Source organism: Streptomyces sp. NPDC000348 (genome assembly GCF_042898795.1).
Taxonomy (GTDB): domain Bacteria; phylum Actinomycetota; class Actinomycetes; order Streptomycetales; family Streptomycetaceae; genus Streptomyces.
The window spans coordinates 344,311-401,834 of sequence record NZ_JBIAZD010000006.1; the positions used below are offsets into that span (position 1 = coordinate 344,311).

Here is a 57,524-nt window from a genome sequence, read left to right on the forward strand (position 1 = left end):
TGGCCACCGATGTCGACGAGGCCGTGGCGTGCGCGGCGAGGTTCGGCGGGCCGGTGGTGATGAAGATCGTGTCGCCGGACATCCTGCACAAGACCGACGCCGGCGGTGTGGTCGTCGGGGTGGAGGGGGCGGCGGACGTACGGGCGGCGTTCCGCCGGATCGTCCAGAACGCGCGGGCGTACGCCCCCGGTGCGCGGATCGACGGCGTGCAGGTGCAGGAGCTGCTGCCGAAGGGGCAGGAGGTCATCGTCGGCGCGGTCACCGACCCGGCGTTCGGGAAGGTCGTGGCGTTCGGGCTCGGCGGGGTGCTCGTCGAGGTGCTGAAGGACGTCACGTTCCGGCTGGCGCCCGTGGAGGCCGACGAGGCGCTGTCGATGCTGGACTCCATCCGGGCGGCGGAGGTCCTGCGCGGGGTGCGGGGCCGGGAGGGCGTGGACCGGTGGGCGCTCGCCGAGCAGATCCGCCGGGTGTCGCAGCTGGCCGCGGACTTCCCGGAGATCGCCGAGGTGGACCTCAACCCGGTGATCGCCACGGCGGACGGGGCGGTCGCCGCCGACATCCGCGTGATCCTCTCCACCGGGGCGCCGAAGGAGCGGCGCCGCTACTCACGCGAGGAGATCCTCGCCTCCACGCGGCGGCTGATGCAGCCGCGTTCGGTGGCGGTGATCGGCGCGTCGAACGAGTCCGGCAAGATCGGCAACTCGGTGATGCGCAACCTCGTCGACGGCGGTTTCGCCGGGGAGATCCATCCGGTGAACCCCCGGGCCGATGACATCCTGGGCCGCAAGGCGTACAAGAGTGTCACCGACGTTCCCGGTGAGGTGGACGTGGCGGTCTTCACGATCCCCGCCCGGTTCGTGGCCCCGGCGCTGGAGGAGGTGGGGCGCAAGCGGATCCCGAACGCCGTGCTGATCCCGTCCGGGTTCGCGGAGACCGGTGAGCACGGGCTCCAGGAGGAGATCGTGGCGATCGCCGAGCGGCACGGCGTCCGGCTGCTCGGGCCCAACATCTACGGCTACTACTCGACCTGGCAGGACCTGTGCGCCACGTTCTGCACGCCGTACGACGTGAAGGGCGGGGTGGCGCTGACCAGTCAGTCGGGTGGCATCGGGATGGCGATCCTGGGTTTCGCGCGGACCACGAGGACGGGCGTGTCGGCGATCGTCGGGCTGGGCAACAAGTCGGACCTGGACGAGGACGACCTGCTGACCTGGTTCGGTGAGGACCCGCACACCGAGTGCATCGCGATGCACCTGGAGGACCTCAAGGACGGGCGCGCGTTCGTCGAGGCCGCGCGAGCGACCGTGCCGAAGAAGCCGGTCGTGGTGCTGAAGGCGGGGCGTACGGCGGCGGGCGCGAAGGCCGCGGGCTCGCACACCGGCGCGCTGGCGGGCGACGACGCGGTGTACGACGACATCCTGCGGCAGGCGGGCGTCATCCGGGCGCCGGGGCTGAACGACATGCTGGAGTACGCGCGCGCGTTGCCGGTGCTGCCCACTCCGCAGGGCGACAATGTGGTGATCGTCACCGGGGCCGGCGGCAGCGGGGTGCTGCTGTCGGACGCGGTGACGGACAACGGGCTGTCGCTGATGGAGATCCCGCCCGACCTGGACGCGGCGTTCCGGGAGTTCATCCCGCCGTTCGGGGCCGCGGGCAACCCCGTGGACATCACCGGCGGGGAGCCTCCGTCGACGTACGAGGCCACGATCCGGCTGGGTCTCGAGGACCCGCGCATCCACGCGCTGGTGCTCGGTTACTGGCACACGATCGTCACTCCCCCCATGGTGTTCGCCGAACTCACCGCGCGTGTGGTGGCCGAGTTCCGGGAGCGCGGGATCGCCAAGCCCGTGGTGGCCTCGCTCGCGGGGGACGTGGAGGTCGAGGAGGCGTGCCGGTACCTCTTCGAGCGCGGTGTCGTGGCGTACCCGTACACCACCGAGAAGCCGGTGGCCGTGCTGGGCGCCAAGTACCGGTGGGCGCGGGCCGCGGGGCTCCTGGGGGGCGGCTCATGAGGTGAGGCGGCAGGGGCCGGCCGACGGGTGCGCGTCGGCCGGCCCCGGGACCCGCGCGCGCACGAAAGGCATTGGACAGGGGGCGCTGGCCAGAACTTTCGACGCAAAGGGGGCACACAACATGACAACCACCGATGTCACACGGGTCGCCGTCCACCGGGAGGTGACCGACAGGAACGGACGCGTCTACCGCGTGGGCGAGTCCGACATCGACATCATGGGGCGCAAGCGCAAGTGGATGGTGATCCTGCCCTGGATCGGCATGATGGGCATCTCCTCCGCCGAGTACGCGTTCGCGTCCGCCGAGGACACGCTCCACGAGGTCCACCACTGGTCCAGCGGCAGCGTCTACTGGATGATGACCGCCTGGATCTTCTGCCAGGCCGCGGTCGCCTTCCCGGCGGGGCGGCTGCGGGAGAACGGCAGACTGCCCGCGCGCTGGGCGATGATGCTGGGCTCGGCCGGCACGCTGCTCGGCTATCTGTCGCTGGCGTTCGCGCCGCACGTCGCGTTCGCCTTCATCGGGTTCGGCGTGTTCAGCGGCATGGGCGCGGGCATGGTGTACGCGACCTGCGTCAACATGGTCGGCAAGTGGTACCCGGAGCGCAGGGGCGGCAAGACCGGCTTCGTCAACGGCGGTTTCGCCTACGGCTCGGTGCCGTTCGTCTTCATCTTCCACGGCTACATGGACGGCTCCAACTTCCGCTGGGTGCTGGTCTCGGCGGGTGTCTTCCTCGCCGCGACGGTGGCTGTCGCCGGCTCCTGCTTCCGGGACCCGCCGAAGAACTGGTGGCCGGCCTCCGTCGACCCGCTGAACCCGCCGGACGACCCGCGGGCCCGGCGTTCGCTGGAGAAGAACCCCCCGGCCGTCAAGCAGTACTCGCCGCTGGAGGCCTGGAGGACCGGCCGGGTGGCGCTGATGTGGTTCTGCCTCGCCTGTACCTCCGGCGTGAACATCTTCGGCATCGCCTTCCAGGTCGACATCGGTGAGGAGGCGGGCTTCGCGGCCGGCGTCGTGGCCACCGCGATGTCGCTGAAGGCGATCGTCAACGGCACCGGGCGCGGCGTCATCGGCTGGCTCTCCGACCTCTACGGCCGCAAGCAGTGCCTGCTCTGCGTGTGCGCGATCCTGGGCCTCGCCCAGTTCGGCATCATCTGGTCGGCCGAGATCAAGAACCTGCCGCTGTTCCTGTTCTTCTCCGCCGTCTCCGGCTTCGGCGGCGGAGCCATCTTCCCGATGTTCGCGGCGCTGACGGCGGACTACTTCGGCGAGAACAACAACGCCACCAACTACGGGATGGTCTACAGCTCCAAGCTCGTCTCCGGACTGGGCGCGGGCATGGGGGCCGTGGTCGTCGGCGCCTGGGGCTACGACGGCGCCTTCACCCTGGCGGGCTGCATCTCGATCTTCGCCGGGTTCGTGGCGCTGTTCCTGCACCCGCCGGGACGCCGGAAGCGCGGGCGCGTCACGCCCAACCCCCGGCCGCTCGGTGAGGGATGACCTGACGAGGTTCCCCTCGCACGGACCGGGCGGCCCCTCCCCCGGCACGTGGGAGGGGCCGCCCGGTCCGTGTCACGGGTCAGCGGCGCCGCTTGCGCAGGGCCGCCATGTTGTCGTAGCTGATCTTGGCCTCCCGCAGCGACTGCGCCGGGTCGGTGGCGCTCGGGGAGTTGTCGTCCTCGACCATCGGGTTGTGGTAGTTCCGCCGGCCGACCCGCGAGAAGAACGTCGTGTAGTCGATGACGCCGGTCCCGAAGGGCACCATGTCGTACCCCATGCCGTTGGTCGTGCTGACGACGCCGTCCTTGGCGTGGAACAGCGGGTAGCGCCTGTTGTTGCGGGCGACCAGGCCGGCCGGGTCGAAGACGTTCCTCCGGGTGGAGCCGTCGTGGGCGGTGTACGTGTGGAACTTGTACTGGGCGACGTGCGCCCAGAAGATGTCCATCTCCAGCCAGACGAGCCGGGGGTCGGTGACCTTCAGGAAGTACTCCAGCTTCCGGATGCCGGAGCTGCGGGTCGGCCGGCCCTGGTCGTCCAGCGGGCCGCCGTCGAGCAGGAAGCCGTAGGCGCTGTCGTGGTTGTGGGTGTAGAGCTTGATGCCCTCGCGCCGGGCGATCTCCCCGAGGGCGTTCCACTTGTCGGCGGCGACGTCCCAGTCGGCGCGGTGGGAGCTGCCGGTGGGGTCGCCGCCGGTGCCCATGTGGTCCATGCCGAGGATGTTGGCGATCTCGAGGTGCTTCTTGAAGGTGTCCAGGTCGGTCGTGGTGAGCGGCCAGGAGGGCGGGATGAAGCCGTGGTTGCCCTGGGCGCGCAGACCGTAGTCGTCGAGCCAGCCGCGCAGCAGCCTGGCGCCCTGGACGGATTCCAGGTTGTCGCCGCCGGGGGCGTTCGCGTGCTGGCGGTAGCCGGCGAACTCCACCTGGCGGTAGCCGTGGCGGGCCAGTTGCTCGAACACCTCGCGGAAGCCGGAGGGCAGGTCGCTCGCGAGGGGGTCGCGGGCGGTGGCGTCACGGACGGTGTAGAGGATGATGCCGCGCTTGTGCGGAGGCACGAGCACCTGTCCGCCGCGGTCGTGTCCGTGGTCTCCGTCCCGGTCGTGGGCCAGGGCCGGGGCGGCGCCGAAGACGGGGGCCGCGACGGCTCCGGCGGCCACGGCGGTGCAGGTGCTGAGGAAGCGGCGCCGGTCCACACCGAGGGTGCGGCGCAGTCCCTCGTCGGGGGCGGCGGTGGCGGCCTCGGTGCGGGAGGGGTCGGAGTACAGGGTCACGAGTGGCCTGCCTTCTCGGTCGTGGCCGGTTCCGGTCCCGCCGGGACCGGCCGTTGTCAGTGCCGTGTGTTTCACTCCCAGTAGTCGGATCTCGGGTGTCGTACCTGCTGGTGCGTCAGCCGAGTCCGGCGAGCCGGAGCAGGAGTTGCTTGACGTCGGTGGCCGCGACGCGGTCTCCGACGGCGCGGGGGGTGGAGCAGATGAGGAGCGGACCGTCGTCGTCGCTCGCGGGGAGGCGGCCGTGGCTGCCGCGAATAGGTGAGGGGTCCAGGGGCACGACCGCCATGCGGTAGCGCATGCCGAGTTTCTTGCGCGCCAGTGCGGTGGCCGCCTTGACCTTGACGTAGGGGTCGAGGGGATCCATGAAGAGTTCGACCGGGTCGTAGCCGGGTTTGCGGTGGATCTCGACGAGCTGCGCGAAGTCGGGCGCGCGGGCGTCGTCGAGCCAGTAGTAGTACGTGAACCAGGCGTCGGGTTCGGCGACGGCGACCAGTTCGCCGGCGCGCGGATGGTCGAGGTGGTGGGCCTTCTTGCCCTCGTCGTCGAGGAGCCGCTCGATGCCGGGCAGTCCCTCGAGGGCGGCACGGGTGGCGTCGAGGTCCTCGGGGCGGCGCACGTAGACGTGGGCGAGCTGGTGGTCGGCGACCGCGAAGGCGCGCGAGGCCATCGGGTCGAGGTACTCCATGCCGTCCTGGGTGTGCACCTCGAGGAGACCCGCGCGGCGCAGGGCGCGGTTGATGTCCACGGGCCGGTTCACCCGGGTGATGCCGTACTCGGACAGGGCGACGACGGTGCGGCCCTCGGCGCGGGCGTCGTCGAGGAGCGGGGCCAGGGCGGCGTCGAGGTCGGCGGCCGCTTTCAGGGAGCGCGGGTCGTCGGGGCCGAAGCGCTGCAGGTCGTAGTCGAGGTGAGGGAGGTAGCACAGGGTCAGGTCGGGGTGGCGGGTGCGCATGATGTGGCGGGTGGCGTCGATGATCCACCGGCTGGAGACCAGGTCGGCGCCGGGGCCCCAGAAGTGGAACAGGGGGAAGGTGCCGAACTTCTCGGTGAGTTCGTCGTGCAGGTCGGGCGGCCGGGTGTAGCAGTCGGGTTCCTTGCGGCCGTCGGCGTAGTAGACCGGGCGGGGGGTGACGGTGATGTCGGTGTCGGCACCCATGGCGTACCACCAGCAGATGTTGGCGACGGTGTAGCCGGGGTGGGCGCGGCGGGCGGCGTCCCAGAGCTTGTCGCCGGCGACGAGGCCGTTGTGCTGCCGCCACAGCAGGACGTCGCCGAGTTCGCGGAAGTACCAGCCGTTGCCGACGATGCCGTGCTCCGAGGGCATGGTGCCGGTGAGGAAGGTGGACTGGGCGGCGCAGGTGACGGCGGGCAGGACGGTGCCGAGCGGGGCTCGGGATCCGGACCGGCCGAGCGTCTTGAGGTGGGGCATGTGGTCGAGGAGACGGGGGGTGAGGCCCACGACGTCGAGGACGAGGAGGGGGGTGGGGTCGCTCATGGGAGTTCCTTCAGGCCGAGGTCCGTCAGGAGGTCGCGGGCCAGGGTGAGTTCGGCGGCGATGCCGTCGGCGAGCCGGCCGCGGCCGCGGGGGCGCAGCTCGGGCGGGAGGGCCTGCCAGGTGTAGGTCTCGACCTCGAGGTGGCGGGTGAGCGGGTGCGGACCGCCGACGAGCCGGGTCAGGACGGACTTCAGGACGGGCAGCGTGGAGGTGAGGGGTGCGCTGGGGGCCGCGTGCAGCGGGACGTGGAAGTGGGAGCGCCAGGGGGCCGCGTCGGGCAGGGCGTGGCCGGCCAGGGCCTCGTCGAGGTCGTCGGTGCCGCGCAGGCCGGCGGGGGTGGAGGTGCGGGTCTGGTGCAGGAAGCGGGGTTCGGCGAAGGCGGCCAGGGCCTCGCGGACCTCGGGGAGGTGGGGCTGTTCGGCGTGCAGGGCGGCGGAGAGCTGGGACTTGACCACCGTCACGCCGGCCCGGGCGAGGTCGTCCAGGGCGGTGTGCGGGTCTTCGAAGGAGGTGGCGAGGTGGCAGGTGTCGACACAGATGCCGACGCGGTCGTGGGCGATCGCGGTGAGCGGGGCGATGGCGTCACGGGTGGTCTCGACGACGCAGCCGGGTTCCGGTTCCAGGGCGACGCGGACGGAGCGTCCGGTCAGTTCCTCGAGGGCGTCGAGGCGTTCGGCGAGGGTGCGCAGGGCGGTGCGGGCCGTCTCCGCCCGCTGCTCGTCGTGGGCGGTGCGCCAGGCGAGGGGCAGGGTGGAGATGCTGCCGTCGGTGACGTCGTCGGGGAGGAGTCCGGCGAGGACGCGGGCCAGGGAGGTGGTGTGTTCCAGGCGCTCGGGGTCGGCCCAGTCCGGTGTGTAGACGCGGTACTTGACCTCTTCGGAGCCGAAGCCCTCGTAGGGGAAGCCGTTGAGGGTGACGACTTCCAGGCCGCGCCGTTCGAGCTCGCAGCGCAGTCCGCGCAGGGCGGCGGGATCGGTGACGAGGGCGTGCGCGGCATCCTTGGCGAGCCACAGGCCGATGCCGAGCCTGTCCCGGCCGAGGCGGCGGCGGACCGGCTCGCAGTGGTCGCGGAGCTGGGCGAGGACGCCGTCCAGGGTTTCGGCGGGGTGCACGTTGGTGCAGTAGGCGAGGTGGACGGTGGAGCCGTCGGGGTGGCGGAAGCGCATGGCTCACGCCTCCGTGGCGGGGGCGCCGGCCGGCCGGGGCTCGTCCCGCGGCGCGCCGCGCAGGACGGAGTTGCCCTCGTGGGTGGCGCCGGTGACGCCGACGTCGAGGTTCAGGCGGCCGCTGAGTCCGTAGAAGGCGACGGGGTTGCGCCACAGCACCCGGTCGACGTCGTCCTCGGTGAAGCCCTCGGCGAGCATCAGGTCGGCGACCCTGCGGGTCTTGAGGGGGTCGCTCCTGCCCCAGTCGGCGGCGGAGTTGACCAGGACCTGTTCGGGGCCGTAGGCGCGCAGGATCCCGACCATCCGCTCCTCGTCCATCTTGGTGTCCGGGTAGACGGAGAAGCCGAGCCAGGCGCCGCTGTCCTTGGCCTCCTTGACGGTGGTCTCGTTGAGGTGGTCGACCAGGACGCGGTCGGCGGGCAGCGCGGACTCGCGGACCACGTCGAGGGTGCGGCGCAGTCCTGCGAGCTTGTCGCGGTGCGGGGTGTGCACCAGGGCGGGCAGGCCGTGGTCCGCGGCGAGCTGGAGCTGGGCGGCGAGGGCGGTGTCCTCGGCGGGGGTCATGGAGTCGTAGCCGATCTCGCCGACGGCCACCACGTTGTCCTTGACGAGATACCGGGGCAGCGCGTCGAGGACGGGCGTGCAGCGCGGGTCGTTGGCCTCCTTGGGGTTGAGGGCGAGCGTGCAGTGGTGGGCGATGCCGTACTGGGCGGCGCGGAAGGGTTCCCAGCCGAGGAGGGCGTCGAAGTAGTCGAGGAAGGAGGCCGGGGAGGTGCGGGGCTGGCCGAGCCAGAAGGAGGGCTCGACGACGGCGCGGACGCCCGCGGCGTACATGGCCTCGTAGTCGTCGGTGGTGCGCGACGTCATGTGGATGTGGGGGTCGAAGATGCGCATCAGGACTCCTTGCCGTGGGGGTCGTCCGTGCCGTGCGGCGGGGTGGCGGGGGCGGACCCGGTCAGGGCCAGGACGCGGTGCAGGTCCTCGGGGACGGGGCGGCCGGCGGCGGTGCGTTCCGCGGCGTAGTCGCCGAGCATGCGGGCGAGTTCGCCGTCGCCCCGGGCGCGCCGGTCCAGGTCCGCCACGTGGTCGAGGCCGACGCCGGTGAACAGGCACTTCAGGACCGCGTGCCGCCAGGCGTGGGCGTCCAGGTGCCGGGCGGCGTAGGGGCCGAGGGCGGCGGCGACGAGCCGGGTGTCGTTGGTGCGCAGGGCGTCCTCGACGAGCGGGAGGGCGTCGGGGCCGTCGGGCACGAGGTGCGGCAGGGCGTGCAGGACGGCGCGGCGTTCGTCGGCGGTGCCCTGGAAGTAGACCCGGGTCAGGGCGTCGGCGTCGGCGTGGGCCGCGTGCAGGATGAGAACGCGGGCGGCGTCGGCGTGGGCGGGGCCGCAGCGGCGGCCGGCCTCGGCCAGGCGCAGCTCCCACACGGAGATGGGCCCGTGGGTCCCGGGATGGGCGGCGGCCTCGTCCAGGGCCTGGTCGAGCCAGGCTCGGGCGGCTCCGCCCAGCCGGCCGGCGAGGCGGCGGCGCAGTTCGGCGGGCGGGGTGAGGGCGGGGGTGGCGCCGTCGCCGGGGGTCGCCGGTGCGCCTGTGGTGTCTGCCTCCGGGGTGGCCGGGTCGGCGTGGGGGCGGGTCATGGGGTCCTGCTCCCTTCGGGGGTGGCGGAGGGATCGCCGTGCGGTGGGACGGGGACGGGAGGGGCGGCGTGGCGGAGGAACGGAAGGGAGCGGGCGGCGAAGTGGGGGCCCGCGTGGGAGTGGCGGGGCAGTTCGACGACCGTCAGGCCCTGGTAGCCGGTGGCGGCGAGGGCCGCGAGGACGGGCGGGAAGTCGATCTCGCCGTCGCCGAAGGGGAGGTGCTCGTGGACGCCGCGGCGCATGTCCTCGATCTGGACGTGGCGCAGCCAGGGGGCGGCGTCGCGTACGCAGTCGGCGGGCGGGAGGGGTTCGAGGCACTGGCAGTGGCCGAGGTCCAGGGTGAGGCCGAGGGGCTCGGGATCGCCGAGCGTGCGGCGCAGGTGGTGGAAGCCGGCGAGGGTGGCGAGGAGGTGGCCGGGTTCGGGTTCGACGGCGAGGGGGACGCCGGCGGTGGCGGCGGCGTCCAGGACGGGGGTGAGGCTCTCGGCGAGGCGTTTCCAGGCGGTGTCCTCGTCGGTGCCGTCGGGGACGGTGCCGCTGAAGCAGTGCACGGCGTGCGCGCCGAGGTCGGCGGCGACGCGGACCGCCCGCAGGAGCAGGTCGACGCGGCGGGCGCGGTCGTCCGGGTCGGGGTCCAGCAGCGAGGGGCCGTGCTTGCGGCGGGGGTCGAGCACATAGCGGGCGCCGGTTTCCACGGTCACGCCGAGCCCGAGCCCGTCCAGCCGGTGCGCGAGCCGGCGGGTGCGGGTGGCGAGGTCCGGGGCGAGCGGGTCGAGGTGCATGTGGTCGAGGGTCAGGCCCACGCCGTCGTAGCCGAGGTCGGCGAGGAGGGCGAGGGCGTCGTCGAGGCGGAGGTCGGTGAGGCCGTTGGTGCCGTAGCCGAAGCGGAGGGGGGTGGGGGCGCGCCCGCTCGTGCCCCGGCCCGCGTCCCGGTCCGGAGCCGCGCCCGCGTCCCGGTCCGTGCCCCGGCCGTCCCCGCTCGTCCCCCGGCTCACGGGGCGGGCCGGGCGGCCGCCCGCGTCCCGGCTCGCCTCCGGGGCCGGGGCACGACCGTCCCGAGTCATGTCCCGGCTCGCCTCCGGGGCCGCGGCACGGCCGTCCCGAGTCATGTCCCGGCTCGCCTCCGGGGCCGCGGCACGACCGTCCCCGGTCGCGTCCTGGCTCACGCCCTGGTTCGGGTTCCGGCTCATGTGATGCTCACCTTCCTCATACCGGCTCGCCTCGCGAACATCCGGCCGGCCGGGGCCAGGGCCGCGATCAGGAGGGACGTGGCGGCCGCGCCGGAGCGGGCGGCGAGGGCGGCCTGGAGGGGGATCGTGGCGCGGATGCCGCCGCCGACGGCGCGTTGGGTGAGCGGGGGCGAGGGGTTGAGCGCGGCGTGGACGTAGGGGCGGGCCGCCGTGGCGGCGTAGGCCGCGCCCAGGGCGGTGGCGAGTGCGTCCGCGGCCCGGGGAGGGCCCTCGGCCGGGTGGGGGCCCGGCAGGCCGGGGGCGGCTGCTGCCCGCCGGCCTGCCGGGAGTCGGGTGCGGCGGTGGGCGACCAGCCGGGTCAACGCCCCCGTCGTCGCGAGGGCCGCCAGCGGGGCCAGGGCCGAGCCGCCGGTGGTCTCCCGGCGGGACACGGCCGTGACCGCGAGGGTGTGGCCGCCGAGCAGCGCGGCGGAGGGCAGTGCGGCACGGGTGCCGCCGCCGGTGGCCGCGGCGCCCAGGAGCAGGTCCAGTCCGCGGGCGGCGGCCATGGCCGCGGGACCGGCGGGCGTGTGCTTCAGGGCGAGGTCGTAGGCCCAGACGGTGGCCGCCAGGGGCGCGGCCACCGCGACGGCGGGCCGTCCCGCGACGGCGGCGAGCGCCAGGCCGGCGCCGGTGAGGGCACCGGCGGCGGTGAGGGCGGCGGCCGGGCGGACGCGGCCGGACGGCAACGGGCGGTGCGGGCGTTCCACGGCGTCCTCGGCGCGGTCCGCCCAGTCGTTCAGGGCCATGCCGGCCTCGTACAGGCACAGGGAGGAGCCGATGGCGAGCAGGGTGCGGGGGCCGGGGCGCACGCCGGCCGCCGCCGCACCGGCCAGGGCGTCACCCGGGACGGTGAACAGCGCGGGCAGCCGCAGCAGTTCGGCCCAGGCGCCCGCACGGCCGGGGCGGGGACGGGGAGGGGTGCGGGGCGCGGCGGCGTCCTCGGGGACCCGGCCTCCCGCTGCCGCACCGCCCCCGGAGGCCCGGTTCCTCGGCGCCGTACCGGCCATCGCGCCGAAGACCGTGACCAGCGCGGGCAGCCGCAGCAGGCCGGCCCGGGCGCCCGCACGGCCCGGACGGGGGCGAAGGGGGCGGGGCGCGGCGGTGTCCTCGGGGGACGGGCCGTTCGCCGATGTCGTCCCGGGCCGCGCGGGCGTCTTCCGCGGCGTGGCGCGGGTACGGCTCATCGCCGCGTCCCGCGGTCCTCGGCGCCGTCCCGCAGCCGCTCGGCGAAGCGTCTCAGCTCCGCGTACTGCTCGGCCAGCGCCGACGGGCCGTTCCCGACCGGGTCCTTGAAGTAGAAGCCCAGCTCGCTCAGCGGGCCGGTCAGGCCCTTCTCCCGGGCGCGGGCGGTCAGCCGGGCCAGGTCGAGGACGAGGGGGGCGGCGAGGGCCGAGTCGCAGCCCTGCCAGGTGGTCTGCAGGACCATGCGGGCGCCGAGGAAGCCGTCGAAGGCGATGTGGTCCCAGGCCGTCTTCCAGTCGCCGAGGACCGGTACGTCGTCGATGTGGACCTCGCCCTCGGGGGTGGTGCCGAGGGTGTCGGCGAGGACGCGTTCCTTGCCCGCGTTCTTGGCGGCGGCGGCAGCGGGATCGGCGAGGGCGGCGCCGTCGCCGCCGCCCAGGAGGTTCGTACCGGACCAGGCGCGCACGGCGAGGGCGCGCTGCAGGAACATCGGGCCGAGCACGGAGCGCAGCAGGGTCTGCCCGGTCTTGCCGTCGCGGCCCGCGTACGGCAGGCCCGAGGAGGCGGCGAGCGGGGCCAGCGCCGGGTGGTGCAGGCCCGTGGAGGGGGTGAAGTTGACGTAGGGGCAGCCGGCGCGCAGGGCGGCCGCCGCGTAGAGGGAACTGGGCGGCAGGGTGCCGTCGGTGGGAGCCGGCTCGGTGGAGGCGACGTTGATCACGACGGCGCCCGTGAGGTCCTGGCGTCGCACGAAGTCGCGGATGTCGGCCGCGAACACGTCGATCCACTGGTCCTGGGTGCGGCCGGTGTCACCGGGCGGCGGGCCACCGGGCCTGATCTCCCGGTCCGCGGCGACGAGTTCGGCGTGCACGGCGGACGGCAGGCCGTGCGGCAGGACGCCGCCGTCGGCGAGGTGCTCGGCACGCTTGGGCAGCGGGCAGTCGACGGTGTCGTGCCCGCCGAAGACGAGGGACGACAGCGGGGGCAGACCGCAGGAGGTGAAGCCGGGGGTCTCGGTGACCATGCCGGTGGGCGGGTGGAGCCCGGCGGCGACGGCGGCGCAGCCCGCGATCGCGGTCGTGGCGACGGATCCGCGCGCCCCGATGAGCCAGACGCCGAGGCGGGGGGCCGGGGAGGGGGTGCGGAGGGACGGTTCGGCGGACATGGGCAGCCTCCTTGTCGTACGCGAACCCGGTGCGAGTGCCGGAGGGGGACGAGCGGGGTGCCGGGCGCGGAGCCCGGCGGGACGGCGGGCGGAGGTCCGGCGTCCTCCGCCCGCCGCCGTTCCGGTCGCCCTAGGAGGGCAGTTCCTTCAGCCGGATGTCGCGGAAGGAGACCTGGTCGTCGGCGCCGTGGTTCTGCAGGCCGATGTAGCCGTCGGCCAGGCTCCGCCCGGGGTCCTCGTTGGTGAAGTCGTTGATCCTGACTCCGTTGAGGAACACCTGGAGGCGTTCGCCCTGGACCTTGATCTCGTAGGAGTTCCACTGGCCGGGCGGACGCAGGACCTGGTCACGGGCCTTGATGTTCGCCGACTTGAACGAGTAGACGGAGCCCGTGGTGCGGTCGGGCGCGTCCGTGGCGTCGATCTGGATCTCGTAGCCCTTGTTCACCGCGGACCAGGGGTCGTCGGAGGCCGGGAAGCCCACGAAGACGCCGGAGTTGTCGTCGCCCCGCATCTTCCAGTCGAGCTTGAGCGAGTACGACTTCAGCTCCTTGGCCTGGTACCAGAGCAGGCCCATGCCGCCCTCGGACTCCAGGGTGCCGTCCTTGACGACGAACTTCCCGGGGCCGGCCTGCTTCCAGCCGTCCAGGGTCTCGCCGTTGAAGATCTCCCGGTGGCCCTTGTCCGGCTTGCAGTCCGCCTTCACCTGGCCGGTGGCGTACCGCAGACCGCCGAGCAGGTGGTTGCGGAAGGCCTCGTCGGCGTACGACTCCTTGGTGTGGCCGCCGCCGGTGTAGAAGGACCGGCCGCCGCCGTAGCTCTGGCACCAGGCGATCGGGTGGTCGCCCTTCATGGTGCCGCCCTCGTAGGTCGTCTCGTCGAGGGTGGCGAGGATCTTGGCCTGCTCGCGCGGGTTGGTGCGGTAGTTGTACCACTCGTCGGTGCGCTCCCACGCGTCGTCCAGGTGCGCGGTGGCCGGGTGGTCGTGGTCGTGGACGCGCACGGTGGCCTTCTGGATGGCCGGGTGCGAGTCGAAGTGTGCGCCGACCAGACCGCCGTAGAACTCCCAGTCGTACTCGGTGTCGGCGGCGGCGTGGATGCCCAGGTAGCCGCCGCCGTTCCCGACGTAGTCCTCGAACGCCTTCTGCTGCTCGGCGTTCAGGACGTCACCGGTGGTGGACAGGAAGGCCACCGCGTCGTACTTGGCGAGGTTGGCGGTGGTGAACTGCCGGGCCTCCTCGGTCGCCGTGACCGAGATGCCGGCCGGGGCGCCCAGCTCCTTCAGCGCGGCGACGCCCTCCGGGATGGAGTCGTGCCGGAAGCCCGCCGTCTTGGAGAAGACCAGGACCTTCTTGCCCTTCTTGAACGGCTCGGTGGAGAACTCGAAGTCGTCCACGTCGTACAGCGCGCCCTCGCCGCCCCGGAAGACCAGGTAGATCTCCGTGGTCCTCTTCGGCAGCGACCGCAGCGGCACGTCGACGTCCTGGAACGTCTCCCAGCCTCCGGTCGGCGGGATGTACGCCGAGCCGTGCAGCGTGCCGGTGGGCGAGCCGGTGCGCAGTTCGACGAAGCCTCCGGCGCCGCCGGAGGAGGCCCGTACGGTCATCTTCTTCTGGCCCTTGAACAGGTAGGGGCTGAAGGAGATCCAGTCGCCGTCGTGGATGTCGCCGACGGTCCTGCCGCCGTTGGCGCCGGTCTTGTCGATCACCGACACGCCCTGCTGGGCGCCGAAGTGCTCGGCCTGCCGGTGCAGCGGCTGGAGCACGGTGCGGGCGGTGCCGGTCAGCGCCTCCTGGCCGTTCGCCCCGCCGTCGGTGTAACTGGCTCCGACGACACCGTAGATGTTGGCGTTGGGGTCGTGACCGCCGTCCCCGGCGGGCGGCTCGAGGGTGCCCTCGCAGCCCGTCTCGCTGGTCAGTTCGTGGGCGTGGGAGTCGTGGCCGAGGCTGTAGACGACCTTGACCTTGGAGCAGTCGATCCGCTCCTCGGGGTCGGTGACGGTCACCTTGAACGGGACGGGCTCGCCGAAGGCGGCCAGGCTGCCGTTGCCCGGCACGGTGATCTTCACCGTGGGTGCGGTGTTGCCGACCACGATCCGGACGCTGGCGTTGCCGGTGTTGCCCTCGGGGTCCTTCGCGGTGAAGGTCGCGGTGTAGGTGCCGACCTTCTTGTAGCGGTGGGTGGGGGTGAGGCCCTCGCCCTTGGTGCCGTCGCCGAAGTCCCAGCCGTAGGTGAGGTCCGGGGAGTCGGCGTCCTTGGCGCTGCCGGTGAACTTGACCCTCAGCCCGGCCGCGCCGGACGTCCGGTCCGCGCCGGCCTCGGCGATCGGGGAGAAGCCGTCCTCGGCGTTCTCGATCCGGTACAGCGCGGAGTTCTCGTCGCCCTGGAACCAGGAGACGCCGTAGTCGAGGACGTAGAGCGCGCCGTCGGGGCCGAACTCCATGTCCATGATCTGGGTGCCGGTCCACGGGAAGTCGTTGATCTTCGCGACCGTGCCGTCCTCGTTCTGCTCGATCCGCTTGATCCAGCGGCGGCCGAACTCGCCGGCGAAGAAGTCGCCGTCGTACGCCTCGGGGAACTTCACCGAGGACTCGAGCTCGGGATCGTAGCGGTAGACCGGGCCGCCCATCGGGGACTCGGAGCCGCTGCCGAACTCGGGTACGGAGGCGCCGTCGTAGGGGATCCAGGCGGCCTGCGCGGGCGGCAGGTCGACGAGTCCGGTGTTGTGCGGGGAGGTGTTCTTCGGGGCGGCGCAGTCGAACTTCCCGCCGGAGGCGCCGGTGGCGAAGTCGTAGTCGTTGTAGGCGTCGTTGTCGCCGGTGCAGAACGGCCAGCCGAAGTTGGCGGGCCCGGTGACCTTGGCGAACTCGACCTGTCCCGCCGGGCCCCGGTTCGGGTCGGCGGCGCCGGCGTCGGGGCCGTAGTCACCCACGTAGATGGTGCCGGTCTTCTTGTCGATGTTCATCCGGAACGGATTGCGGAAGCCCATCGCGTAGATCTCGGGACGGGTCTTCTCGGTGCCGGGGGCGAAGAGGTTGCCCTCGGGGACGGTGTACGAGCCGTCCTCGGCGACCTTGATCCGCAGGATCTTGCCGCGCAGGTCGTTGGTGTTGCCGGAGCTGCGGCGGGCGTCGAAGGCCGGGTTGCGGTTCGCCCGCTCGTCGATCGGCGTGTAGCCGTCGGAGGAGAAGGGGTTGGTGTCGTCGCCGGTGGACAGGTAGAGGTTGCCCTCGGCGTCGAAGGCGATGTCGCCGCCGACGTGGCAGCAGGTGCCCCGGGAGGCCGCGACGTCCAGGACCTTCTTCTCGCTGGCCAGGTCCAGGGTGCCGTTGGGGTTGAGGACGAACCGGGAGAGACGGTTGACGCCGTCGAACTTCTTGAAGTCCTCGGCGGTGCCGGTCTCCGGGGCGTCGCCCGCGGGGGTGTCGAGCGGCGGGGCGTAGTAGAGGTAGATCGCCCGGTTGTTCTCGAAGTCCGGGTCGATGCCGACGCCCTGCAGGCCCTCCTCGTCGTGGCTGTAGACGTCGAGCTTGCCGGCCACCTTGGTGACGCCGCCCTGGTCGGTGAGGCGCAGCGTGCCGTCGCGCGAGGTGTGCAGGACGCTGCGGTCCGGGAGCACGGCGAGCGACATCGGCTCGCCCGTCTCGGGTTCGCCCTTGGCGAGCGGTACCTGCTGGAACTGCCCCTCGGCGGCCGCCGGTTCGTCGTGCTCCGGGTGGCCGGGGTGGGCGCCGGCGACGGTCGCCGGAGTCCCCACGGCCAGCAGCAGGCCGGTGAACAGGGCGAGACCGGTACGAAGTCCGGAACGACGCCTCGTGGTGCGGGTGGATGTGAGTCTGCTTCTGTGCACGAAGTCCCTCCGGGAACGGGGTGGGGCCGTACGGAACAGGTGCGAAGACATGTGGTGCGTGCGGTGCGTGCGGGCGCCGGGGTGCGCCGTCACCCCGGAGGCGTGGGTGTCCTGAACCCTTCAGGGACGGTAACCGCGTTCTTCCGGGGCGAACACCCCTTGGACCGGGACCGGTCGGCCTTTTTCCCAACTCAGGACAAAGAGGGATCCGGGCAGGTCGGACCGGGGGGCCGGCGGATGTTCCGGCCCCCGTCCTCGACCTGCCGTCGGGCCTGCGGATCAGCTGTTGAACGCGGCGTCGAAGGACGCGCTGGGCGGTTCGAAGTCGAACGCCTTGAGGCGGGTGAGCGCCTCGGGAGCGCCCTGGAGCCGGTCCATGCCGGCGTCCTCCCACTCGACGGAGACGGGCCCCCGGTAGTCGATGGAGCGCAGCATGCGGAAGACGTCCTCCCAGGGGACGTCGCCGTGGCCGGCGGAGACGAAGTCCCAGCCGCGCCGGGGATCGCCCCAGGGCAGGTGGGAACCGAGGCGGCCGTTGCGCCCGTCGAGGCGCCTGCGGGCCTCCTTGCAGTCGACGTGGTAGATCCGGTCGCGGAAGTCCCACAGGAAGCCGACCGGGTCGAGGTCCTGCCACACGAAGTGGGAGGGGTCGAAGTTGAGGCCGAAGGCCGGCCGGCGGTCGACCGCGTCCAGGGCGCGTACGGTCGTCCAGTAGTCGTAGGCGATCTCGCTGGGGTGGACCTCGTGCGCGAACCGCACGCCCTCGGCGTCGAAGACGTCCAGGATCGGGTTCCACCGCTCGGCGAAGTCCTCGTAGCCGCGCTCGATCATCGACTCGGGGGCTGGCGGGAACATGGCGACCAGGTGCCAGATGGCGGAGCCGGTGAAGCCGATGACGGTGTCGACGCCGAGGAGGGCCGCGGCGCGCGCGGTGTCCTTGATCTCGGCGGCGGCCCGCTGCCGTACGCCCTCGGCCTCGCCGTCGCCCCAGATGCGGGCGGGCAGGATCGCCCGGTGGCGTTCGTCGATGATGGCGTCGCACACCGCCTGCCCCACCAGGTGGTTGGAGATCGCCCAGCACTTCAGGCCGTACTTCTCCAGGAGCCGGTGACGGCCGGCGACGTAGGACGGGTCGGCGAGCGCCTTGTCCACCTCGAAGTGGTCGCCCCAGCAGGCGAGTTCGAGACCGTCGTAGCCGAAGTCGCGGGCGAGTCGGCAGACCTCCTCCAGTGGCAGGTCCGCCCACTGGCCGGTGAACAGCGTGAAGTCGCGCGGCATCTGTGTCCGTCCTCCTCAGGCGGTTGTCGGTGTGTAGACGGAGTTCTTCTCGGCGCTCTCCTCCACCGCCGCCAGGACGCGCTGCACCTGGAGCCCGTCGGCGAAGGAGGGGTCGGGGCCTCGGCCCTCGGCGACCGCGTGGACCAGGTCGCGGGCCTGGTGCACGAAGGTGTGCTCGTAGCCGAGGCCGTGGCCCGGCGGCCACCAGGCCTCGAGGTAGGGGTGGTCGGGTTCGGTGACGAGGATGCGGCGGAAGCCGGCGTGCGTTCCCGGCTCGGTGCCGTCGTGGTACGACAGCTCGTTGAGCCGCTCCAGGTCGAAGGCGAGCGAGCCGCGCTCGCCGTTGAGTTCGATGCGCAGGGCGTTCTTGCGTCCGGTGGCGTACCGGGTGGCCTCGAAGGAGGCGAGGGCGCCGGAGGTGAAGCGGCCGGTGAACAGGGCGGCGTCGTCGACGGTGACCTGCCCGGTGCCGGCGGCGGAGACGGCGGCCAGGCCGGCACTGGGGGCGGTGGGCAGCGGCCGCTCCCGCACGAACGTCTCGGTGAGCGCGGAGACGCCCGCCAGCTGCTCGCCGGCCAGGTACTGCGCCAGGTCGACGATGTGCGCGCCGAGGTCGCCGAGCGAACCGGAGCCGGCGTGCTCGCGGCGCAGCCGCCAGGTCAGCGGGAACTGCGGGTCCACCAGCCAGTCCTGCAGATACGCGACCCGCACGTGCCGCAGTTTCCCGATCCGGCCCTCGGCCACCATCCGCCGGGCCAGCGCGGTCGCGGGGACCCGGCGGTAGTTGAAGCCGACCATCGCCACCTGTCCGCGCGCCGCCGCCTCTTCGGCGGCGCGGGTCATCGCCTCGGCCTCCGCGACGGTGTTGGCGAGGGGTTTTTCGCACAGCACGTGCTTGCCGGCGGCGAGCGCGGCGAGCGCGATCTCGGCGTGGCTGTCGCCGGGGGTGCAGATGTCGACGAGGTCGACGTCGTCCCGTTCGACGAGGGCGCGCCAGTCCGTCTCGGTCTCCGCCCAGCCGTGCCGGTCGGCCGCCGCGCGCACGGCGTCGGCGTCCCGGCCGCAGATCACGGCCATGTGGGGAGTCAGCGGCAGGTCGAAGACGCGGCCCGCGGTGCGCCAGCCCTGGGAGTGGGCGGCGCCCATGAAGGCGTAACCGACCATGCCGATGCGCAGCGGTGGCTTCCCCGTCTCCGCCCCGTCGGACGCTTGCGGCTGTGCCATTCGGATGTCCTCCTCGTCGTCGTGGCGGGCGGGGTGGGCCCCGCCCGGGGGGCTGGTCAGGCCCGTGGGGCGGGGCTTCTCACTTGAAGCCGGTGGACATGTACTGGTCCACGTTCTCCTTGTCGACGACGGCCGAGTAGCAGGTCACCGACGAGGGGATCTCGAACTCCGCGAGGCCGCCGACGCCCTTGCCCTGGCCGAGGGCGCGGGCCAGGTCGATCGCGGAGGCGGCCATCGTCGGCGGGTACAGGACGGTCGCCTTCAGGACACCGTCGTCGGCCTTGATGGCCTGGAAGGCGGCGAGCGCGCCCGCGCCGCCCACCATCAGGAACTCGTCGCGCCCGGCCTGCTCGATGGCGCGCAGCGCGCCCACGCCCTGGTCGTCGTCGTGGTTCCACAGCGCGTCGATCCGCGACTGCGCCTGGAGCAGCTGGGCCGTCTTGGCCTGGCCGGACTCGACGGTGAACTCGGCGGCCTGGCGGGCCACCTTCTGGATGTTGGGGTAGTTCTTCAGCGCGTCGTCGAAGCCCTGGGTGCGCTGCTTGGTCAGCTCCAGGTTGTCCAGGCCGGCCAGCTCGACGACCTTGGCGCCCTGCTTGCCCTTGAGCTTCTCGCCGATGTAGTGGCCGGCGTTGAGGCCCATGCCGTAGTTGTCGCCGCCGACCCAGCAGCGGTACGCCTGCGGGGTGTTGAAGATCCGGTCGAGGTTGACGACCGGGATGCCGGCGCGCATCGCCTTCAGCCCGACCTGGGTGAGGGCCTTGCCGTCGGCGGGCAGGATCACCAGGACGTCGACCTTCTTGTTGATGAGGGTCTCGATCTGGCCGATCTGCTGGGCGGTGTCGTTGGATCCCTCGGTGATCTCCAGGGTGACGTCGGAGTACTTCTCCGCCCGCTTCTTGGCGTTGTCGTTGATGGCGTTGAGCCAGCCGTGGTCGGCCTGCGGTCCGGCGAAGCCGATGGTGACCTGCTTGCCGGGCTTGTCGTCGGCGGCCGGCCGGTCGTTCGCGGCGGGCTCGTCGTCGCTGGACTCGTTGCTGGTGCAGCCGGTGACGAGGACGCCGGCGGAGACGGCGGCCGCTCCGAAGAGAAGCCCTCTGCGGCTGGTGAACTCTGGCATGGCGGTGAACCCCTTCTTCAGGTCGTGCTCGCGGTACGGCGCTGGACCAGCACGGCGGCGACGATGATCGCGCCCTTGGCGATCTGCTGGACGTCGCTCTGCAGGTTGTTCAGGGCGAAGATGTTGGTGATCGTGGTGAAGATCAGGACGCCGAGGACGGAGCCGACGATGGTGCCCCGTCCCCCGGTGAGCAGGGTGCCGCCGATGATCGCGGCGGCGATGGCGTCGAGTTCGTAGAGGTTGCCGTTGGTGTTCTGGCCGGAGCCGGCCAGCACGATCAGCAGGAAGGCGGCGATGCCGCAGCACAGCCCGGACAGCAGGTAGAGGTAGAGCCGCTGGCGGCGTACGTCGATGCCGGCCAGCCGGGCGGCCTCCGCGTTGCCGCCGACGGCGACGGAGCGGCGGCCGAAGGTGGTCCGGTTGAGGAGCAGCCAGCCGATGACGGTGACCGCGGCGAACACCAGGACCAGCGGCGGGATGCCGAGCACGTAGGAGTCGCGCTCGCCGAGGTCGAGGACGCCCTCGACGGTGACGATCTGCGTCCGTCCGTCGGTGATCTGCAGGGCGAGGCCGCGGGCGGAGGCGAGCATGGCGAGGGTGGCGATGAACGGGACCATCCCGCCGTAGGCGATGAGCACCCCGTTGACCAGACCGCACCCCAGTCCGACGAGGACGGCGGTGAAGAGGATGCCGCCGAAGCCGTACTCCTGGGTGGCGACGGTGGTGGCCCACACCGAGGCGAGGGCGACGATCGCGCCGACCGACAGGTCGATGCCGCCGGAGATGATGACGAAGGTCATGCCGACGGTGACGACACCGATGACGGAGGCCTGGGTGAGGACGAGCTGGAGGTTGCGGGTGTCCAGGAACTCGTCGGGTTTGGTGACGCCGCCGATGAGGATCAGTACGGCGAGCACGCCGAGCAGCGACAGCGTGCGGACGTCGGCGCGGAACAGCACGGCGCGCCAGGCGGGCGTTTCGCCGGCCGACGGCACCTTGGGGGCGCTGTCCCGCGGCGGGGAGACGGGCTGCGTCATGACGCCGGGCTTCCTTCCATGACCAGGTCGAGTACACGGTGTTCGTCGAGTTCGCGGGCGGGCGCCGTGTGGACGACGCTGCCCTCGCGCAGCACCAGGACGCGGTCGGCGAGGCCGAGCACCTCGGGCACCTCGCTGGAGACCAGCAGCACGGCGAGGCCCTCGTCCGCCAGCCGGCGGACGACCGCGTAGAGCTCGGCGCGGGCGCCGACGTCGACGCCGCGGGTGGGTTCGTCGAGCAGCAGCACCCGGCAGCCGCGCAGCAGCCAGCGGGCGAGCACGGCCTTCTGCTGGTTTCCGCCGGACAGGGTGCGCACGGGCACGTCCGGGTTGTCGGGCCGCAGCGACAGCTCGCGGACCGCCGCGCGGGCCGCCCCCAGTTCGGCGCCCCGGTCGATCCAGCCGGCCTTCGCGAAGCGGGACATGGAGGAGACCGACACGTTGCGGGTGACGGACTCCAGCATCAGCAGGGCCTGCGCCTTGCGTTCCTCGGGGGCGAGCCCGAGTCCGGCGCGCACGGCGGCCCGTACGCTGCCCGGCTTCAGGGGGCGCCCGTCGACGAGGACCCGGCCGGTGTCCGGTTTGCGGGCGCCGTAGACGGTCTCCAGGATCTCGGAGCGCCCCGAGCCGACGAGTCCGGCCAGCCCGACGATCTCCCCGGGCCGCACCTGGAGGTCGAGCGGGGCGAACTCGCCCCGGCGGGACAGTCCTTCGACGGTGAGCACCGGTTCGCCCCGCGGGGCGGCGGCCGGCCGCTCCGGGAAGACGTACTCGACGTTGCGCCCGGTCATCAGCGCGACGACCTCGCGGGTCGGCGTGGACTTCGCGGGCAGCCCGCCGGCGACGGCGCGGCCGTCCTTCAGCACGGTCACCCGGTCGCCGATGCGGCGGATCTCCTCCAGGCGGTGCGAGATGTAGACGACGGCGACCCCGTCGGCGGTGAGGTCGCCGACGATGCGGAAGAGGTTGTCGACCTCGTCCGGGTCGAGCGCGGCGGACGGCTCGTCCATCACGATGAGCCGTACGTCGTGGGAGAGTGCCCGCGCCATGGACACGATCTGCTGCTGTGCCGCCGGGAGTTCGCCGACCGGCCGGGCCGGGTCGATCTCGGGGTGCCCGAGCCGCTTCAGCAGGTGCGCCGTCGACGACTTGGCCGCTCCCGACCGGACGACGAAACCGGCGGCGGTCGGTTCGTGGCCCAGGTGGACGTTCTCGGCGACCGACAGGTGCTCCACCAGGTCGAGTTCCTGGTAGATGGTGGCGATGCCGAGGCGCATGGCGGCGATCGGCGAACGCAGGGTGACGTCCTCGCCGCGCCAGCGGATGGTGCCGGTGTCGGGCTGGTGGGCGCCGGCCAGCACCTTGATCAGGGTGGACTTCCCGGCGCCGTTCTGGCCGAGCAGGCAGTGCACCTCGCCGGCCTGGACGTCGAGGTCGACGCCGTCCAGGGCCCGGACTCCGGGGAACGACTTGGTGATGCCGGACATGCTGAGCAGCGGTGGTTGTGGTGCCATGCGGATTCCCCTCGGCGGGCGTACGGGCCGGTGTCAGGGCGATCCCCTTGCGGGGCAGGCGTTTTCGGGCAGGGCTGGGTAGGGCGGTGGCGTGCCTGTACGGGTGGACCGTTCCGTGCGGTGGGAGCGGGTGCGGGGAGCGGGTGCCGTGACGCGGATGCGGTGGAGCGGTGGTGCCTGGAGCAGGTGCCGTGACGCGGATGCGGTGGAGCGGTGGTGCCTGGAACGGGTGCCGTGACGCGGATGCGGTGGAGCGGTGGAGCGGTGGTGCCTGGAACGGGTGCCGTGACGCGGATGCGGTGGAGCGGTGGTGCCTGGAGCGGGTGCGGCGAAGAGGCGGTGGAGCTGCTTACGCGGGTGAGAAGAGATGGTCGCTGATGAGCCGGGCCGCGCCGATGACTCCGGCGGTGGGCCCCAACTCCCCCAGCACGATCGGCAGGTTGCCGGTGGCCAGGGGCAGCGAGCCGCGGTAGACCTGGGTTCGGATCGCGGCGAGCAGGGTGTGGCCGAGGCCGGTCACTCCGCCGCCGATCACCACCAGGCCGGGGTTGAAGAAGCTGACCAGGCCGGCGATGACCTGGCCGGTGCGGTTGCCGCCCTCGCGGATCAGATCGAGGGCGGTGGCGTCACCGGCCGCGGCCGCGGCGGCGACGTCGGCGGCGCCGAGCGTGCCGTTCGCCTCCAGTCGTCCGGCGAGTTCGGCGGAGAGCCGCTGTTCGGCGGCCTCCGTGGCGTCCCGGGCGAGGGCCGCTCCGGAGAAGTGGGCCTCCAGACAGCCCCGGTTGCCGCAGGCGCACGGACGGCCGTCGGGCACGGCCTGGATGTGCCCGATGTCGCCCGCACTGCCCGTCGTACCGCGGTAGACCTCACCGCCGACGACGATGCCGCAGCCGATGCCGGTGCCGATCTTGACGCAGAGGAAGTCGGCGACGGTGCGGGCGACGCCCGCGTGCTGCTCCCCCATCGCCATCAGGTTCACGTCGTTGTCGACCATGACCGGGCAGCCGAGGTCCTGGCTGAGCGCCTCCCGCACGGGGAAGCCGTCCCAGCCCGGCATGATCGGCGGAGCCACCGGGATGCCCTCGGGGAAGCGGACCGGGCCCGGGACGCCGATGCCGGCGCCGTCGAACCCCTCCGCGAGCCCCGAGGCCTTCAGCTTCGCGGCCATGGCGAGCACGTGCTCGAAGACCGCGACCGGTCCCTCGCGCACGTCCATGGGCTGGTTGATGTGCCCGAGGATCTCCAGCTCGGCGTTGGTGACGGCGACGTCGACCGAGGTCGCGCCGATGTCGACGCCGAGGAAACGCAGGTGCGGGTTGAGCCGGATGTTGTGGGAGCGCCGGCCGCCGCGCGAGGCGGCGAGTCCGTCGGCCACGACGAGATCCGTCTCCAGCAGCCGGTCCACCTCCACGGCCAGTTTCGACCGGGAGAGGTCGACCTGGTCGCCCAGCTGGGCGCGGGAGTTGGGACCACCGTCACGCAGCAGCCTGAGCAGCCGCGCCTGGTGGGCGTTGGCGGGTCGCGCTGTCATACGTCTCACGAGCCCCTCCCCGCCTCGATCGGCCTGTGTGCGCCGGATTCCGGCCACGTGTGTGGCGTGCTTTCGGATGGGAAAGTAGCAGCGCCTGCCGGAGGTGGGAAGAAGTCGCGCAGGAATTGCCCCCTACTTTTTCCACTCGCAGGACAAAGGAGCCCCCGCAAGGCCGGGGAGCGAGCCCTCAATGGGGTCAAAAGGTGCGGTCGAACCGCTCAGGACTCGGCGCGCGCGTGGTACGAGCGCCGGGTGTGCTCGGTGTGTTCGCGCATGAGCCGGGTGGCCAGTTGCCCGTCGTGGGCGGCGACGGCCGCGATCAGCTCCCGGTGTTCGACCCAGGACTGTCCGCCGCGCTGCCGGGCGACGGGCGTGTAGTACCAGCGCACGCGCCGGTCGACCTGGGCGGCGAGTTCGGCGAGCACGGCGTTCCCGGCCAGCTCCATGATCTTGGCGTGGAAACGGGCGTTGAGGGCGACGGCGGCGTCCACGTCGTCGGCGGCGACCGCCTCGAGGCCCTCGGCCAGGATCTCCTCCAGTGCTGCCACGCCCGCGTCGTCGGCGTTGCCCGCGGCCAGCCGGGCCGCCTCCGCCTCCAGCAGTGTGCGGACGGTGAGGAGCTGGTCGGCCTCCTCCTCCGTCGGCTCGTGCACGAACGCGCCCTGCGCGGGCCGCAGATCGACCCAGCCCTCGGTGTTGAGCCGCTGCAGCGCCTCGCGCACCGGCTGGCGGGAGACGCCGAGGTGGCCGGCGAGTTCGCTCTCGACGAGATGCTGGCCGGGCCGGAGGGCGCGGGTGGTGATGAGTTCGAGCAGCGCCTCGTAGACCCGGTCGCGCAGCGGTCCGGGCCGTTCGAGCTTGGGCACCGCCCCCTGGGGCAGTCCGGCCGACAGCATCGCGGTCCCCCTCCTCGGCGGCGCCGTGCACCGCCGCGAACGCCGGTGCACCGCAACGCCGGTAATGATTGTCTTTTGTCTACAGTCTACGGCGCGCAGGCGCCAGGGGGCTCCGAGTCGGCCTTGTCACACCCGTACGGCGAACGGGGCGACGGGCTCAGGGACAGCGCACGACCTGTCCCGCGTACGACAGGTTCCCGCCGAAGCCGAAGAGCAGCACCGGGTCGCCGGTCGACACCTCGCCCCGTTCGACGAGCTTGGAGAAGGCGAGCGGGATGCTGGCGGCCGAGGTGTTGCCGGACTCGGTGACGTCGCGGGCGACGACGGCGTTGACGGCGCCGAGCCGGCGGGCGAGGGGTTCGACGATCCGCAGGTTGGCCTGGTGGGGCACGACCGCCGCCAGGTCCTCGGGGGCCAGTCCCGCCTTCTCGCAGGCCCGGCGGGCGATGGCGGGCAACTGGGTGGCGGCCCAGCGGTAGACGCTCTGCCCCTCCTGCGCGAACCGCGGCGGGGTCCCCTCGATCCGCACCGCGTGCCCCATCTCGGGCACCGAGCCCCACAGCACCGGCCCGATCCCCGCCGCCTCGCCCGGGGCGCAGGCCTCCACCACGGCGGCGCCCGCCCCGTCGCCGACGAGCACGCAGGTGGTCCGGTCGGTCCAGTCGGTCACGTCGGTCATCTTGTCGGCGCCGACGACCAGCACCCGGCTCGCACCGCCGGCCCGCACGGCGTGGTCGGCGGTGGCGAGGGCGTGGGTGAAGCCGGCGCACACCACGTTGATGTCCATGACCGCGGGCCCGGGCATGCCGAGCCGGGCCGCGACGCGGGCGGCCATGTTGGGCGAGCGGTCGATGGCGGTGGACGTGGCGACCAGCACGAGGTCGATCTCGGCGGGCGTCCGGCCGGCCGCCGCCAGCGCCTTGGCGGCGGCGTGCGCGGCCAGCTCGTCGACCGGTTCGTCGGGGCCGGCGACGTGGCGGGTGCGGATGCCCACCCGGCTCGTGATCCACTCGTCGCTGGTGTCGACCATGCCCGCCAGGTCCTCGTTGGTGAGGACCCGGGCGGGCTGGTAGTGGCCGACGGCGGCGATGCGCGAGCCGATCATGGGTGGGTCCCCCTCGGTGGGTCGGGTGCGGGATGCACCAGTCTGATCAGTGACTCACCGGTACGGGGGCAGGTGAAGCGACAGGAAACGGGTACGGGGCTTGTCGGCTTCGGTCAGCTCCCGAAGGGGGCGCCCCGGCTCCGCGGTCAGCCGGTGAACAGTTGTGTCGCCTTGCGCACGAGCTCGTACAGCCCGTAGGCGAGCGGCGCCCCCACCCACAGCCAGGTGAAGGCGATCAGCCCGCGGCGGTCGGGGTCAGGCGGACTCTGGCTGCTGTCGCCGGTCATCGGCGGCCTCCTCGGGCGTCTCGGTGCCGGGGACGTGGTGGCGGGGGTGGACGGGCCGGATCAGCTCGTTGGCGACGAAGCCGACGACGAGCAGTCCGATCATGACGACCAGTGACAGACCGTACAGGGACGGACCGTGCCGGCCCGCCTCCTCCTGACGGTCGGCGACCCGGTTCACGATCAGCGGTCCGAGCACACCGGCCGTGGACCAGGCGGTGAGCAGCCGGCCGTGGATCGCCCCGACCTGGTAGGTGCCGAAGAGGTCCTTCAGATACGCCGGGACCGTGGCGAAGCCGCCGCCGTAGAAGGAGAGGATCACCAGGGCGCACAGCACGAACAGCGGCTTGGAGGAGTCGCCCAGCAGCAGGATGAGCGCGTACATCAGTGCGCCGACGCCGAGGTAGACCCGGTAGATGTTCTTGCGGCCGATGAGGTCGGAGGTGGTCGACCAGCCGATGCGGCCCGCCATGTTGGCCGCCGACAGCAGGGCGACGAATCCCGCGGCGGCGGTCGCCGACACCGGTGCGGAGGTGTCCGCGAAGAAGTCGGTGATCATCGGCGCGGCCTTCTCCAGGATGCCGATGCCCGCGGTGACGTTCAGGCACAGCACCAGCCACAGCAGCCAGAACTGCGGGGTGCGCACCGCCGAACGGGCCGAGACCTGCGGTCCGCCGAGCACGGCGGGCCCGCCGGCCGCCGGACGCGCGGCGCGCGGCACCCGCACCAGCACCACCCCGAGCAGCATGAACACGGCGTACGTCAGCCCGTGCACGAGGAAGGCGAGCGCGATGCCCGCGTTGTCGCCGCCGAAGGACTCGAGCATCTGCGCCGACCAGGGCGAGGCGATCAGCGCGCCGCCGCCGAAGCCCATGATGGCGATGCCGGTGGCCATGCCGGGCCGGTCCGGGAACCACTTGATGAGCGTCGAGACGGGCGAGATGTAGCCGATGCCCAGGCCGACGCCGCCGACGAAGCCGTAGCCGAGGACGATCAGCCAGTACTGATCGGTGGCCGCGCCCAGGGCGGAGAGCAGGAAGCCGGAGGAGAAGCAGATCAGGGCGACGGTCATCGCCCAGCGCGGGCCCCGGCGTTCGACCAGGGTGCCGCCGAAGGCGGCGGACAGGCCGAGCATCACGATGCCGAGCTGGAAGGGCAGCGCGCTCTGGGTGCCGCTGAGGCCGAGCGCCGACTCCAGCGGCGGTTTGAACACGCTCCACGCGTAGGCCTGGCCGATGGAGAGGTGGACGGAGAGCGCGGCGGGCGGCACGAGCCAGCGGCTCCAGCCCGGCGGTGCGACGGGGGGACTCATGAGTCCCCCACCGTAGGGACGGCGGAGGCCGTTGAGAAGGCGGTTGAGCAGACAACCACCGGTACTGCACAAAGCCTTGCCGGGGCCATCTCCATACTGTAGACAGTATTTGGTCGACAGGGATTCAGCAGCCTTCGTGGTCCTCGGTGTCCCCTGCCGGGTCGGCCCCGTCCGCCAGGAGGAGGCTCTGCGCCGGATCGCCGGACGTACGGGCGCCGCCGCCGGCATCGCCCTGCTGCGCGAGGCCGGCCGCGCGATGCGGGACGCCTCGATCCGCGGTCCGGGGCGGACCGCGTGGAACGCCGTGGAATCCGCCATCGACCGTCCGGGGGCGTACGCATGACCGGTGACACCGCTGGGGATGCCCCGCCGCCTGCTGGAGCTCACCCCGGGCGGCGAGCCGGTCCGGGCGCCCGAGGGAGCGACGGTCCTGGACGCCACCCGTGGCGGAACACCTTCCCGATCCCGGTCGCGGGCCGGGATTTCGACGCCCGGGTCGCCGTCGGGCACGACGCCCCGCTGACCGACTCGGCCCGTGTGTACCGCGGCGACTGCGTCGAGGTCTGCTCGGCCGGGACCCTGTCGTTCACATCCGAGTTCGACACGCGGGCGGCGGGTACCCGGGACGAGGCACGGCAGTCACGGACGACGGCCGTGTGCGCGTACTGCGGAGCGGGCTGCGACCTCGCCCTCCATGTGCAGGACAATGAGATCGTGAAGGTCACCTCACCGCACGACGATCCGGTGACCCACGGCAACCTGTGCGTCAAGGGCCGTTTCGGCTTTTCGCACGTACGGAACCGGGACTGAGCGGAACTGGTGGGACATGGGACGAGTCACGGAACGACGCAAGGTGCTCCGCATCCGGGACGGGGCGGTCTCCAGCCGCCCCGACACGCTCGTCGCCGAGGAACCCCTGGAAATCAGGCTGAACGGCGGACCGCTGGCGATCACCATGCGCACGCCGGGGGACGACTTCGCCCTGGCGGCCGGGTTCCTGGTGAGCGAGGGAGTGCTCGCGACCGCCGCGGACCTGCAGAACATCGTCTACTGTGCGGGCGCGACGGCCGACGGCTCGAACACCTACAACGTGGTCGACGTGAAGACGGCCCCCGGTGTGGTGGTCCCGGACATCACACTGGAACGCAACGTCTACACCACCTCCTCCTGCGGTCTGTGCGGCAAGGCCAGCCTGGACGCGGTGCGCACGACGGCCCGCCATCCCATCGCCGACACGCCCCCGCTGCGGGTGGAGCCGGAGCTGCTGTCGAGCCTCCCGGACCGGCTGCGCGCGGCCCAGCGGGTCTTCGACCGCACCGGCGGCCTGCACGCGGCGGCCCTGTTCGACGAGGACGGCGGGCTGCTCGACGTACGGGAGGACGTGGGCCGGCACAACGCGGTCGACAAGCTGGTCGGCCGGGCCCTGCAGAGCGGGAACCTGCCGCTGTCCCGGACGATCCTGCTGGTCTCCGGCCGGGCCTCCTTCGAGCTGGCGCAGAAGGCGGTCATGGCCGGCATCCCGATGCTGGCGGCGGTCTCCGCGCCGTCCTCGCTGGCCGTGGACCTGGCGGCGGAGACGGGTCTGACCCTGGTGGGCTTCCTGCGGGGCAGCTCCATGAACGTGTACGCGGGTGAGGACCGCGTCGCCCTGCGGGCCGCGGCCGCCCGGGGCTGACCGGTCCCCCGCTGCACGGCGGCGGGGTCCCGTCGGCGGGGAGCGCCCCCTGCGCCGCGGGGCCCCGCCTCGGCGTTCGCCGGACGCACCCGGCGCCCGGGAGTCCCGGCCCCCTCGCCTCCGGGTGTCCCGTGCGGGTGTTCACGACGGCCCGGGCGCCGAGGGGCCGACCGCGGTGGCGCCGTACCGGGCCTGCTCCCGGCCGGGGCCGCCGTGCCGCTCAGCCGGAACGTGTCCCCGTACCGGCCCCGGTTCGTGGGCGTCCGGCCCGGTCCGCGGCGGCGACCTCCCCGACGGGGTCGTGCGAGCGGCGCTTGGCGATCACCGCGCACACCATCAGCTGCATCTGGTGGAACAGCATCAGCGGCAGCACGGCCAGCGAGGCCTGCGCCCCGAACAGCACGCTCGCCATGGGCAGCCCGGCGGCCAGCGACTTCTTCGAGCCGGCGAACTGGATCGCGATCCGGTCCTCCCGGCCGAACCGCAGCGCCTTGGCTCCGTACCAGGTCAGCAGCAGCATCACGGCGAGCAGGACGGCCTCGACGGCGAGCAGGGCGCCGAGCCGGGCGGGGCTCACCCGGTGCCAGACGCCCTGCACCATGCCCGCGCTGAACGCGGTGTAGACGACGAGCAGGATCGAGCCGCGGTCGACCAGCCCCAGCACCTTCCGGTGCCGGGAGACGAAGGAGCCGATCCAGCGGCGCAGCAGTTGCCCGGCGACGAACGGCACCAGCAGCTGGAGCACGATCCTCACCACCGACCCGGCGGAGAACCCGCCCCCGCCGTCGCCCAGCAGCGTCGCCGCCAGCAGCGGGGTGACGACGATGCCGGCCAGCGAGGAGAAGGAGCCGGCGCAGATCGCGGCGGGCACGTTGCCGCGGGCGATCGAGGTGAACGCGATCGACGACTGGATGGTGGACGGGACCAGGGTGAGGAAGAGCAGACCCTGGTGGAGCGGGTCGGTCAGGAACACCGGGACGAGTCCGCGGGCGGCCAGGCCCAGCACCGGGAAGACGACGAAGGTGCAGGCCAGCACGGTGACGTGGAGCCGCCAGTGCTTCAGCCCGTCCAGGGCCTCGCGGGTGGACAGCCGGGCGCCGTAGAGGAAGAACAGGAAGGCGATCGCGGCGGTGGAGGCGCCGGAGGCGATGTCGGCACCGGTCCCCCGGGCGGGGAGCAGCGCGGCGAGGCCCACCGTCCCGAGCAGCAGCAGGATGTACGGGTCGATCGGCAGCCGGCTCGGCCAACGCAGGCGTTTCACTGTGCTCCACTTGCTCGTACTCACGCTTGTGCCCAGGGACCCCAGGGACGTCCCCTCCCCATCCTGCTCCCTCCCACCGTGATCGGGAATCCCGTATACCGCTCTCACTGTCATCACGTTCCGCGATGACCGCCGCTACCCTGGCCGCATGTACGACCCGACGCAGCTGCGGACGTTCCTGTCGGTGGCGCAGACCCTGAGCTTCACGCAGGCGGCGCGGCGGCTCGGGCTGCGCCAGTCGACGGTGAGCCAGCACGTACGGCGGCTGGAGGAGGCCACCGGGCGTCAGCTGTTCACCCGGGACACCCATGCGGTGGAGCTGACCGAGGACGGCGAGGCGATGCTCGGCTTCGCCCGGCGGATCCTGGACGTGCACGAGCAGGCGACGCAGTTCTTCACCGGCACCCGGCCGCGCGGACGGCTGCGGTTCGGCGCGTCGGAGGACTTCGTGCTGACCCGGCTGCCGGAGATCCTCGAGCGGTTCCGGCACGAGCACCCGGAGGTCGACCTGGAGCTGACGGTCGAGCTGTCGGGCGTCCTGCACGAGCGGCTGGCGGCGGGCCGGCTGGACCTGGTGCTGGCCAAGCGGCGGCCCGAGGACCCGGGGGGCGAGCTGGTCTGGCACGACGAGCTGGTGTGGATCGGCGCGCCGGGTCTGCGGCCGGACCCGGACCGTCCGGTGCCGTTGATCGTCTACCCGCCGCCGGGCATCACCCGGGCCCTCGCCCTGCGGGCGCTGGAGCGGGAGGGCCGTCAGTGGCGCATCGTGTGCACCAGCGGCAGCCTCAACGGACTGCTCGCGGCGGCCCGCGCCGGGCTCGGGGTGATGGTGCACTCGCGCGGGCTGATCCCGCCGGGACTGGTGCGGATGCCGGAGCGGGCGGGGCTGCCGGAACCGGGCGAGGTGGACTTCGTGGTGGTGCACGGGCGGCGCCGCCCGTCCGCGCAGGGGGCGGCGGAAGCGCTGGCGTCGGCGATCCTCGCGGGCGGCGACCGGCTGCACCGGGGCGGGCGGGGGTGACGTCCCGGCGGGCGCGCACGCCCGGACCGGGGGCCCGTGCGGCGCACCGAAGGACGGTCAGGGGACCGTACGGATTCGGTGGAGATTGCTCCACCGAATCGTGCTCCACCGTCAGATTTCTGTCCGGCCCATTCCCGTATGAGCGCTTTTCCCTCCCCTGGCCGGTGCGGACGAGGACTCCGCCCGGTTCCCGCCCCCTCCCCGCCCTCCGTCCGCGTGGGGTAGCTTTCACGGCGCCGTGCGGGACGGGGACGTCGCCGCACCCTTCCGGGCGCCGAGGAACGGGGAGCGGGATTGCGCGAGTTCACCACCCCTCCGTTGGCCTTGGAGCCCCCGGTGGGCGGTCTGGCCGACGTGGTCTTCCGGTACGCCGAGGAGGACCCGTCGCGCATCGCGCTCGGCCGCAAGGACGCCACCGGCCGGTGGCGGGACGTGACCAGCGCGGAGTTCCGCGACGAGGTGCTCGCCCTCGCGAAGGGCCTCCTCGCGGGCGGCGTCCGGTTCGGCGACCGGGTCGCGATCATGTCCCGCACCCGGTACGAGTGGACGCTCTTCGACTTCGCGCTGTGGACGATCGGCGCGCAGGTCGTGCCCGTCTACCCCACCTCCTCCGCCGAGCAGTGCTCCTGGATGCTGCACGACGCGGAGGTGACGGCCGCGATCGTGGAGCACGAGGACCACGCGATGACGATCGCCACCGTCATCGACCGGCTGCCGCGGATGCGCCGGCTGTGGCAGCTCGACGCGGGCGCGGTGCAGGAGCTCTACGACGCGGGCGCGCACCTCGACGACGACGTGGTGCACCGGCACCGGCGGGCGGTCACCCCCGACTCGGTGGCGACGGTCATCTACACCTCGGGCACCACCGGCCGCCCCAAGGGCTGCGTGATCCCGCACGGCGGCTTCATGTACGAGGCGGACACCGTGATCGAGCGCTGGGAGCCGGTGTTCCACTCCCGCAGGGGCGACGAGGCGTCGACGCTGCTGTTCCTGCCGCTCGCGCACGTCTTCGGGCGGATGGTGGAGGTGGCGGCGATCCGCGGGAGGGTGAAGTTCGGCCATCAGCCGCAGCTGAACGCGGCGGCGCTGATGCCCGATCTAGCCGCGTTCCGGCCCACGTTCTTCCTCGCCGTGCCCTACATCTTCGAGAAGGTGTTCACCGCGGCGCGGCGCAGGGCGGAACGGGAGGGCCGCTCGGGGCCGTTCGAGAAGGCCGTCGACGTGGCCGTCGCGTACGCGGACGCGGTGGAGGCGAAGGCCTGGGGCACCGGGCCCGGCCCGTCCGCGGCGCTGCGGATGCGGCACCGGCTCTTCGACAGGCTCGTCTACGCGAAGATCCGGGCGGCGATGGGCGGCAGGATCCGGCACGCCATGTCGGGCGGTTCGGCGATGGACCGCCGGCTCGGGCTGTTCTTCGCGGGCGCGGGCGTGCACGTCTACGAGGGGTACGGACTCACGGAGTCGACGGCGGCGGCCACCGCCAACCCGCCCGGGCGCACCCGTTACGGAACGGTCGGCCGGCCCATTCCCGGGGTCACCGTGCACCTCGCGGACGACGGCGAGATCTGGCTGCACGGCGACAACGTCTTCGCCGGCTACCTCAACGACCCCGAGGCCACCGGCGAGGTCCTGCGCGACGGCTGGCTGGCCACCGGTGACCTCGGCTCCCTCGACGAGGACGGCTATCTCACCATCACCGGCCGCAAGAAGGAGATCCTGGTGACCTCCGGCGGCAAGAGCGTCTCACCGGGGGTGCTGGAGGAGCGGGTGCGGGACCATCCGCTGGTCGGCCAGTGCATCGTCGTCGGCAACGACCGCCCGTACGTCGCCGCGCTGGTCACCCTGGACCAGGAGGCCGTCGAGCACTGGCTGGCGATGCACGGCAGGCCGCGGCTGTCACCGGCCGAGCTGGTGCGCGACGCGGATCTGGAGGCGGAGGTGCGGCGGGCCGTGGTCGCGGCCAACACCCTGGTCTCGCAGGCCGAGTCGATCCGCACCTTCCGCATCCTGGCACAGCCGTTCACCGAGGAGCACGGGCTGCTCACCCCGTCGCTGAAGCTGAAGCGCAGGGCGATCGAGAAGGCATACGAAACCGAGGTCGAGGCGCTCTACCAGGCATGAATTTCCCGGTCAGGAATGCGCCGCGGGCTGTGATCGTTGACGATGGGGGTAACACTTGTAGTACCTGACCACAACCGAAGGATCGAGAGCTCGTGAGCAAGGTCCCCCCGATCACCCTGAACAACGGCGTCGAGATGCCCCAGCTGGGCTTCGGCGTCTGGCAGGTGCCGGACGCGGAGGCCGAGACGGCCGTGACGACGGCGCTGGAGGCCGGCTACCGCAGCATCGACACCGCGGCGATCTACGGCAACGAGGAGGGCACCGGACGGGCCCTCGCGAAGTCGGGCGTCCCGCGCGAGGACCTCTTCGTCACCACCAAGCTCTGGAACAGCGACCAGGGGTACGACTCCACCCTGCGGGCGTTCGACACGTCCCTGTCGAAGCTCGGCCTCGAGTACGTGGACCTCTACCTGATCCACTGGCCGACGCCCGCCCGGGACCGGTACGTCGACACGTACAAGGCGTTCGAGAAGCTGCTCGCCGACGGCCGGATCCGCGCCGTCGGCGTCTCCAACTTCCTGCCGGAGCACCTGGACCGCCTGATCGACGCGACGTCCGTCGTCCCGGCGGTCAACCAGATCGAGCTGCACCCGCACCTGCAGCAGCACGCCTCGCGCGAGTACCACGCGGAGCGGGGCATCGCGACCGAGGCGTGGTCGCCGCTCGGCTCCGGCAAGGGGATCCTGGAGATCCCGGCGATCGTGGCGATCGCGCAGAAGCACGGCCGCACGCCGGCGCAGGTGGTGCTGCGCTGGCACCTCCAGCTGGGCAACGTCGTGATCCCGAAGTCGGTGACGCCGTCCCGGATCGAGGAGAACATCGACGTCTTCGGGTTCAGCCTGGACGCGGAGGACCTGGCCGCGATCAGCGCGCTGAACGAGGACCGGCGGACCGGTCCGGACCCCGCGGAGTTCAACAACTGACCGCACGCGCGCGACGGCCTCCCCCGCCCCGGGGGAGGCCGTCGCGCGTCGCCGGAGGGTGCTCGGTCGGGCCGGCCGACGGGCCGTACCACGACGGTGTCGACGTCGACACCGGCCGGCTGCGCCACGGCCCACACGACCGAGTCGGCGATCTGGCCGGCGGTCAGCAGCCGGCCGGATGAAAACCCCCTGTGTGTCGTCGTGTGCCGGCGAGTCCCTCACTTGGAGAGCTCCCCAAGTCAAGCCGTCACACGGGCCGCACCGCCGAGTGGACCGTGTGGGCCGCCAGGACGAACAGGTCGGGGCGGTGGTGTGCGCTCGCCTTGTCGTCGGGGTCGAGGAGGCGGTCGAGGGTGGCGCGGTCGTCGGCGTCCAGCTCCTCGCCGACGACCTCGCGGGTGCGGGTGAGCGCGTCGACCACGTAGGCGCGGGCGCGGTCCGTGACCGGGGCGGGCAGGTCGAGGAGGAAGGTGCGCGAGCGGGTGTGGTGCAGGCCGGCCGAGGTGAGCAGGGCCGGCCAGTCCTCGACGACGGCCACCGAGCCCGGCAGTCCGGCCCGCATCCGGCTGAACCGCTCCTCCTCCACCGCGTCGATGCGCGCCTGGAGACCGGGCCGGCCGAAGCCGATGTCGCGGGGCAGGAACCGGGGCGGCAGACCGCCCTCCATCACGGCCAGCGTGCCGCCGGGCGCCAGCCGCGCCGCGCAGGCGGCCAGCGCGGCGGCCTGGTCCCCGAGGTGGTGCACGCTGCGGCTGGCCCACAGCAGGTCGGCCGGGTAGTCCAGCTCGCCGAGCACCTCGGGCAGTTCACCGGCGAGGGTGTCGAAACGGTCGCCGACGCCCTGCCGCCCGGCCCGGTCCCCGGCCCGCTCCAGCAGCGGCTCGGAACCGTCGACGGCCACGATCCGCGCGCCCGGGAAGGTCTCGGCGAACAGACACGAGATGACGCCGGGGCCGCTGCCCGCGTCCACGATCAGTCCCGGTTCCGTCACCTCCTTCGCCAGCCAGTTCAGGGCCCGCTCGTAGAGCGGGGTGAACAGCTCCGCCTGGGATTCGAGCAGGGGGGCCATCTCGGCCCAGTCGTGCTCGTGGTCGTGCGTGTGCTCGTGGTCGTGCGTGTGGTCGTGCGCCATGGTGCTCAGCCTCTCCGCTCGGATGCCGCCAGGGTGCGACGACGCACCGGCGAGGGGCAAACGACGTTGCCGCTCCCGCAAAAAGGACGCGGCGGAGGAGGCGCGCGGCGGTCCGCCGGGGCGGGACCTTGCGGGTCCCGCCCCGGCGGACCGGTGGTCAGCCCGTCACGACAGCGGCGGGTACGCGTTCTTCATCAGCTCCTGGAACTGGGCGGAGAACCAGTGCCCGGAGAGCGGGGCGTCGGGAAGGGCGCCCGACATGTTGTTGTCGTTCCGCGGGTTGCCGGTGTACGTCGGGTCGCACATCCGGTCGAAGCCCTTGCCCTCGTCGTTGTCGATGGCCTTGCTCGCCCCGTCGGACTCACCCGGGGGCTTCATCCACACGTAGGCGTCGATCCCGGGCTCCGGTGAGGCCTTCGGCCGCTCGCCGAGTCCGGCTCCCGACTGGTTGCACCAGTTGCCCGTGTTGAACCGGCGGTCGTAGCGGCCGCCGTCGACGTAGGTGTCCACGCTGGTCGTGGCGCCGGGCCCGGTGGGCCGGTTCGCACCGCCCCAGCCGTTGCGGGAGGTGTCGATCAGCATGCCGATGCCCGAGTCGAAGCCGATCGAGATCAGCTGGTTGCGCAGCGCCTGGGCGTACGACAGCTCGTCGACGTAGCGGTTCCAGCTGACCCACTTCGACTCGCGCACCGACTTGCCGGCCACGTTGTCGCCGATGGAGAAGTGGTCCTCCTTCAGCGCGCTGTAGTTGGCCGTGTTGGCGATGAAGCCGTGCACGTCGGCGACGGTCGCGCCCTCGGCGGTCGCGGCCTGCTTGAACATGTCGGCGGAGGCGCCGAAGTTGTCGTCCCAGCCCAGCCAGCCGTGGTGGCCGGCGTCCACGTAGTTGTAGACGTTGGCCACGTCGCCGAGCTTGTTCAGGGCGTAGCCGACGCCCTTCACGTAGTTGCCGTTGGCCTTCATCACGTCGCAGTTGGGCGTGGCGGTGGCCCGCGGGGAGACGTTGGTGACCAGGTTGGGCAGCGAGTCGATCTCGACCGTGGTGACGATCCGCAGCGAGGCGTACTTCGGGTCGGCGAGGATGGTCTTGATCGGATCGATGTACTGCGTCTTGTACTTGTCGATCTCCGTCGGGCCGAGCTCGCCGTTGGAGGCGAGGGCGGCGCAGTCACGGCCGGGCAGGTTGTAGATGACCAGCTGGATGACGAGCTCGCCGGAACCCTTCTGCCGCAGGGCCTCGTCGAGGTGGTCGCGCAGGCCCATGCCGCCGTTGACGCCGTTGATGGCGGCGGTGCGGTCCAGCCAGACGCCGGTGGGCTGGTTGGCGATGCGGCTGCCGCCCGGCTCGGCGGCGGCCTTCGCGGACCACTCGGGGTTCACGTACACCTTGGCGCCGCTGTAGGGGTTGTTCACCCGGTTGCCGGGCGGGTCGGTCGGGTCCGGCGGCGGGTCGGTGGGGCCGCCGGAGTCGACGTTGCAGGTCACGCCGTCGAGGGTGAAGGTGGCGGGGACGGCGTTGCTGCCGCTGTAGGTGCCCTGGAAGCCGAAGGAGGTCGAACCCCCGGTGGCGAGGGTGCCGTTGTAGGACTCGTTGGCGGCGGTGACGTTCGCGCCGGACTGGGTCACCTTGGCGTTCCAGCCGCTGGTGACCTTCTGGTTGCCGGCGTAGGTCCACTTCAGCGACCACGACGACTTGGCGGCGCTGTTGTTGGTGATCGTCACGGACGCGGTGAAGCCGGTGGCCCACTGGTTCTGCACCTTGTAGTCCACGGTGCAGGGGACGGCGGCCGCGCCGGTGTCGCCGGGGACGGCGGCGATCGCCGTCCCGGTGGCGCCGGCGACCAGCGCCATGGCGGCGAGAAGCGCGGTTCTGGTGCGACTCATCGTGCGGGTTTCCTATCCGTAGGGGGCTGTCCTTCTCGGGCGTGCGCGGACGGTCGCGCAGCCTGGTGCCTTACGGGTGGGAGTGCCGGTCGGGCCTGGTCGGGACAGGCCTGCGGTGCCGGCCGGGAGGTTCCGGGCAGCACGGACGGCACGTGGATCCCACGGGAACGAGCGACCCCGCGTCAGGTGCTCCACACGTGCACGGGGACGGTTAAAAGTACTGAACGCGGGGGGTGGCGCATGAGCGACTCCTTGCAGCTCGGACGCGTCGGGACGGACGCGTCGACTGGTGGAACCGCTCCCACTGGTGCACATGAAGCTAGCGCCAAGTGACGGCAAAGAACAGGGGGACCGCCGACTTTCCCTCAGCTCGGGGCGTCGAATGTTTTCGATTCGACACAAGGCTTGACCGCCCTCTACCCCATCCTCACTATGGGAGCGCTCCCACTGGTTCAAGGCTTGACATGTCCGAGTCGCAGGAGGAACCAGCACCATGCATCCCCCACCCAGGAGACGCAGAGGCTTACGGCGGTTACTGACGGCCGCCGCGGCCGCTCTCGCGCTTCCCCTGACGATGCTCTCGACCGGTTCGACCCCCGCTCAGGCGGCCGCCGTCCAGTGCAGCGTCGACTACAAGACGAACGACTGGGGCTCCGGATTCACCGCGGAGCTGACCCTCACCAACCGCGGTACGGACGTCATCGACGGCTGGACCCTGACGTACGACTACGCGGGCAACCAGAAGCTCGTGAACGGCTGGAACGGCAGCTGGACGCAGTCCGGCAAGACCGTGACCGTGAAGGACGCCGGGTACAACGGCCGGATCGCCGCCGGCGCCGCCGTCACGACCGGCGGCCAGTTCACCTACAGCGGCGGCAACGCCGCGCCCACGTCCTTCGCGATCAACGGCACCCCCTGTGTCGGCGCCCACCAGCCGCCGATCACCGTGCTGACCAGCCCCCAGGCCGGCGCCGTCTACACGCAGGGCGAGACGGTCCCGCTGGCCGCCACCGCGGCGGCGGCCGACCAGGCCACCATCACCAAGGTGGAGTTCTACGACGACACCGAACTGCTGGGCTCGGACAGCAGCGCGCCCTTCGCGCTCTCCGTCGGCGGCTTGACCGTGGGCAGTCATTCGCTGGTGGCGAAGGCGTACGACAGCATGGGCGCCTCGGCCTCCTCGACCCCGGTCGGCATCACGGTCGCCTCGGGTCCCGCCGTGGTGGCCACGCCGTCCCAACTGGGCGTTCAACAGGGCGAGTCGGGCACGTACGAGGTGAAGCTGTCCAAGCAGCCGAGCGCGAACGTGACCGTCACGACGGCGCGGGCGAGCGGCAACTCGGGGCTGTCGGTCTCCGGCGGCGGATCGCTCACCTTCACACCGTCGAACTGGAACACCGCGCAGAAGGTGACGATCGCCGCCGACTCCTCGGGCAGCGGCTCGGCGGTCTTCGAGTCCTCGGCACCGGGCCACGCCAAGGCGGCGGTCACGGTGACGCAGCTGGGCGCCCAGAAGGCGTACGACGCGCGTTTCCTGGAGCTGTACGGGAAGATCACCGACCCGGCGAACGGCTACTTCTCGCCGGAGGGCATCCCGTACCACTCGGTCGAGACGCTGATCGTCGAGGCGCCGGACCACGGTCACGAGACCACCTCGGAGGCGTACAGCTACCTGCTGTGGCTGCAGGCCATGTACGGCAAGGTGACCGGTGACTGGTCGAAGTTCAACGGGGCCTGGGACATCATGGAGAAGTTCATGATCCCGACCCACGCCGACCAGCCGACGAACTCCTTCTACAACGCCTCGAAGCCGGCGACGTACGCGCCCGAGCACGACACCCCGAACGAGTACCCCTCCGCGCTCGACTCGGGCGTCTCCGTCGGCCCCGACCCGATCGCGGCCGAGCTGAAGTCCGCCTACGGCACGGACGACGTCTACGGCATGCACTGGATCCAGGACGTCGACAACGTGTACGGCTACGGCAACTCGCCCGGCAAGTGCGAGGCGGGACCCGCGGACACCGGACCGTCGTACATCAACACCTTCCAGCGCGGCCCGCAGGAGTCGGTGTGGGAGACCGTCCCGCAGCCCACCTGCGACGCCTTCAAGTACGGCGGGAAGAACGGCTACCTGGACCTGTTCACCAAGGACGCGTCCTACGCCAAGCAGTGGAAGTTCACCAACGCCCCGGACGCCGACGCGCGTGCCGTGCAGGCCGCGTACTGGGCGGACCTGTGGGCGAAGGACCAGGGCAAGGGCTCCCAGGTGTCCGCGACCGTCGCCAAGGCCGCGAAGATGGGTGACTACCTGCGCTACGCCATGTACGACAAGTACTTCAAGAAGGTCGGCAACTGCACCAGCCCGTCCTGCCCGGCCGGCACCGGCAAGGACGCCTCGCACTACCTGCTGTCCTGGTACTACGCCTGGGGCGGCGCCACCGACACCTCGGCGGGCTGGGCCTGGCGCATCGGCTCCAGCCACGCGCACGGCGGCTACCAGAACCCGCTCGCCGCGTACGCGCTGAGCAGCTACGCGCCGCTGAAGCCGAAGTCGGCGACGGGCGCGGGCGACTGGGCGAAGTCGATGCAGCGGCAGCTGGAGTTCTACCGCTGGCTGCAGTCCGACGAGGGCGGCATCGCGGGCGGCGCGACCAACAGCTGGGCGGGCCGGTACACGACCCCGCCGTCCGGCACACCGACCTTCTACGGCATGCACTACGACGAGAAGCCGGTGTACCACGACCCGCCGTCGAACCAGTGGTTCGGCTTCCAGGCGTGGTCGATGGAGCGAGTGGCCGAGCTGTACCAGCAGACCGGCAACGCCCTCGCCAAGCAGGTCCTCGACAAGTGGGTGGACTGGGCGCTGTCCGAGACCACGGTCAACCCGGACGGCTCCTTCCGGATCCCGTCGACGCTGCAGTGGTCGGGCAAGCCCGACACCTGGAACGCGTCGTCGCCCGGCGCCAACAGCGGACTGCACGTCACCGTCGCCGACTACACCAACGACGTCGGTGTGGCCGCGGCGTACGCCAAGACGCTGACGTACTACGCCGACCGCTCCGGTGACACGGAGGCGGCGGCCACGGCGAAGGCGCTCCTGGACGGCATGTGGGAGAACAACCAGGACGCGCTCGGCATCGCCGTCCCGGAGACCCGCGCCGACTACAACCGCTTCGACGACCCGGTCCACGTCCCGAGCGGCTGGAGCGGCACCATGCCGAACGGCGACGCGATCAACTCGTCGTCGACGTTCGAGTCGATCCGCTCCTTCTACCAGGACGACCCGGCGTGGTCGAAGATCGAGTCCTACCTGGCGGGCGGCGCCGCGCCCACCTTCACGTACCACCGGTTCTGGGCCCAGGCCGACATCGCCCTGGCCATGGGCTCGTACGCGGAGCTCCTCGAATAGTCCCCGCCGACGCTCCGCGGACCGGTCCCGGCACCTGACGCCGGGGCCACACACGGCCGGGCGGTCCCACTCGCGCACGGTGGGGCCGCCCGGCCCTCGCACGCTCTCCCCGCTCCCCCTCCCCCCAAGAGGAAGGAACCCCCGTGCGAAGAACCCGCATCCTCACGACCGTGCTCGCGCTGGCGGCCGGTCTGCTCACGGGCGGCCCGCCCGCCCTGGCCGCCGGCACCCCGCAGCCGGCCACCACGCTCGCCGCCGACACCTACACCTGGAAGAACGCGCGCATCGACGGCGGCGGTTTCGTGCCCGGCATCGTCTTCAACCGCAGCGAGAAGGACCTGGCCTACGCCCGCACCGACATCGGCGGCGCCTACCGCTGGCAGGAGCCGACGAAGACCTGGACCCCGCTCCTCGACTCGGTCGGCTGGGACGACTGGGGCCACACGGGCGTGGTGAGCCTCGCCTCCGACTCCGCCGACCCCGACCGGGTGTACGCGGCGGTCGGCACGTACACCAACGACTGGGACCCGACGAACGGCGCGGTGCTGCGCTCCACGGACCGGGGCGCGACCTGGAAGAAGGCGGACCTGCCGTTCAAACTGGGCGGGAACATGCCGGGACGGGGCATGGGGGAACGCCTGGCGGTCGACCCCCACGACAACGACGTGCTGTACCTGGGCGCGCCCAGCGGCCACGGGCTCTGGCGGTCGACCGACGCGGGTGCCACCTGGTCCGAGGTGACGGCGTTCCCCAACCCCGGGAACTACGCGCAGGACCCGAGCGACACGTCCGGGTACGCGTCCGACAACCAGGGCATCGTCTGGGTGACCTTCGACGAGTCGACGGGCAGCGCGGGGACGGCGACGAAGACGGTCTACGTCGGGGTCGCCGACAAGGAGAACGCGGTCTACCGGTCGACGGACGCGGGCGCGACCTGGCAGCGCGTCGCCGGCCAGCCGACCGGTCACCTGGCACACAAGGGCGTACTGGACGCCGAGAACGGCTACCTGTACCTCGCGTACAGCGACACGGGCGGCCCGTACGACGGCGGCAAGGGCCGGCTGTTCCGGTACGCGACGGCGACGGGCGCCTGGACGGACATCAGCCCGGTGGCGGAGGCCGACACGTACTACGGCTTCAGCGGCCTGACCGTGGACCGGCAGAACCCGGGCACGGTGATGGCGACGGCGTACAGCTCCTGGTGGCCGGACACGCAGATCTTCCGCTCGACGGACAGCGGCGGCACGTGGACGCAGGCGTGGAGCTACACCTCGTACCCCGACCGGAAGAACCGCTACACCCTGGACGTCTCGTCGTCGCCGTGGCTGACCTGGGGCGCGAACCCGTCGCCGCCCGAACAGACACCGAAACTGGGCTGGATGACGGAGGCGCTGGAGATCGACCCGTTCGACTCCGACCGGATGATGTACGGGACGGGCGCGACGGTCTACGGCACGGAGAACCTGACCGACTGGGACGACGACACCTCCTTCACCATCACCCCGATGGTGCGCGGCTTGGAGGAGACGGCCGTCAACGACCTGGTCTCTCCCCCCTCGGGCGCCCCGCTGATCAGCGCGCTCGGTGACGTCGGCGGCTTCCGGCACACGGACCTCACCAAGGTGCCGCCGATGATGTTCACCCAGCCGAACTTCACGTCGACGACGAGCCTGGACTTCGCCGAGTCCGACCCGAACACGGTGGTGCGGGCCGGCAACCTGGACTCCGGCCCGCACATCGCCTTCTCGACCGACAACGGCGCCAACTGGTTCGCGGGGACGGACCCCTCGGGCGTGAGCGGCGGCGGCACGGTCGCGGCGGCGGCCGACGGCAGCCGGTTCGTGTGGAGCCCGCAGGGCGCGGGCGTGCACCACACGACCGGATTCGGCACCTCCTGGACGGCGTCGAGCGGCATCCCGGCGGGAGCGGTCGTCGAGTCCGACCGGGTGGACCCGAAGACGTTCTACGGCTTCAAGTCCGGCACGTTCTACGTCAGCAGGGACGGCGGCGCCACGTTCACGGCCTCGTCCGCGACGGGACTTCCGGCCGGCGACAGCGTGCGCTTCAAGGCACTCCCGGGGGCGAAGGGCGACGTCTGGCTGGCGGGCGGGGCGGGCGACGGGCCGTACGGCCTGTGGCACTCCACGGACTCGGGCGCGACCTTCACCAAGCTGTCGAACGTCGGCGAGGCCGACACCGTCGGCTTCGGCAAGGCGGCGCCGGGCGCCTCGTACCAGACCCTCTTCACCAGCGCGGAGATCGGCGGCGTGCGCGGCATCTTCCGCTCCACGGACCGGGGCGCGACCTGGACCCGCGTCAACGACGACGCCCACCAGTGGGGCTGGACCGGCGCGGCCATCACCGGTGACCCGCGGGTGTACGGCCGCGTGTACGTGGCGACCAACGGCCGCGGCGTCGTCTACGGCGACACCTCGGACACCGGCGGCGGCACGGATCCGGAGGAGCCGGACCCCGGGCCGACGGGCGCCTGCAAGGTGACCTACCGGGTCACCAACCAGTGGACCGACGGCTTCCAGGCCGACGTCCAGCTGACCAACACGGGCTCGGCCACCTGGAACGGCTGGTCCCTGACCTGGTCCTTCGCGGACGGCCAGAAGATCTCCCAGCTCTGGAACGGGTCCCACACCCAGTCGGGCGCGGCGGTGACGGTCCGCAACACCGGCTGGAACGGCACGGTGGCGGCGGGCTCGTCGGCGGCCTTCGGCTTCACCGCGAGCAGATCGGCGGCGAACACCGCGCCCACGGCCTTCCAGGTGGGCGGGAAGACCTGCACGGTGGGTTGACCCCGGTTCACGCCGGCCCGCCCGTACCGGGTACGGGCGGGCCGGCGTCGTGAGGCCACCATGACCGAGCTCGTGGGACCCGCCCTCGTCGTCGCGGTGCCGATGTCGGTCGCCGCCTGTGGCGGGTCGTCCGGGCCGGAGGAGGCGGCGGGCGCGACGAGCGGTGCGGAGTCCCGGCGGGCGGAGGCCGTGGGGGCGGGCCCTGCGGCGGACGCCACGCCGGTCGCCGCCGGCGTGCCCGGTCTCATCGGCGGCAACGCCGGGCGCGCGTCCGGGCAGACGGACCTCGAACGCGAGCCGGTCCTCGAGGACGCGGGCGGGCGGGGCCGTCCGGTGGACGACCCCGCCGGGTGGAGGGTCCGCGGCTCACGGCCGGGACCCCGGCAGCGGATCACCGGACACCCGGTGGCCCCCGGTGTGGTGAAGGCCTCCGAGAACTGCGCGCGGGTCAGGGGGTGAACACCGTCGGCCTGGGCGGGGTGGGCATGTCGGCGCCGATGAAGAAGCCGGTGTGCGGGGGCTGGTTGTAGGCGGTGTTCTGCCAGGCCAGGGAGGTGCGGTAGAGGGTGTCGTGGAGGAGGGTGGTGATGCGCCGGTCCGTGTCGTGGGGGGTGGAGTAGATGCGCAGGTTCTTGTTGTCGCCGGTGCGCCAGACGACCTCCTCGCGCCAGTCGCCCAGGATGTCACCGGACAGGACCGGGGTGGCCTTGGTGCCGTTGTTCGACGACACGCCCGAACCGGTCAGCAGACGGGTGTCGGAGGACGTGCCGTACTTGTCGATGTGGGTGCCGTCGAGGAGTTCGCGGACCGGGTCGCCGTCCCACCAGGACAGGAAGTTGGTGGAGGAGGGCTTGCGGCCCTTCGTGCCGCCGCCCTCGTCGCGGATGGAGCCGTCGGAGGAGGACCACATCTCCGGGCCGGAGTTGCCCGACCAGATGTCCCCCGCGACCCCGCGGCCGTTGTCGCAGCAGGCGGCCAGCTTCCAGCGGACCGTGCCGTTCGCGGGGTTGACGTACAGCGCGGCGGGCTGGCTCGTGGACTCGGAGACCTTGTAGTACTCCAGGCCGGAGGTCGACGCGTCGAGGTCACCGAGGTGCTGGGCGTCGCCGTGGCCGGTCCTGGTGGTCCACAGGCCGTTGCCGTTGTCGTCGACGGCCATCGCGCCGTAGACGATCTCGTCCCGGCCGTCGTTGTCGACGTCGCCGACGGAGAGGGCGTGGGAGCCCTGACCGTCGTACCCCTTGCCGCTGTTGGTGGAGGAGTTGGTGTCGAAGGTCCAGCGGCGGGTGAACCGGCCGCCCCGCCAGTCCCAGGCCGCGATCACCGTGCGCGTGTAGTAGCCGCGGGCCATGATCAGGGAGGGGCGGGCGCCGTCCAGGTACGCGGTGCCGGCGAGGAAGCGGTCGACGCGGTTGCCGTAGGAGTCGCCCCAGGAGGAGACCGTGCCGCGGGCCGGGACGTAGTCGACGGTGCCCATCGCCCTGCCGGTCTGCCCGTTGAACATCGTCAGGTACTCGGGGCCGGTCAGGACGTACCCGCTGGAGTTGCGGTGGTCGGCGGAGGAACTGCCGATGACCGCTCCGGTGCCGTCCGTCGTGCCGTCGGCGGTCTTCATGGCGACCTCGGCCTTGCCGTCGCCGTCGTAGTCGTACACCTGGAACTGCGTGTAGTGGGCGCCGGAACGGATGTTGCGGCCCAGGTCGACGCGCCACAGCCGGGTGCCGTCCAGCTTGACGCCGTCGACGATCGTGTTGCCGGTGTAGCCGGACTGGGAGTTGTCCTTGGCGTTGGTGGGCTGCCACTTGAGCACGATGTCGAGGGCGCCGTCGCCGTCCAGGTCGCCGACGGAGGCGTCGTTGGCCTCGTAGGTGTAGGAGACGCCGTCGGGGGTGGTGCCGCCGGACGGCGGGCTGATCGGCACGTCCTTGTAGCCGGTGCGGAACTGTACGGCGTGGACCGAGTCGCCCTGCTCGGTGCCGTTCACCACCGCGCGGACGGTGTAGTCGGCGTGGGAGGGCGCGCCGGAGTGGAAGTAGGTGGTGGAGCCGGTGATCGGGCTGGAGTTGACCTTGGTGCCGGCCCGGTAGACGTTGAAGGCGACGTCGTCCGGGTCGGTGCCGAGCCAGCGCCAGCTGACCAGGTTGCCGCTGCCGGTGTACACGCTGACGACGCCGCGGTCCAGCTTCTCGACCTGCCGTGCGGTGGCGGCTTCGGCGGGCGCGTCCGACAGCGCGGTCAGACCGGCGCCGGCCAGCGCCGCCGCGGCGAGTGCCGCGGGCAGGGCGACACGGCGTCTGCGGTGCCTGTGGGGGTGGGTCACGGGACGGACCTCCTGGGAGGACGAATGGGTTCCGCCCATCGGTCGCCGCCGGAGCCCTCCGGGTTGCCGCCCTCGCGCTTTTGGTACGCCCGGAGACTGAACACGGGGTCGGGGCGGGGCCGGTCCTGGTCGGGGAGCCCGGCCAGCCGGGCGGCGAACTCCTCGGCGGCCGGTTCACCGGGCGGCAGGGTGACGAACCAGCCGCGCCGCAGGTCGGCGATGGTGCGGCGGGGGCTGCGGCCCTGACCGTGCCCCCGGAAGCGGGCCCGCCCGGCGGGCAGCAGACCGAGCGCGGCGGTGCAGGCGTCGACGGCGTCGGAGGCGTCGGGGACCGGGCTGCGCGGGCGGGCGGCGAGGATCGCGTCGATGTCGCTGCCGACGTTGTGCGAGGCGCCCTTGTGGACGGTGGTGACGTACACCCCGCCGGGCCGCAGCACGCGGGCGCACTCGGCGACGACCGCCCGTACGTCCTCGGGGCCGGGCATCAGGTGCAGCAGCCACACGCTGACCACGGCGTCGAACCGGGCGTCGGCGAAGGGCAGTCGGCGGCCGTCGGCGCGGACCACGGCACCCGGCAGGCGGGCGGCGGCCAGCCGGGTCATCGCCGGGGAGAGGTCGGCGCCCGTCACCCGCAGACCGGCGCGGCCGGCGGCCAGCCGCCGGGTCACGATACCGGTGCCGCACGCCACGTCCAGCAGGTCCCGGGCGCCGCCCGGCACGAGGCCCAGCACCGCGCGGGCGGCGGCCGCCGCCCGCGGTTCACCGCCGCGTGAGGCGTCGTACCGTTCCGCTTCCTCGTCGTAGTCCAGCACGCGCCTCAGTGTGCGCCGTGTCCGGGCGCCAGGTCCTCCACCCTGCGGGCGAGCTCCAGGTCCTTCTCGGTGACGACGCCGCCCGCGCTGTGGGTGTGCACGGACAGGGCCACGGTGTCGTAGCCGAGGGTGAGGTCGGAGTGGTGGTCGAGCTCGTCCTGCACCTGGGCGATGTGGACCACCATCGCCGCGGCCGCGACGTGCGAGCCGAGCCGGTAGGAGCGGGTGAGCCGGTCACCGTCGAGGGACCAGCCCGGCAGCCCGGCCAGCCGGTCCTCGATCTCCTTCTGCGACAGCGGTTCGACGGGCATGGTCCGCGCTCCTTCGCCGGTTCGGGTCTCGTGCCGGACTCCCAGGCTGCCACAGAAGACCCTCCGGGACCCGGTCGGGAGCGGGCGGCTCCCCGGCAGGGCCGTTCCTCGACTACCGTCCTGGCATGACCACTGTGACGTCCGGTACCGCCCCCCGCACCGGGGGCGTGGGTCCGCTGCTGCGCGCCTGGCGGGAGCAGCGGCGGGTCAGCCAGCTGGAGCTGGCCCTGCGCGCCGACTCCTCCGCCCGGCACATCAGCTTCATCGAGACCGGCCGCTCCCGGCCCAGCGAGGAGATGGTGCTGCGGCTGGCCGAGCATCTGGACGTACCCGTGCGGGAGCGCAACGCGCTGCTGCTGGCGGCCGGTTACGCGCCCCACTATCCGGAGACCCCGCTGGACGACCCCGCGCTGGAGGTGGTGCGCGCGGGCATCGAGCGGCTGATCGGCGGCTTCGAGCCGTATCCTGCGCTGGTGGTCGACGCGATGTACGACGTCGTGGCGGCCAACCGGGGGGTCATGGCGCTGTTCGACGGCGTCCCGGAGTCCCTGCTGACACCGCCGCTGAACGCGGTGCGGCTCACCCTGCACCCGCGGGGGCTGGCGCCGCGCATCCGGAACCTGCGGGAGTGGCGCGGGCACCTGCTGGAGCAGATGCGGCGGCACATCGCCCTGCACCGCTCCGAGCGGCTGCGGGCGCTGTACGACGAGGTGGCGGCCTTCCCCGTACCGGACTTCGCCGACGGGCAGGGGGAACCGGCCGAGCCGGTGGCGTACTTCGCGCTGCCGATGCTGGTCGAGCACGGGGGGCGCACGCTGTCGTTCGTGTCGTCGATCTCCACGTTCAACACGCCCATGGACGTGACCGTCGCCGAGCTGGCCGTGGAGACGCTGCTCCCGGCGGACGCGGCGACGGCCGAGTACCTTCAGTCCTGGCTGAGCTGACGCTCCTTCAGCGCCCGGTGCTGGAGCAGGGCGAAGCCCGCCACGGTGAGCGCCTGGAGGACCGTCCACACCGCGCCCGCCGCGGTCGGGGTGAGCCACAGCGCGAGGGCGGCGAGACTCACCGCCGCCCAGGCGAGGTTGGCCTCGACGACGATCCGCACGCCGGCGGCCGGCGGATGCGGCCGGGCGGCCAGCAGACCCACGCCGGCCGCGTACCCGGCGAGGAACGCGCCGAGCCCGAGCAGCAGGCCGGAGCCGGCTCCGAGGAACCGGCCGAGCGGTCCGGAGAGGGCGAGGTAGCCGACGGCGTTGGCGCCGGTCACCACGGCGTCCAGGGCCAGGAAGCGGCGCAGCATCCGCTGCGGCTCCACGGTGCGGGCGAGTACGGCGAGCTGGGTCGCGGACATGACGCATCATCCTCCGTCGGGGTCGGTGGCCGGGTCCCGGGCCGGAGTGCGCCGGCCCGGAACCCGGTGCGTCCACGATCCCGCGCGGGCGGAGCCGGGTCGATTACCTGCCGGGTAATGCGGCGGGGACCGGTGGGACAGGGCGGTCACCCGCGGCTCGTGAGAGTGTCGGAGGAACATGACAGACTGGGCGGCATGCCCGGGCGCGTTGGGGAGGCGTGGCGTGAGTGAGCGGCGGGCCGCACCCACCGTGGGCCAGGTGGTCCTGGGAAGGCGGCTGCAGGAACTGAGGGAGACGGCGGGCCTCTCCCGGGAGGAGGCCGCCCGCATCCTGCGGGTGGCGCCCGCGACCGTGCGGCGGATGGAGACCGCCGAGGTCGCGCTGAAGATCCCGTACGTCCAGCTGCTGCTGAGCGCCTACGGGGTGCCCGAGGACGAGTCCGCCGCGTTCGTCGAGCTCGCCGAGGAGGCGAACCGGCCGGGCTGGTGGCAGCGGTACGGCGACGTGCTGCCCGAGTGGTTCAGCATGTACGTGAGCCTGGAGGGCGCCGCCCGTATCATCCGCTCCTACGAGCCGCACTTCGTGCCGGGGCTGCTGCAGACCGAGGGGTACGCGCGTGCCGTGCTGGAGGCCGGGACGATCGGGAACATCGGGCCCGAGGCGGTCGAGCGGCACGTGGCGCTGCGCATGGAGCGCCAGCGGCTGCTGGAACGCCCCGACCCGCCGCACCTGTGGGTGCTGATGGAGGAGACGGTGCTGCGCCGTCCGGTGAGCCCCGACGGCCGGGTGATGCGCGACCAGCTCGACAAGCTCCTCGAATGGTCCGCGCGGGACCGGATCACCCTGCAGATCGCCGAGTTCGCGGACGGGCCGCACCCGGGGACGTACGCGCCGTTCTCGCTGTTCCGGTTCGCCGAGCCGGAGCTGCCGGACATGGTGTTCACCGAGTACCTGACCGGCGCCCTGTACCTGGACTCCCGCAGGGAGGTGTCGGCGCACCTGGAGGTCCTGGACCACATGACGGCGCGGGCGGCCTCCGCCCAGCGCACCGAGAAACTGCTGCGGGAGTGCCGCGAGCACTACTGAGCCACACGCCCGAGCACGCCTTCGCACCCATGAGGACATGAGGAGAAGACCACCCGTGACCGGATCCGACGCCGCTCCCGCCCGCATCGACACCAGCCGGCCGCATCCGGCCCGGGTCTACGACTGGTGGCTCGGCGGCAAGGACAACTACCCGGTGGACGAGGAGCTGGCGCGGCGGATCCTCGCGGCGGACGGCACGGTGCTGCGCGGGGCGCGGGCCAACCGGCGCTTCATGCACCGGGCCGTGCGCACCGCCGCCGAGGCGGGGATACGCCAGTTCCTGGACATCGGCACGGGCATCCCCACGGAGCCCAATCTGCACCAGGTGGCGCAGGGCGTCGCCGCGGAGGCCCGCGTGGTGTACGCGGACAACGACCCGATCGTGCTGCGGCACGCCGAGGCGCTGCTGCACGGCACCGCCGAGGGCAGCACGCGGTACGTGCACGCCGATGTGCGGGACGCGGACACGCTGCTGCGCCGGGCCGCCGAGTCGCTGGACCTCGGCCGGCCCGTGGCGCTGTCGCTGGTGGCGCTGACCCACTACCTGGACGACGATCCGGACGGCGACGACGTGTACGGACTGCTGGAGCGGTACACGGCCGCGCTCGCGCCGGGCAGCTTCCTGATCCTCTCCCAGGTCACGCCCGATCTGAGCCCCGACGCCGTCGGGCGGGCGGCGGAGCACTTCCGGCGCGGCGGCACGCCCTTCCACCCGCGCTCGCTGGCCGCGTTCTCACGCTTCTTCACCGGGCTGGAGCTGCTCGGCCCGGGGGTGATCCCGGTGCACGGGTGGCGTCCGGGGGCGGAGGACGTGGCGGCGCAGGCGGAGGGCATCGTGCCGGTGTACGCGGGGGTCGCCCGCAAGCCCTGACCGGTGCGGCGGGTCAGGCCGCGCCGTCCTCGCGCCCGCCGGTGTCCTTGTCGTCGTCGACGATCTCCGCGTCGACGACGCCGTCGTCGTCCTGCGGCGGGGTGTGCTGTCCGGTTCCCCCGGCCGGGGCCTGCTGGGCCTGCGCGTACATCGCCTGGCCCATCTGCTGGCTGACGGAGGCGAGTTTCTCCACGGCGGCGCGCAGTCCGGCGGTGTCGGAGGACTGCTGCTCCAGCAGCCGCTTCACCTCCGCGGCGGCCGACTCGACCTCGGTCCTGGTCCCGCCGGGCACCTTGTCACTGTTGTCCCGCAGGAACCGCTCGGTCTGGTAGACGAGTTGTTCGGCCTGGTTGCGGGTCTCGGCGGCCTCGCGGCGTTTGCGGTCCTCCTCGGCGTACTGCTCGGCGTCGCGCATCATGCGGTCGATGTCGTCCTTGGGCAGGGCCGAGCCGCCGGTGACGGTCATCTTCTGTTCGCGGCCGGTGGCGAGGTCCTTGGCGGAGACGTGCATGATGCCGTTGGCGTCGATGTCGAAGGCCACCTCGATCTGCGGGACGCCGCGCGGGGCCGGGGGCAGTCCGGTGAGGTCGAAGACGCCGAGCTTCTTGTTGTAGGCGGCGATCTCGCGTTCGCCCTGGTAGACCTGGATGCCGACCGAGGGCTGGTTGTCGGTGGCGGTGGTGAAGATCTCCGAACGCCGGGTGGGGATCGTGGTGTTCCGTTCGATCAGCCTGGTCATGATGCCGCCCTTGGTCTCGATGCCCAGGGACAGCGGGGTGACGTCGAGGAGCAGGACGTCCTTGACGTCGCCGCGGAGGACGCCCGCCTGGAGGGCGGCGCCGAGGGCCACGACCTCGTCGGGGTTGACGCCCTTGTGCGGCTCCTTGCCGGTGAGTTCGCGGACCAGGTCGGTGACGGCGGGCATCCGGGTGGAGCCGCCGACCAGGATGACGTGGTCGACGGCGGAGAGTTGCACGCCGGCGTCCTTGACGGCCTGGTGGAAGGGCTTCTTGCAGCGCTCCAGCAGGTCCTCGGTGAGTTCCTGGAACTGGGCGCGGGTGAGCTTCTCGTCGAGGTGCAGGGGTCCTTCGGCGGAGGCCGTGATGTAGGGCAGGTTGATGGTCGTCTCCGACGAGGAGGACAGCTCGATCTTCGCCTTCTCGGCGGCCTCCCGCAGCCGCTGCACCGCCATCCTGTCCCGCTCCAGGTCGACGCCGTGCTGCCCCTTGAAGCGTGTGGCGAGGTACTCCACGACGCGCTGGTCCCAGTCGTCGCCGCCCAGGTGGGTGTCGCCGTTGGTGGCCTTCACCTCGATGACGCCCTCGCCGATGTCGAGCAGCGACACGTCGAAGGTGCCGCCGCCCAGGTCGAAGACGAGGACCGTGTGGTCGTTCTCCTTGTCCAGGCCGTACGCCAGGGCGGCGGCCGTCGGCTCGTTGATGATCCTGAGCACCTTCAGGCCGGCGATCTCCCCGGCCTCCTTGGTGGCCTGCCGCTGGGTGTCGTCGAAGTACGCCGGCACGGTGATCACCGCGTCGGTGACGTCCTCGCCGAGGTAGGACTCGGCGTCCCGCTTCAGCTTCTGGAGCACCCGGGCGGACAGTTCCTGCGCCCGGTAGCGGGTGCCGTCGACGGAGCCCTGCTCGGGGAAGCGCCAGTGCGCGTCGCCCATGTACCGCTTCACCGAGCGGGCGGTGCGGTCGACGTTCGTCACGGCCTGCCGTTTGGCGACCTCGCCGACCAGCACGTCGCCGTTCTTGGCGAAGGCCACCACCGAGGGGGTGGTCCGGGCGCCTTCCGCGTTGGCGATGACGGTGGGCTCACCGCCCTCCAGCACGGCCACCACCGAGTTCGTGGTTCCCAGGTCGATTCCGACCGCTCGTCCCATCGCTGTCCCCTTCCGTCAGGGCACCTCTCCGGACTTCCAGCAGAAAACTTGAGCGGCCCGTTGTCAATGGTATGAGCGGACGGTTGTCAACGGGACAGGTGATCACGCAGGGCCACGGCGCGACGGGGCCGGTCGGTGACCAGGACGTCCACGCGCGGGTCGCGGAGGAAGCCGCGCAGCGCCGCGTCCTCGTTGACCGTCCACACCATGGTGAACAGTCCGCCCCGCGCCGCCTCGCGCAGCACGGTGGCGCGGGCCAGGCGCCAGTGCACGGCGACGCCGTGGGCGCCGCAGGCGCGGACGCGGCGCAGGGGCAGCAGCTCGCCGATCCGGGTCCGCACCAGCCGGCCCCGGCGGATGTCCTTGCCGTCCCGGCCGAGGGACAGGACGGTGCGCACCCGCGGACGGGCGGCGGTGATGGCGGCGACGGAGCGGTCCTCGAGGGTGGTGGCGACGAATCCGTCCTCGCCGAGCAGGGCGACCGCGCGGTCGATCAGCTCCCGTTCGTGCCCGGTCTCCTTGAGGTCCAGATGGGCGACGAGTCTCCCGGCGACCAGCTCCATGACCTCGTCCACGACGGGCACGGGGTATCCGGCGCGCTCGCTGAGCTCGGCGTGGGTGAGCGTGGACAGCGGCGGCCCGGTGCGGTGTACGCGGGGGTCGTGGTGGACGACGAAGACCCCGTCGGCGGTGCGCCGGACGTCGAACTCGACGTACTCCGCGCCGGAGGCGAGCGCGTCCTCGTACGCCTCCCGGGTCGCCGGGGCGGCCCGCTCGGAGCCTCCCCGGTGGGCGGAGACGGCGGGTCGTGGCGTCATGGCGGTCGCTCCCGTCGGGGGGACGTGCCGCAGGCCGTTCCCCTGACGGGAGCGGCCTGCGGCGGCTCGACCCGGCGAGCGGGTCAGGCGAGCTTCGCCGTCAGGGTGATGTTCGTGCCCTTCAGCGCCTGGCTGACGGGGCAGTTCACCTTGGCGTCCTCGGCGGCGGCGACGAAACCGGCCTCGTCCAGGCCGGGGACGGTGCCCTCGACGGTGAGGTGGATGCCGGTGATGCCCTCACCGGGCACGAAGGTGACGTCGGCGGAGGTGGTCAGCCTGGTCGGCGGGGTGCCGGCCTTGTCGAGACCGTTGGAGAGGGCCATCGAGAAGCAGCTGGAGTGCGCGGCGGCGATCAGCTCCTCCGGGCTGGTCTTCCCGTTCGCCTCCTCGGCCCGCGACGCCCAGGTGACCGGCTGCTCGCCGATGCTGCCGGAGGAGTCGAAGGCGACGACCCCGCTGCCCTTGAAGAGACTGCCTTCCCAAACGGTGTGTGCGGAGCGCGTGGCTGCCATGACGCATCCTTTCGAAAATGTCCGGCCGTGTAATCCGGCGGTGCTCGGTCCGGGCACCCGGATCACCGGGTGCCCGCCTCCATCCGATCACATCACGGCTCAACTCACCCGGAAGACGGGCCCCCTCGCCGTGAACGGCAGCCGCGCGCCCCGCGGGATCAGGTAGGCGTGCTCGCGCCGGACCCGCAGCACGTCGCACCAGCCGTCGGTGATGACGAGGACCGGCGCGGCGGGCGGGAAGTCGTCGGCGCGCTGGAGGAGGTCGACGCCGGGCTGCAGGACGGTGCCGCCCCGGCCGCGCACCCGGACCCGCCCGGCGATCTCGGCGACCGGCACGTAGCCGGCGTCGTGCGGTGCCGCGTCGCAGAACACCACGCGGGCGGCCGGTACGTCGCGGGCCGCGGCGTAGGAGGCGATGGCGCCGAGCGCCTTGCCGAGCAGGACCCGGTCCATGGAGCCGGAGGTGTCCAGGACGACGCCGAAGGTGCAGCGGGCGACCTCCTCGGGCGGGAAGTGGCGTCCCGCCCGGGGGATGTCCGGGGTGGAGGCCTGGCGCCGGGAGGGGCGGGCGTAGGACCGGAGCGGCTCGGGACGGGGCACGAACTCGTCGAACCAGCGGGCGAGGCGGGCGTCCCAGGGCACCGGGGGATGGCTGAGCGCGCGGATCTCCTCGACCAGGCCGGCGGGCAGGAAGCCGCGCTCCTGCCGGTCGTGCAGGTCCAGGCCCTGGGACAGGCCCCGGCGGTAGAAGCCGTCGAGGTCGACGTGGTCGCGGGGCGGGCCGAGGGGGCCGCCGAGGATGTCGCCGAGCCCTTTGCCGCGCAGCGTGGCCTGCCGGCGCATGCGTCGGAGGTCGACGGCGATCCGGTCGTGGACCTCCTCGGCGGACAGCCCGGCGAGCTCCTTGTCGTACAGCAGGCCCTCGGGCATGGTGCCGACCCCCATCTCCTCCAGCCAGCCGTTGACCACGTAGTCGCAGGCGACGTTGAACAGGTACGGGTCGCGTCCGCCGCAGCGGTCGCCGTGGCGCAGGGCGGCGTGCAGCATCTCGTGGGCGAGGACGAACCGCCACTCCTCGTCGTCGTACCGCCGCAGCGGGTTGACGTAGATCTCGCCGGCCTCGGCGTCGACGGCGGCGACGGAGATGCCGTGGGCGCGGGCCAGTTCCGCGTCGGCGACCAGGGTGATGCCGGACGCGATGCCGCCGAGCAGCGGGTAGGAGGAGACGAACCAGCTCAGCGCCCGCGCCCAGGGGCGCAGGGCGGTCGGTTCGCCGTCGAGGCTGTCGCGCCGGCCGCCGGCCATGTCCATCGCGGCGGACACGGTGCGGGTCAGGGCGGTGGCGAACGCCAGCTGGTGGTCCGGTGGCTGCCCGTTCCAGCCGTACCACTCCACGAGCAGCAGATCCGCCTCGTCGCCCGCCGTGCCGCAGCGCTCGTACACGGCGGGGATCCCGTCCCGCCGCCAGCGCGCGGCGAGCTGTTCCTCGTCGCCGTCGGGGTAGGAGGCGGGCAGGTCGTCGGGCGTCCTGCCGATGGAGAAGCCGAGCAGGAAGCGGTTGACGACCACGCAGCGGGCGGTGAGGTCACAGCGGTCGGGCTGCTCGCGGACGCCCTCGGCGGCCGGGACGTGACCGAAGCCGAGGTGGAGCACGGCGTGCGCCAGGGCCCATGCCCAGGTCTTCGGGTCGGCCATCCGGTCCGGGTGGGCGTGCAGGACGGCGTCGGATCCGACGCGCACGAGGCCGCTCCGGGGCGCGAGCGCGCAGTCCTCCTGGCGGCAGACGCTGAACTCGACGGCGGCCAGCGCGGGGTTGGCCCGCACCAGCCGCATTCCCTCGGCGAACGCCTCCCCCGCGACGTCCCGCTTCTTCCGCCCCTTCGTGCGGGCCCCCCGGCTCACCGGCGCGCCTCCACCAGCCGGGGCATGTCGCGGGCCGCCTCGACGAGGAACCAGGACGGCAGGACCGGGTTGCCCTCGTCGTCGGAGGCGATGACGGTCTGGGCGACCTCGACGGAGATCTCGGCGAGCTGCACCAGCAGCGACTTGGCGCGGTACGCGGTCTGCCGGCCGTTCGCCGACATGTGCTCCTTGCTCGCCGGGAGGTCCTTGACGAGGCGTCCGCGGAAGGACTCGGCGAGGTAGTAGAGCAGGTCGCGGTCCTCGACGCGGTGCGGCCAGCGGGCCTCGCCCTTGAGGACGGCGTCGATGCCGAAGCGGCTGCGCACGATCTTGACGTAGCCGCAGAAGGCGGTGGCGTGCGCCGGGGTGAGCGTGCCGTGGGCGAGGACCTTCAGGGTGTCCTCGTCGAGGTCGCGGCCGAAGGAGTGCAGCGCGTCGGAGAGCATGTGCCAGGAGCGGGGGGTGGAGAACGGCTCCTCGGTCTTGGGCGGCTTGGACCACAGGTGGTCGGGACGGTCGGTGAGGTGGTCGGTGATCCACGGGTGGATGCCGTTGTTCGCCGCCCAGACCAGCCAGTCCTTCGAGGACGCCTCCAGGTGGACGTGGGTGAGGCGGTTGACGAGGGCGGAGGCGATGGGGCGGGCGAGCGCGTTGTCGGTGGCGCGGTTGCCGGCGCCGATGACGACGGAGCCCTTGGGCAGCTCGTAGTCGCCGATCCGGCGGTCCAGGATCAGCGAGTAGAACGCCTTCTGCACGTCCGGGGTGGCCGCGTTGAGCTCGTCCAGGAACAGGCAGTACGGCTCGTCACGGGCGATCGCCTCCGGCGGGCAGAACACCGAACGGCCGTCGCGGATCTGCGGGACGCCGATCAGGTCCTCGGGGGCGAGCTGGGTGCCCAGCAGGCTCACGCACTCCAGCCCCAGTGACTCGGCGAACTCCCTGACCAGGGAGGACTTCCCGATGCCGGGCGCGCCCCAGAGGAACACCGGCCGCACGGTCGCCAGACCGAGCAGCAGCTCCGGGATGCGGGAGGGGGTGACGGTGACGGCTGCCTGCACGCAAGGGCTCCTGGGGGCGGGGGAGGTCGGAAGGGGGCGCACGGGCCGCCGGCGTCGGGCCGGAGCACACGGATCATGACGGGCGCCGGGTCCAGTGAACTGCGTCCCGCGGAGACGGGGCAACGCGTTTTCGGTGAAGCCGGGCACGGCCGTGCCCCCGGTCGGCCGCGCCGGCGTCCGCGACCGCCGTCGGCGGACCGACGGCGGCTCAGGCCGCGCGTTCCCGGTCCGGGGCCGCGGGCAGGCCCGCCGTGTCCGATTCCGCCAGCCAGCGGCGCAGTACCCGGTGGATCTGCTCGGCACCGGCGAGTTCCGTGCCGTCGGGGGCCGGCGCCGACAGCGCGAGCGGGGACAGCAGGAAGGGGCGGGCCTGGGCGCCGCCGAGGCCGCCGTGGGAGCCGATCTGCTCCTCGAAGGCGAGGACCTCTCCGTCGGCGGGGTCGTGGAAGGAGTTGACCATGATGTCGGCGGTGTGCGGGAAGGTGTGGGTGCGGCGGACGGCGTCGGCGGCGCCGGGTCCGAACGCGGCCAGCGGGCCGGGGTTGTCGTCCAGCTCGTCCAGCGG

At 72.4% G+C, this 57,524-nt stretch carries 44 protein-coding genes and 3 pseudogenes (2 of these 47 only partly in view); 14 read left to right on the top strand and 33 right to left on the bottom strand.

The window, feature by feature from the left end:
• Together ACFY3N_RS15170 and ACFY3N_RS15175 are read left to right on the top strand one after the other, a co-directional pair.
• Positions 1–2,012, top strand: partial view of an acetate--CoA ligase family protein gene (locus ACFY3N_RS15170; RefSeq protein WP_390817200.1) — the 3' portion only. It extends 133 nt beyond the left edge of the window; 2,012 of the gene's 2,145 nt are visible here — the last part of the coding sequence; its start codon lies beyond the left edge, outside the window; it ends in the stop codon at positions 2,010–2,012.
• A 121-nt stretch (positions 2,013–2,133) separates the two neighbouring features.
• Entirely contained in the window at positions 2,134–3,513 is a 1,380-nt protein-coding gene (locus ACFY3N_RS15175; RefSeq protein ID WP_390817119.1) for an OFA family MFS transporter, read from the top strand.
• A 79-nt stretch (positions 3,514–3,592) separates the two neighbouring features.
• Here ACFY3N_RS15175 and ACFY3N_RS15180 read toward each other — a convergent pair whose 3' ends face one another.
• From ACFY3N_RS15180 to ACFY3N_RS15270, 19 genes are all read right to left on the bottom strand, one after another.
• Entirely contained in the window at positions 3,593–4,780 is a 1,188-nt protein-coding gene (locus tag ACFY3N_RS15180) for a sugar phosphate isomerase/epimerase family protein (RefSeq protein WP_390817120.1), read from the bottom strand.
• 115 nt (positions 4,781–4,895) lie between these two features.
• A complete protein-coding gene (locus tag ACFY3N_RS15185) occupies positions 4,896–6,275 on the bottom strand; it encodes an alkaline phosphatase family protein (RefSeq protein ID WP_390817121.1) in 1,380 nt (459 codons plus the stop codon).
• Positions 6,272–7,441 carry a metabolite traffic protein EboE gene (eboE, locus tag ACFY3N_RS15190; protein ID WP_390817122.1) on the bottom strand — a complete coding sequence of 390 codons (1,170 nt, stop codon included), beginning with the start codon at positions 7,439–7,441 and terminating at the stop codon, positions 6,272–6,274. The genes ACFY3N_RS15185 and eboE overlap by 4 nt, the downstream gene beginning before the upstream one ends.
• A gap of 3 nt (positions 7,442–7,444) precedes the next feature.
• Complete coding sequence (locus ACFY3N_RS15195; protein WP_390817123.1) at positions 7,445–8,335, bottom strand: TatD family hydrolase; 891 nt, start codon at positions 8,333–8,335, stop codon at positions 7,445–7,447.
• On the bottom strand, positions 8,335–9,075 hold the full coding sequence (locus tag ACFY3N_RS15200; RefSeq protein WP_390817124.1) for an EboA domain-containing protein: 741 nt from the start codon (positions 9,073–9,075) through the stop codon (positions 8,335–8,337). Before ACFY3N_RS15200 ends, ACFY3N_RS15195 begins: the two co-directional genes overlap by 1 nt.
• The gene (locus tag ACFY3N_RS15205; RefSeq protein ID WP_390817201.1) at positions 9,072–10,139 is read right to left on the bottom strand and encodes a sugar phosphate isomerase/epimerase family protein; all 1,068 of its coding nucleotides are present in this window, start codon (positions 10,137–10,139) and stop codon (positions 9,072–9,074) included. The genes ACFY3N_RS15200 and ACFY3N_RS15205 overlap by 4 nt, the downstream gene beginning before the upstream one ends.
• Before the next feature lie 122 nt (positions 10,140–10,261).
• A complete protein-coding gene (locus tag ACFY3N_RS15210; RefSeq protein WP_390817202.1) occupies positions 10,262–11,314 on the bottom strand; it encodes an SCO3242 family prenyltransferase in 1,053 nt (350 codons plus the stop codon).
• A 173-nt stretch (positions 11,315–11,487) separates the two neighbouring features.
• Positions 11,488–12,651: an inositol-3-phosphate synthase gene (locus ACFY3N_RS15215; protein WP_390817125.1), complete on the bottom strand. Its 1,164-nt coding sequence runs from the start codon at positions 12,649–12,651 to the stop codon at positions 11,488–11,490.
• Positions 12,652–12,781: 130 nt separating this feature from the next.
• On the bottom strand, positions 12,782–16,498 hold the full coding sequence (locus tag ACFY3N_RS15220; RefSeq protein WP_390817126.1) for a ThuA domain-containing protein: 3,717 nt from the start codon (positions 16,496–16,498) through the stop codon (positions 12,782–12,784).
• Between the two features lie 279 nt (positions 16,499–16,777).
• The gene (locus ACFY3N_RS15225; protein WP_390817127.1) at positions 16,778–17,776 is read right to left on the bottom strand and encodes a sugar phosphate isomerase/epimerase family protein; all 999 of its coding nucleotides are present in this window, start codon (positions 17,774–17,776) and stop codon (positions 16,778–16,780) included.
• A gap of 15 nt (positions 17,777–17,791) precedes the next feature.
• Positions 17,792–19,000, bottom strand: a complete 1,209-nt coding sequence (locus tag ACFY3N_RS15230) for a Gfo/Idh/MocA family protein (RefSeq protein ID WP_390817128.1) — start codon at positions 18,998–19,000, stop codon at positions 17,792–17,794.
• Positions 19,001–19,079: 79 nt separating this feature from the next.
• Positions 19,080–20,120, bottom strand: coding sequence for a substrate-binding domain-containing protein (locus tag ACFY3N_RS15235; protein ID WP_390817129.1), 1,041 nt, complete (start codon positions 20,118–20,120; stop codon positions 19,080–19,082).
• Between the two features lie 17 nt (positions 20,121–20,137).
• A complete protein-coding gene (locus ACFY3N_RS15240; RefSeq protein ID WP_390817130.1) occupies positions 20,138–21,157 on the bottom strand; it encodes an ABC transporter permease in 1,020 nt (339 codons plus the stop codon).
• Positions 21,154–22,671 carry a sugar ABC transporter ATP-binding protein gene (locus tag ACFY3N_RS15245; RefSeq protein ID WP_390817131.1) on the bottom strand — a complete coding sequence of 506 codons (1,518 nt, stop codon included), beginning with the start codon at positions 22,669–22,671 and terminating at the stop codon, positions 21,154–21,156. Before ACFY3N_RS15245 ends, ACFY3N_RS15240 begins: the two co-directional genes overlap by 4 nt.
• 349 nt (positions 22,672–23,020) lie before the next feature.
• Positions 23,021–24,202 (bottom strand): ROK family protein, encoded by a 1,182-nt coding sequence (locus tag ACFY3N_RS15250; RefSeq protein ID WP_390817132.1) that lies wholly within the window; start codon positions 24,200–24,202, stop codon positions 23,021–23,023.
• A 218-nt stretch (positions 24,203–24,420) separates the two neighbouring features.
• Positions 24,421–25,098: a GntR family transcriptional regulator gene (locus tag ACFY3N_RS15255; RefSeq protein ID WP_390817133.1), complete on the bottom strand. Its 678-nt coding sequence runs from the start codon at positions 25,096–25,098 to the stop codon at positions 24,421–24,423.
• A gap of 157 nt (positions 25,099–25,255) precedes the next feature.
• A complete protein-coding gene (locus tag ACFY3N_RS15260) occupies positions 25,256–26,203 on the bottom strand; it encodes a beta-ketoacyl-ACP synthase III (protein WP_390817134.1) in 948 nt (315 codons plus the stop codon).
• 146 nt (positions 26,204–26,349) lie between these two features.
• The gene (locus tag ACFY3N_RS15265; RefSeq protein ID WP_390817135.1) at positions 26,350–26,490 is read right to left on the bottom strand and encodes a hypothetical protein; all 141 of its coding nucleotides are present in this window, start codon (positions 26,488–26,490) and stop codon (positions 26,350–26,352) included.
• A complete protein-coding gene (locus ACFY3N_RS15270) occupies positions 26,459–27,799 on the bottom strand; it encodes an OFA family MFS transporter (RefSeq protein WP_390817136.1) in 1,341 nt (446 codons plus the stop codon). The genes ACFY3N_RS15265 and ACFY3N_RS15270 overlap by 32 nt, the downstream gene beginning before the upstream one ends.
• Before the next feature lie 148 nt (positions 27,800–27,947).
• On the opposite strand from ACFY3N_RS15270, the pseudogene ACFY3N_RS15275 reads away from it, so the two are divergent.
• The 3 genes and pseudogenes from ACFY3N_RS15275 to fdhD form a co-directional block, all read left to right on the top strand.
• Positions 27,948–28,142 (top strand): annotated as a pseudogene (locus tag ACFY3N_RS15275) (NADH-ubiquinone oxidoreductase-F iron-sulfur binding region domain-containing protein); the annotation flags it as partial.
• Between the two features lie 101 nt (positions 28,143–28,243).
• Positions 28,244–28,609 (top strand): annotated as a pseudogene (locus ACFY3N_RS15280) (Fe-S-binding domain-containing protein); the annotation flags it as partial.
• A gap of 16 nt (positions 28,610–28,625) precedes the next feature.
• Complete coding sequence (gene fdhD / locus ACFY3N_RS15285; protein ID WP_390817137.1) at positions 28,626–29,474, top strand: formate dehydrogenase accessory sulfurtransferase FdhD; 849 nt, start codon at positions 28,626–28,628, stop codon at positions 29,472–29,474.
• Positions 29,475–29,694: 220 nt separating this feature from the next.
• Here the strand turns inward: fdhD and ACFY3N_RS15290 are convergent, their stop codons facing one another.
• Positions 29,695–30,735, bottom strand: coding sequence for a bile acid:sodium symporter family protein (locus ACFY3N_RS15290; RefSeq protein WP_390817138.1), 1,041 nt, complete (start codon positions 30,733–30,735; stop codon positions 29,695–29,697).
• Positions 30,736–30,883: 148 nt separating this feature from the next.
• On the opposite strand from ACFY3N_RS15290, the gene ACFY3N_RS15295 reads away from it, so the two are divergent.
• From ACFY3N_RS15295 to ACFY3N_RS15305, 3 genes are all read left to right on the top strand, one after another.
• The gene (locus tag ACFY3N_RS15295) at positions 30,884–31,756 is read left to right on the top strand and encodes a LysR family transcriptional regulator (protein ID WP_390817139.1); all 873 of its coding nucleotides are present in this window, start codon (positions 30,884–30,886) and stop codon (positions 31,754–31,756) included.
• Positions 31,757–32,050: 294 nt separating this feature from the next.
• Entirely contained in the window at positions 32,051–33,877 is a 1,827-nt protein-coding gene (locus ACFY3N_RS15300) for an AMP-dependent synthetase/ligase (protein WP_390817140.1), read from the top strand.
• A 134-nt stretch (positions 33,878–34,011) separates the two neighbouring features.
• Positions 34,012–34,800, top strand: coding sequence for an aldo/keto reductase (locus ACFY3N_RS15305; RefSeq protein ID WP_390817203.1), 789 nt, complete (start codon positions 34,012–34,014; stop codon positions 34,798–34,800).
• Between the two features lie 65 nt (positions 34,801–34,865).
• Here the strand turns inward: ACFY3N_RS15305 and ACFY3N_RS15310 are convergent.
• From ACFY3N_RS15310 to ACFY3N_RS15320, 3 genes and pseudogenes are all read right to left on the bottom strand, one after another.
• Positions 34,866–34,976: pseudogene (locus ACFY3N_RS15310) on the bottom strand (short-chain dehydrogenase); the annotation flags it as partial.
• 71 nt (positions 34,977–35,047) lie between these two features.
• Positions 35,048–35,932 (bottom strand): class I SAM-dependent methyltransferase, encoded by an 885-nt coding sequence (locus tag ACFY3N_RS15315; RefSeq protein ID WP_390817141.1) that lies wholly within the window; start codon positions 35,930–35,932, stop codon positions 35,048–35,050.
• A 165-nt stretch (positions 35,933–36,097) separates the two neighbouring features.
• Complete coding sequence (locus ACFY3N_RS15320) at positions 36,098–37,816, bottom strand: glycoside hydrolase family 6 protein (RefSeq protein WP_390817142.1); 1,719 nt, start codon at positions 37,814–37,816, stop codon at positions 36,098–36,100.
• A 493-nt stretch (positions 37,817–38,309) separates the two neighbouring features.
• Here ACFY3N_RS15320 and ACFY3N_RS15325 point away from each other — a divergent pair, with 493 nt between their 5' ends.
• The 3 genes from ACFY3N_RS15325 (at position 38,310) to ACFY3N_RS15335 (ending at position 44,488) form a co-directional block, all read left to right on the top strand.
• Positions 38,310–41,225, top strand: coding sequence for a glycoside hydrolase family 48 protein (locus ACFY3N_RS15325; protein ID WP_390817143.1), 2,916 nt, complete (start codon positions 38,310–38,312; stop codon positions 41,223–41,225).
• Positions 41,226–41,368: 143 nt separating this feature from the next.
• Positions 41,369–44,029, top strand: a complete 2,661-nt coding sequence (locus ACFY3N_RS15330) for a cellulose binding domain-containing protein (RefSeq protein WP_390817144.1) — start codon at positions 41,369–41,371, stop codon at positions 44,027–44,029.
• 60 nt (positions 44,030–44,089) lie between these two features.
• Positions 44,090–44,488 (top strand): hypothetical protein, encoded by a 399-nt coding sequence (locus ACFY3N_RS15335; protein WP_390817145.1) that lies wholly within the window; start codon positions 44,090–44,092, stop codon positions 44,486–44,488.
• On the opposite strand, the gene ACFY3N_RS15340 is transcribed toward ACFY3N_RS15335, so the two are convergent.
• The 3 genes from ACFY3N_RS15340 to ACFY3N_RS15350 are packed head-to-tail and all read right to left on the bottom strand — an operon-like array spanning position 44,478 to position 47,472.
• The gene (locus tag ACFY3N_RS15340; RefSeq protein ID WP_390817146.1) at positions 44,478–46,349 is read right to left on the bottom strand and encodes a rhamnogalacturonan lyase; all 1,872 of its coding nucleotides are present in this window, start codon (positions 46,347–46,349) and stop codon (positions 44,478–44,480) included. The two genes, ACFY3N_RS15335 and ACFY3N_RS15340, sit on opposite strands and share 11 nt — an antisense overlap.
• Positions 46,346–47,161 (bottom strand): class I SAM-dependent methyltransferase, encoded by an 816-nt coding sequence (locus ACFY3N_RS15345; RefSeq protein ID WP_390817147.1) that lies wholly within the window; start codon positions 47,159–47,161, stop codon positions 46,346–46,348. Before ACFY3N_RS15345 ends, ACFY3N_RS15340 begins: the two co-directional genes overlap by 4 nt.
• 5 nt (positions 47,162–47,166) lie before the next feature.
• Complete coding sequence (locus ACFY3N_RS15350) at positions 47,167–47,472, bottom strand: 4a-hydroxytetrahydrobiopterin dehydratase (protein WP_390817148.1); 306 nt, start codon at positions 47,470–47,472, stop codon at positions 47,167–47,169.
• Positions 47,473–47,597: 125 nt separating this feature from the next.
• Here ACFY3N_RS15350 and ACFY3N_RS15355 point away from each other — a divergent pair, with 125 nt between their 5' ends.
• The gene (locus ACFY3N_RS15355) at positions 47,598–48,416 is read left to right on the top strand and encodes a helix-turn-helix domain-containing protein (RefSeq protein ID WP_390817149.1); all 819 of its coding nucleotides are present in this window, start codon (positions 47,598–47,600) and stop codon (positions 48,414–48,416) included.
• Here the strand turns inward: ACFY3N_RS15355 and ACFY3N_RS15360 are convergent.
• On the bottom strand, positions 48,398–48,823 hold the full coding sequence (locus tag ACFY3N_RS15360; protein WP_390817150.1) for a hypothetical protein: 426 nt from the start codon (positions 48,821–48,823) through the stop codon (positions 48,398–48,400). The genes ACFY3N_RS15355 and ACFY3N_RS15360 overlap by 19 nt on opposite strands.
• Positions 48,824–49,046: 223 nt before the next feature.
• On the opposite strand from ACFY3N_RS15360, the gene ACFY3N_RS15365 reads away from it, so the two are divergent.
• Both ACFY3N_RS15365 and ACFY3N_RS15370 read left to right on the top strand, forming a co-directional pair.
• On the top strand, positions 49,047–49,910 hold the full coding sequence (locus ACFY3N_RS15365) for a helix-turn-helix domain-containing protein (protein WP_390817151.1): 864 nt from the start codon (positions 49,047–49,049) through the stop codon (positions 49,908–49,910).
• A gap of 55 nt (positions 49,911–49,965) precedes the next feature.
• Positions 49,966–50,781 carry an SAM-dependent methyltransferase gene (locus ACFY3N_RS15370; protein ID WP_390817152.1) on the top strand — a complete coding sequence of 272 codons (816 nt, stop codon included), beginning with the start codon at positions 49,966–49,968 and terminating at the stop codon, positions 50,779–50,781.
• Between the two features lie 13 nt (positions 50,782–50,794).
• Here ACFY3N_RS15370 and dnaK read toward each other — a convergent pair whose 3' ends face one another.
• From dnaK to ACFY3N_RS15400, 6 genes are all read right to left on the bottom strand, one after another.
• On the bottom strand, positions 50,795–52,669 hold the full coding sequence (gene dnaK / locus ACFY3N_RS15375) for a molecular chaperone DnaK (protein WP_390817153.1): 1,875 nt from the start codon (positions 52,667–52,669) through the stop codon (positions 50,795–50,797).
• An 86-nt stretch (positions 52,670–52,755) separates the two neighbouring features.
• Positions 52,756–53,487 carry a glycerophosphodiester phosphodiesterase family protein gene (locus ACFY3N_RS15380; protein WP_390817154.1) on the bottom strand — a complete coding sequence of 244 codons (732 nt, stop codon included), beginning with the start codon at positions 53,485–53,487 and terminating at the stop codon, positions 52,756–52,758.
• Between the two features lie 83 nt (positions 53,488–53,570).
• Positions 53,571–53,999, bottom strand: a complete 429-nt coding sequence (locus ACFY3N_RS15385; RefSeq protein ID WP_390817155.1) for an OsmC family protein — start codon at positions 53,997–53,999, stop codon at positions 53,571–53,573.
• Between the two features lie 99 nt (positions 54,000–54,098).
• Positions 54,099–55,832: a hypothetical protein gene (locus ACFY3N_RS15390; protein ID WP_390817204.1), complete on the bottom strand. Its 1,734-nt coding sequence runs from the start codon at positions 55,830–55,832 to the stop codon at positions 54,099–54,101.
• A 65-nt stretch (positions 55,833–55,897) separates the two neighbouring features.
• Complete coding sequence (locus ACFY3N_RS15395) at positions 55,898–56,959, bottom strand: ATP-binding protein (protein ID WP_390817156.1); 1,062 nt, start codon at positions 56,957–56,959, stop codon at positions 55,898–55,900.
• Positions 56,960–57,167: 208 nt separating this feature from the next.
• Positions 57,168–57,524 carry the 3' end of a phage holin family protein gene (locus ACFY3N_RS15400; protein ID WP_390817157.1) on the bottom strand. 1,728 nt of this gene lie beyond the right edge of the window, so 357 of the gene's 2,085 nt are visible here — the last part of the coding sequence; the start codon falls outside the window, past its right edge; the stop codon is at positions 57,168–57,170.

Excerpts from the sequence above, each read along its gene's own strand:
- ACFY3N_RS15175 (WP_390817119.1), top strand. The coding sequence starts at position 2,134 with ATGACAACCACCGATGTCACACGGGTCGCCGTCCACCGGGAGGTGACC.
- ACFY3N_RS15185 (WP_390817121.1), bottom strand. The coding sequence starts at position 6,275 with ATGAGCGACCCCACCCCCCTCCTCGTCCTCGACGTCGTGGGCCTCACC.
- eboE (WP_390817122.1), bottom strand. The coding sequence starts at position 7,441 with ATGCGCTTCCGCCACCCCGACGGCTCCACCGTCCACCTCGCCTACTGC.
- ACFY3N_RS15195 (WP_390817123.1), bottom strand. The coding sequence starts at position 8,335 with ATGCGCATCTTCGACCCCCACATCCACATGACGTCGCGCACCACCGAC.
- ACFY3N_RS15200 (WP_390817124.1), bottom strand. The coding sequence starts at position 9,075 with ATGACCCGCCCCCACGCCGACCCGGCCACCCCGGAGGCAGACACCACA.
- ACFY3N_RS15205 (WP_390817201.1), bottom strand. The coding sequence starts at position 10,139 with ATGACTCGGGACGGTCGTGCCCCGGCCCCGGAGGCGAGCCGGGACGCG.
- ACFY3N_RS15210 (WP_390817202.1), bottom strand. The coding sequence starts at position 11,314 with ATGGCCGGTACGGCGCCGAGGAACCGGGCCTCCGGGGGCGGTGCGGCA.
- ACFY3N_RS15215 (WP_390817125.1), bottom strand. The coding sequence starts at position 12,651 with ATGTCCGCCGAACCGTCCCTCCGCACCCCCTCCCCGGCCCCCCGCCTC.
- ACFY3N_RS15225 (WP_390817127.1), bottom strand. The coding sequence starts at position 17,776 with ATGCCGCGCGACTTCACGCTGTTCACCGGCCAGTGGGCGGACCTGCCA.
- ACFY3N_RS15230 (WP_390817128.1), bottom strand. The coding sequence starts at position 19,000 with ATGGCACAGCCGCAAGCGTCCGACGGGGCGGAGACGGGGAAGCCACCG.
- ACFY3N_RS15235 (WP_390817129.1), bottom strand. The coding sequence starts at position 20,120 with ATGCCAGAGTTCACCAGCCGCAGAGGGCTTCTCTTCGGAGCGGCCGCC.
- ACFY3N_RS15240 (WP_390817130.1), bottom strand. The coding sequence starts at position 21,157 with ATGACGCAGCCCGTCTCCCCGCCGCGGGACAGCGCCCCCAAGGTGCCG.
- ACFY3N_RS15245 (WP_390817131.1), bottom strand. The coding sequence starts at position 22,671 with ATGGCACCACAACCACCGCTGCTCAGCATGTCCGGCATCACCAAGTCG.
- ACFY3N_RS15250 (WP_390817132.1), bottom strand. The coding sequence starts at position 24,202 with ATGACAGCGCGACCCGCCAACGCCCACCAGGCGCGGCTGCTCAGGCTG.
- ACFY3N_RS15255 (WP_390817133.1), bottom strand. The coding sequence starts at position 25,098 with ATGCTGTCGGCCGGACTGCCCCAGGGGGCGGTGCCCAAGCTCGAACGG.
- ACFY3N_RS15260 (WP_390817134.1), bottom strand. The coding sequence starts at position 26,203 with ATGATCGGCTCGCGCATCGCCGCCGTCGGCCACTACCAGCCCGCCCGG.
- ACFY3N_RS15265 (WP_390817135.1), bottom strand. The coding sequence starts at position 26,490 with ATGACCGGCGACAGCAGCCAGAGTCCGCCTGACCCCGACCGCCGCGGG.
- ACFY3N_RS15270 (WP_390817136.1), bottom strand. The coding sequence starts at position 27,799 with ATGAGTCCCCCCGTCGCACCGCCGGGCTGGAGCCGCTGGCTCGTGCCG.
- fdhD (WP_390817137.1), top strand. The coding sequence starts at position 28,626 with ATGGGACGAGTCACGGAACGACGCAAGGTGCTCCGCATCCGGGACGGG.
- ACFY3N_RS15295 (WP_390817139.1), top strand. The coding sequence starts at position 30,884 with ATGTACGACCCGACGCAGCTGCGGACGTTCCTGTCGGTGGCGCAGACC.
- ACFY3N_RS15305 (WP_390817203.1), top strand. The coding sequence starts at position 34,012 with ATGCCCCAGCTGGGCTTCGGCGTCTGGCAGGTGCCGGACGCGGAGGCC.
- ACFY3N_RS15315 (WP_390817141.1), bottom strand. The coding sequence starts at position 35,932 with ATGGCGCACGACCACACGCACGACCACGAGCACACGCACGACCACGAG.
- ACFY3N_RS15320 (WP_390817142.1), bottom strand. The coding sequence starts at position 37,816 with ATGAGTCGCACCAGAACCGCGCTTCTCGCCGCCATGGCGCTGGTCGCC.
- ACFY3N_RS15325 (WP_390817143.1), top strand. The coding sequence starts at position 38,310 with ATGCATCCCCCACCCAGGAGACGCAGAGGCTTACGGCGGTTACTGACG.
- ACFY3N_RS15335 (WP_390817145.1), top strand. The coding sequence starts at position 44,090 with ATGACCGAGCTCGTGGGACCCGCCCTCGTCGTCGCGGTGCCGATGTCG.
- ACFY3N_RS15350 (WP_390817148.1), bottom strand. The coding sequence starts at position 47,472 with ATGCCCGTCGAACCGCTGTCGCAGAAGGAGATCGAGGACCGGCTGGCC.
- ACFY3N_RS15355 (WP_390817149.1), top strand. The coding sequence starts at position 47,598 with ATGACCACTGTGACGTCCGGTACCGCCCCCCGCACCGGGGGCGTGGGT.
- ACFY3N_RS15360 (WP_390817150.1), bottom strand. The coding sequence starts at position 48,823 with ATGTCCGCGACCCAGCTCGCCGTACTCGCCCGCACCGTGGAGCCGCAG.
- dnaK (WP_390817153.1), bottom strand. The coding sequence starts at position 52,669 with ATGGGACGAGCGGTCGGAATCGACCTGGGAACCACGAACTCGGTGGTG.
- ACFY3N_RS15380 (WP_390817154.1), bottom strand. The coding sequence starts at position 53,487 with ATGACGCCACGACCCGCCGTCTCCGCCCACCGGGGAGGCTCCGAGCGG.
- ACFY3N_RS15385 (WP_390817155.1), bottom strand. The coding sequence starts at position 53,999 with ATGGCAGCCACGCGCTCCGCACACACCGTTTGGGAAGGCAGTCTCTTC.
- ACFY3N_RS15390 (WP_390817204.1), bottom strand. The coding sequence starts at position 55,832 with ATGCGGCTGGTGCGGGCCAACCCCGCGCTGGCCGCCGTCGAGTTCAGC.